The following is a 51,446-nucleotide window of genomic DNA, read 5'->3' on the forward strand; positions in this document are numbered from 1 at the left end:
GCGGCCGCGACGCGGGGGGCGAGGTCGCCGCCGCTGGGCGCGACGACCGCGCCGACCTGCGGCGGCCACTCCTGTACGGCGGCACAGTGGCCGCGCAGGAACAGCGGCGCGTCGAGCCGCTCGGCGGCGAGCGCGGCGACGATCACGGCCGGTCCGGTGGTCGCGTCGACGCCGACGGCGGGCCCGGGCGAGCCGAGTGCGCGCTGGACGGCCCGGACCGTGCGGTCGACGGCCGTGCGCAGGGCGGCGGGCGTGATCGGCTCCCCGTCGACGACGAGGGCGCCGGGGACTGCGCTCATATCGGGTCTCCCCCTTCGACTGACCGGTCCTCCTCGGCGTGCGCTGCTCCTTGGGGGCCCTCGGTCAGGAACAGCCTTCTGACGCCGGGCGGCACGTCGCCGTCGGCCACGGCGATCCGGACCAGCGCGATGCGCCCCGACGCCGCGGTCTCCCGCGCCCGGCGCAGGGCCGCGGGGATCGCGTCGAGGTCCGGCGAGACGGCCTCGCCGCCCAGGGCGCGGACGATGTCGTCGACGGGCATCGGGCGGGCGAAGCGGGTGAGTCCGGCGGGCGCGCCCACTTCGGTGCGCAGCAGCCGGGGCCAGCCGTAGCCCTGGTTGTCGAAGACGAGCAGGACCAGTCCGAGGCCGAGTTCGGCGGCGGTGGGCAGGGCGTCCAGGCCCATCTCGACGCCGCCGTCGCCGCACACCACGACGGTGGGGCGGCCCTGGGCGGCGAGGGCGACGCCGGGCGCCGCGGCCGTGCCGAAGCCGAGCATCGTCTGCTCGCCGGGGACGACGGTTCGCCCGCGCGGCCCGACCCGGTGGACGGGCCAGTGGTAGGACCAGATGTCGTTGAGGCCGTTGTCGTGGACGGTGACGGCGTCGGGGAGGATCTCGTCGAGCGCGTGCAGGGCGGTGCGCGCGGGCGAGGCCGCGCAGTCGCCTTCGGCGGTCCAGCTGAGCCAGGCCGTGCGCCGGGCGCGGGCCGCGCCGCGCAGCCAGTCGGTGCGCGCCGGGCTCCGCTCCGGCAGCAGCGCGGTCAGCCGGGACGCCGTCTGGGCGGCGTCGCCGAGGAGCGCGGCCGCGGGCTCGGCCATTCCCCCGCCGAACGCGGCCGGGTCGCAGTCGATCTGCACCAGGGCGACCTCGTCGAGGGTGTCCCAGCCCATCCGGGCGGTCTCCTCCAGTCGGCTGCCCACGGCGAGCACGGTGTCCGCTCCGCACTGGACGGTCTCCAGCGGCGGTGTGGCGTACAGCCCGACCGAGCCGCAGACCAGCGGATGGTCCTCCGGCACGGCGCCGCGCCCGGCCGCCGTCGTCATGACGGGCGCGCCCCAGCGCTCGGCCAGCGCGAGCGCCGCGGGGCCCGCTCCGGCCGCGCGGGCGCCGCCGCCGAGGAGCAGCAGCGGGCGCTCGGCCGCGGCCAGGACGCCTGCGGCGCGCCGCAGTTCGTCGTCGGCGGGCACGGAGCGCAGTCGCCGCACGGGCCCGCTGTACGGCTGGGCGCCGGCGACGCCCTCGGTGGCCTCGTGGGCGATCTCGACGACGCTCACTCCGGGCCGGCCGTTGACGGACATGTGCACGGCTCTGCGCAGCGCCCAGGTCAGCGCTCCCGCGTTCGGCACGCGTAGATACGTGGTGGTGAAGGCCGCGGCGAGGGCCGCCTGGTCGACGTCCTGGAAGCCGCCGCGTCCCAGCCCCTCGGCGGGGACGCGGGTGGTCACCACGATGAGCGGCGCGCACACCGAGTCGCCCTCGACCAGCGCGGTGACGGCGTCGCCGAACGGCGGTCCCGCGCCCAGCGCCAGGACGACGGGCTTGCCGGTGATCTGGGCGTGGCCGACCGCCATGCAGGCGCCGGCGCGGTGGGCCCGTACCCCGACCGCGCGCAGCTTGGGGTGCGCGTCGGCCGCGTCGAGCAGCCCGGGTTCGTCGGTGGGCAGGCCGAAGACGGTCTCGCAGCCGGCGTCGGCCAGGCAGTCGGCGGCCCGCTGCCACACATCGGCGCTCATGTCCGCACCGCCTCCCCGCGGGCGGCGCGGAGCAGCACGCTGTCCAGGCCGTCGAGCGCTCCGCCGAGCAGGCGTGCCTCGCTCGTCGTGGCGCCGTCCGGGCCGATCAGCGCCGCCGCCGCGAGCAGGGTCTCCTCGCCCGCCGCTCGTCCGTGCACGACCTCGCAGACCACCGCGGCGGGGACCGTGCCCGACTCGACCGCGGCCATGGCCCAGCGCAGCGCCGACTCGCCGGCGCCGCCGGGCGTCGCCAGGGCGTAGCAGGGGCCCTGCCAGGCGTGCTCGACGGTGAACCGGCCGAGCAGCAGGGACGGTTCGAGCGCCAGCGACACCGAGGGCCGCAGCCGCTGGGCGGTGTCCTCGCACTTCGCGGTGAACTCGGCGACGGCACGCAGGCAGTAGTCGGTCGCGGCGAGCACGATGGGCGCCTCGCGCGGCGGCTCCGGCTCGGCGACCAGCTCCGCGAGGACGCGGGCGACCAGTTGTACGGCGCCGGGGCCCGGGCGCCCGACGTCGGCGACCAGCGCCCGCGCGAACCCGGCGCGGGCCCCCGGCGGAATCGTCGTCGTCGTTGCGCTCACCGCAGCGGCCCGGTGATGACGGACTGCCGCAGTCCGGCCTCCGCCGACAGCAGCAGCGGCCGGCCGATCAGCCGCCCGTCGCGCCGGATGCTGCTGGCGTGCACGCCGTACCCGCCGAACGGCTGGTTGCCGTCCTCCGCGTCGAGCGTGGTGGCGTTGCGGCTGATGACGCCGGTGCCCAGGGTCTCGCCCGTCAGCCGGGGCTCGCCGAGCACGGAGACGTACATCCCCCGCTCCAGCTCCTCGGGGCTGCGGGCCCACTCGCGGAGCATCTCCGGGTCCTCGTACGGCACGATGCAGAAGACCGGCGAGAACAGCTCCGGCGGATGGAAGCCGGTCCCCTCGGGGAAGACCAGCAGCGACGGCTCGACCAGCATCCGGTCGGCGTCCACCTCGCCGCCGCTGACCACATGGTCGGCGTTCTCGGCGAGGAACTCGGCCGCGCCTTCCACGGCGTCGTCGTAGACCAGCGGGGTGAGCACGGTGTCGGGCCAGCTGCGCGCCCCGACGGTGAGGACGGACAGCTCGGCGCGCAGCTGCTCCACGATCGCGTCGAGGCGCAGCCGGTGCACGAAGACCACGTCCGGGCAGAGGCAGTCCTGGCCGGAGTTGTAGAGCCGGGCGCGCAGGATCGCGCGGCAGGCCGCGCCGGGGTCGGTGCGGGGGCCGACGATCAGCGGGTTGGGCCCGGAGCCCATGACGAGGAACAGCGGCCGGTCGCCGACGTCGTTCATCACGTCGTACGCGTTGGAGGGCTGCCCGGTGAAGACGACCGCGTCGGAGGCCGAGCAGACCGGCTTGAACTGCCGCTGGGAGACGTCGATCATCTTGATCCGCTGGGCGAGGTCCGGGTCGAGGCGGCTGCTGATCAGCTTGTGCACGGCGTAGGCGGTGTCCCGGATGCGCGCGGACGGCCGGATGACCACCTCGTCGCAGTACAGCGCGGGGATCAGGCCGAACAGGGCGTATGAGTAGAGGATGTTGTTCGACGGGAGGAACACCGAGAGCCGGGAGAGCTGGGGCGGGCAGTTGCGCGCCAGCTCCCAGGGCGCTCCCGTCAACGCCCCTATCGAGCGCAGCAGTTCGTCGCGGGCACTGCTGTAGGTGGCCACCCGGGTCAACTGCGCCAGCAGGTCGTCGCGGCAGCTCAGCAGGGCGGAGGCCGTCCTCATCGCCTTCTCGTGCGCGGCTTCGAGATTGGGCCAGGTACGGGTGAACGACTCCAGGACAGGCATGGACGGATGGCTCATCGAGCTGTCTCCTCGCGGCACGGGGCTGTCGGCGGGCCGACGGAACCGGTGGGCAGCCGAAAGGTCTCCAGCAGTTCTCGAGACCGTACGACTAATGTTCCTACGCTCTTGGCACTAGAGCGTGGAACTCATCCCGATGCAGCGATGACAGCCACAGTAGACAGAAGAAGGAATTCGTGTCCAGAGAAGAGAAGGAGAAGGAGAAGGAGCGGGTCGGCGAATTACTCTCAAGAGAAATACCCACGCGCTCGATTCCCGCTCGCGGCGCGATCGCCGACGTCCCTTCGGGGAGCGTGGATTCACCGGCTGTCGATTCCGCTTGTCCGGGCCGCCGACCGCTTCCAGGCGTCGAGCCGTACGGACTCCAGCGCGCCATGCTGCTGCGCGCCGACTACGACGCGGACGGCCATCCGACCCTCCACCGCTATCCGCCGGTCCATGAGCTGATCGAGCTGCACGGTCCGTTGGACCGCGAGGCGCTCGCGACGGCGGTCCGGCTGGCGACCGAGGACGTCGACGCGCTGCGCGGCCGGCTGCGGTCCTTCGGCGGCACGGTGCGCTGGGTTCCCGACGGCCGCCCTCCGGCGCGGCTGGAGGACGTGGCGCCGGGGACGCGGCTCGCGGTCGTCGCACGGTCGCTGCGCGCCCCCTCCTACCGGCCCTTCCATCTCCAAGAGGACCCGGCGGCGCGCTTCCTGCTCGCGCGGACCGGCGACGAGGAGCATCTGCTGCTGATCGCGCTGGACCACGCCTGCGCCGACGGGCGCACGCTGGTCCTGATCGTCCGCAGGCTGCTGCGCTGGTACTCCGCGCTGCGCGCGGGACCCGGCCCGGCCCCGGGCGCCCTGCCCTCCTTCCGCTCCTTCGCCGCGCGGTTCGCGGGCGCGACGGGCGAGCAGGCGGACGAGCAGGAGAGCGCCCGGAGGTACTGGCGGCGGGCGCTGGAGCTCGCGGCGGAGCCCGGCCGGCGGCCCTCGTTCCCCGGCGGCGGCTGGCAGCCGCTGCACGACCGCCGCACCGAGCGCCGTAGCGTGCGCGCGCTGAGCGACGCGGAGCTGGCCGGCGTACGGGAGAGCGCCGCGGCCCTCGGCGCCGACCGCCACCAGGTCTTCCTGGCCGCGACCGAGCTGGTCGTCTCCGCATGGTGCCCGCCCGAGGGCGGCGAGGCTCCTCGTTTCGTGCCGCTCAACTACTTCCGCAGCGGCCGCCACCGCAGGGACTGGCTCAATGTCCCGGGGCCGCTGGCCGAGCCCGCGGTGAGCGTGCGGTCGGAGCCCGGGGCCCGTGAGCTGGGAGCCTGGCTCAGCGCCTTCGTCGCCGCGAACACCGCGTCGCCGCCCTTCTTCGGGCATGCGCTGCGGGAGTTCGAGACGCCCGAGACCGAGGCGGACCGGCTGGTGCTGTTCAACTTCCTGCCGCCGCTGGGCCGGATGCGCGCCGAGGGCCTGCGGGTCGTGCCCTGCTCCGCCGAGCTGTCCGAGGCGCTGGAGCCCGAGGACGCCCGAAACCGGTTCGGTATCTACGTACGGCTGCTCCAGGACCTGGACGGGCCGCTGGTCCTCCATGTCGACCACGATCCGCGGGTGCTGCCCGACGGCGGCCCGTTCGCCGCGGCGCTCCTGGACCTCGTGCAGCTGGCCGGACGGCGGCCGCGGACCTCGCTGGACGAGGCGTGCCGCCGGGTCCGGGCGCACTGGGGGTGATCGACGCACCCGCAGGCAACCGTCGAGCCGCCCCGCGTACCGCACTCAGGCCATAGCGGCCGTGTTACTCCCGGAGGAAGCAGAGATGTTCAGAGAACTGCTCAAGTCGAAGATCCACCGCGCCACCGTCACCCACGCGGACCTGCACTACGTCGGGTCCATCACCGTCGACTGCGAACTGCTCGAGGCCGCCGGGCTGATCGCCGGCGAGAAGGTCGACGTCGTGGACGTCAACAACGGCGCCCGGCTGTCCACGTACGTCATCGAGGGCGAGCCGGGCTCCGGCGTCATCGGCGTCAACGGCGCGGCGGCCCGGCTGGTCTCCCCCGGCGACCTCGTGATCATCATCGGCTACGGCATGCTGCACGACTCCGAGCTGGCGGACCACCGCCCGCGGGTCGTCTTCGTCGACGGCGACAACCGGATCACCGGCGCCGGCGCGGATCTGACGGAGCCCGTCGCGGGCTCCTGGCGCGGCGAGTTCGTCCGCTGACCGATCCGGCGAGACCCCGAGGAGAGTGGCCCATGAGCAGCAGCACCGCGTCCGCGCAGGCCGGATCCCACCCCTGGTTCACGGACGGCGAGCACCCCGATCCCGCGTCGCTGCGGCTGCTCTCCGCCGCCGAGACCCATGAGCTGCTGCACCGGGAGCTGGCCGGGCTGAGCGTGCCGCTCGAAGGCCCGCTGCCGGCCCAGCCGTTCGTGGTGCCGCAGCGGTCGTACGACGAGCTGTTCGACGTCGCCCGTACGCTGCTGGCGCTGGTGCGACGGGCGGTGCTCGCGCTGGGCGGCGGGTGGCCCGAGCGGGCCGAGGCGCTCGGCGCGGAGCCCGGCGACTATCCGCTGCTGTCGGGGCTGGACCACACCGAGACCGAGTACTGCTCGATGATGGCCCGGCCCGACATCGTCATCGGCGAAAGAGGGCCGCAGCTGCTGGAGTTCAACGTCAGCGGCACCTTCGGCGGCCCGAACGAGACGCACGGTCTGAGCGCAGTGTGGCGGCGCACCCATAGCGAGCGGTTCTTCGGGCACGACCCGCTGGCCGCGCGGGTGCGGGCTTTCGAGGACGTGTGCGCGAGCCGGGGGCTGCCGAGGGCGATCGCGGTCGTCGGGAGCCTCGGGGATCTGCTCGACACCGCCGACGTCCGCTTCCAGGAGCTGGAGCTGGAGCAGTTCAGACGGCGGGGCTTCACCGCCGACTTCTTCGAGCCCGACGCCCTGACCGAGGCCCTCGGCCGGCCCGGAAGCCTGCGCTACCCGCTCGGCCTGCGCAACTTCGCCCCGGCCGACTGGAAGGAGCGCGGCATCAGCATGGAGCCCGTCCGCGACGCCCAGCGCTCTGGAATGCTCCTCCTCCCGCCGCAGAGCAGCGGGCTCCTCGCCAACAAGAAGGCCCTCGCCCTCGTCTCCGAGGGCCGCCCCTGGATGACCCGCGCCGAACGCCGCATCGCCGACCGGCACCTGCCCTGGACCCGTATCACCCTGCCCGGGCGCACCGCCTGGCGCGGCGAGGAGCACGAGCTGGTGCGACTGGTGCTCGACCGGCCCGAACGGTTCGTGCTGAAGAAGGCCATCGGGATGATGGGCCGAGAGGTCCTGGTGGGCCGCCACACCGAGCCCGTCGACTGGCAGCGAGCTGTCCAGGCCGCGTTCGTCAGCGGCGACAGCGTCGTCCAGGAGTACGTCGAGGCCGCGACCTGCCCGCTCGAACTCACCGACGGCCAGAGCCTCTACACCGCGCAGGTCGCCCCCGTGCTCAGCCCCATGCTCTTCGGCGACCGGCCCGGCGGCTGCATGGCGCGCTACTACGCGGCCAAGCCGGCGGCCGGCGGAGTGGTCAGCGTCAGCGCCTATGGCGCCTCCGAGAACGCGGTGCTGACCTGGGCCTGAGGCCTGGACTCCAGTTGTCCTCAAGACCGTCCGGCTAACGTGCAGCGGCCGTCCGCATCGTTCGACGGGAGCGCGTCTATGCGTGAGTCACCGCGGAACTGGCCGCTGCTCAGACTGGCCCTGTCCCTGTTCGCCCTCAGGCTCGGCGCGACCATGACGGCCGTCGGGCTGCCCCTGCTGGTGCTCAAGGAGTACGGCTCGGGGGTGCAGGCCGCGCTCACGCTCGCCCTGGAGCTGCTGCCGAACGTGCTGTTCGGAGCGGTCGTCGGGGATCTCGTGGACCGCGGGGACCCGCGCCGCTACGCGATGGGCGGCGCGCTCGGCGGCGCGCTGGTGATCCCTCTGCTGCCGGCCGCGGACGCGCTGTGGCAGATCCAGCTGCTGGCGGTGGCCTCCGGCGTCGCGTACGCCTTCGGGGTGCCGGCCCGGATGTCGCTGCGCACGGTGGCCGTGCCCGCGGGGGCCGAGCTGCGCGGGAACGCGCTGCTGGTCTCGGCGCAGCGGCTGCCGAACCTCATCGGGCCCGCGGTCGCCGGCCTGCTCGTGCCGTTCGGGATGTCGCTGCTGTTCTTCACGGACGCGGCCTTCGCTCTCCTCGCCGCGCTGCTGTTGATCGGCATGCCCGCGCCGCCGCCCGTCGCGGCCGACGACGCGGGGCCCACAGCGCCCGCCGCGGCCGGGGGCGGCCGGCGGTCGGCGCTGGCTCTCACGCTGCGCCGGATGTTCGTCGACAATGTGCGGGAGCTGACGCGGCTCGTCACGAAGGACCGTTTCCTCGCGGTGATGACGCTCACTTCCTTCACTTATATGTTCGGCTTTGGAATCAGCAAGCTCTTCCTTCCGCTCTACGCACTCAATCATTACGACAGCGTTCCCGGAATGTTCGGCTATCTCGCCGCCGGAATTGGGCTCGGCGCCTCGCTCGGGGGTTTTCTCGCCGCCGCGTTCGGACGGTTTCGCCAGGGCGCCGTCTATATGACGGTGAACGTGGTCGAGGGAGTCTGCTGGCTGATGCTTCCGCTGCTGGACCATCCGGCGCCGGCCATCGCCGTGCTCGTGCTGGCGGGCGCGTTCGAGGCCGTCGGCACGGTCGTGTTCTACGCCGAGGTGCAGAGCCGGCTCGCGGCCCGGATGACCGGACGCTACTTCGCGCTGCTGATCCCGCTCTGCGACGCCTTCCTCGTGCTCGGGGTCTGGGCGTCGGGGGCGCTGACCGGCTTCGGCGAGCTGAGCCTGGCCGCCCTGATCGCCGTGGCGATGGCCGGTCCCGCGCTGATGCTCGCGCCCGGGCTGCTCGGCGGCAGAAGGCCGCCGCCGGAGCGGAAGACGCCCGTCGCCGCCCCCGCCGCCGTATCCGCCGAGGAGTGAGCCGATGGACACCGCCCCCCAGGAACGCCTCGGCGCGCCCGCGGCCGCCGCGCTGCCGGGCGTCGAGCCGTACGGTCTGCAGCGGGAGATGCTGCTGCGCGCCGAGTACGGCCCCGACGGCTCGCCGATCGCGCACCGCTATCCGCCGGTCCATGAACTGCTGGTGCTGCGCGGCCCGTTGGAGGCGGAGCTGCTGGCGCGGGCGGCCCGCGAGGTCCTGGCGGACGTGGACGTGCTGCGCGGCCGGCTCCGCTCGTACGACGGCACGGTGCGCTGGGTCCCCGACCGCGGGCGGCCGCCCGCCCGGCTCGCGGAGATCGCGCCGGGCCCGGCGCGCCAGGTGATCCGCACGGTGCTGCGGCAGGCCGCCGAGGAGTCCTTCCACCTCCAGGAGGATCCGGCGGCACGGCTGCTGCTGGCGCGCACCGGGACCGAGGAGCATCTGCTGCTGATCGCCCTCGACCACGCCTGCGCCGACGGCCGCACTCTGGTGCTGATCATCCGTCATCTGCTGCGCCGGTACGCGCTGCTGAAGGGCGAGCGGACCACGCTGCCCGCTCCCTTCCCCGCCTTCCATGACTTCGCCCGACGCTTCGCCGAGGGCTCGGCGGACCGCGCCGCGGCACGGACGTACTGGGCCCAGGCGCTGAAGCGGGCGGCGGATCCGCGCCGACGGCCGGTCTTCCCTGGCGCGGACAGCGGCCTTCGTCCTCCGTACAGCACCGACGCCGCCGCCCAGACGCCTCTGGGCGCGCAGGACCTCGACACGATCAACGCCCTCGCGTCGGCCGTCGACGCGGACCGCCACCGGCTGCTGCTGGCCGTCACCCAGCTGACCCTCTCCGCGTGGAGCGACGCTGCCGACCCGCGCTTCGTGCCGGTCAACTACTTCCGCAACGGCCGCCACCGCCGCGACTGGCTCAATGTCCCGGGCCCGCTCGCCGAGCACGCGGTGACCGTTCCGCCAGCCCGGACGGCGGACCGGCTGCGCGACTGGCTGGCGGGCTTCGTACAGGCCAACGCGGCGTCGCCGCCGCTGTACGGGCTGTCGCTGCGCGAGCTGGAGACGCCCGAGAGCGAGGCCAACCGGATCGCCGTCTTCAACTTCCTGCCGCCGCTCGGCCGGCTGAAGGCCGCAGGGCTGCGGATCCTGCCCCCGCCGCCCGAGCTCGCCGCGGAGATGGAGCCCGAGGACCAGACCGCCCGTTTCCCGCTGCGGGTGCGCCTGGTCCAGGACATGGACGCCCCGCTCGTCTTCCGCGTCGAGCACGATCCGCGCGTCCTGCCGGACGGCGCGCCGTTCATCGCCGCTGCCCTCGGCCTGGTCGAGGCCGCGTCCGCCCGGCCTGAGCTGCCGCTGGCCGAGGCGTACCGGCTGATCCGCCGCCACTTCACCTAGCGCCCGTGCCCTGTCCGGACCGCTCTTCCCCCACGTTTTCCCTTGCCGCTGCAGAGTCAGGAGTCAGCCGGAGATGAACAGCACCGAGACCACCGACCAGTCTCAGCACACCGCCGCCACCGCGCCCGCCTCGGCGGTCCCCGCCCTCGCCCGCTACTGGGAGACGGTGGGCCGGGCCGTGCGCGCCCTGCACGAACAGCGCTCCCTGCCCGGCGACTTCCCCCCCGGCGCGGAGCTTCCGCCGCTCGACGACGCCGTGCGCCGCTATCTGGAGGCGTCCGAGGCCGCCGTCGTGCGCCTCGCCGACTACCGCGACACCCGGATGCACCTTCTGGACCTGCGGCGCAATCCCGGCGCCCGGACCACGAAGACCTTCGGCTCGCTGCTGATGGTGGCCCGCGCGGTGGCCTACATCCGGCGCACCGAGGAGCCGGTCACCCTGCTCACGCCCTCGTCCGGCAACAAGGCGACCGCGTTGCGCGACGCGGTGCTGCGCGCCCACCGCGCCGGGCTCGCCGACCGCGACCAGCTGCGCATCGTCAGCGTGGTGCCGGAGCGCTCGCGGGCCAAGCTCTGGGACTCGCCGCTCAGCTCCGACCCCGAGCTGCGCCGCCGCAACCCCGTCATCGCCTATCCGGGTGCGGACCCCGCGGGCGTCAAGGAGCTCGCCCGCTCCTACTACGACGAGCACGCCGACATGCTGCGCACCCGGTACGGCAGCGCCCTGTGGTACACCCTCGACCTGGGCAACTACCAGGCCGCCGACAGCGTGCGCGCCCTGCTCGAAGAGGACCTGCTGCCCCCGCCGCCGCAGGGCGGACGCGTGCACGCGCACGCCGTCTCCAGCGCGTTCGGGCTGCTCGGCCACCACTACGGGACCTCGCTCACCCGCGCCGGCGCCGCGGCCGTCCCGCCGCGCTACTTCCTCGTACAGCATCTGAGCACCCCCGACATGGTGCTGGACCTGGTGCACGGCGACGCCTCCCGCGAGCGGATGCCCCGCTACGCCCTGGACCCGGCGACCGGGCTGTACCACCAGAGCGCCGACCCCCGCTTCCCGGGCGCCACGCACCATCCGATGGAGGTCGTCGACCCGACGTTCTACACCCGCACTCCGGCGACCAGCCGGGTCATGACCCCGATGATCAAGGCGAACGGCGGCGGCGGGATCGTCGTCTCCCTGCACGAGTGCCTCAGCCGCTACGCGCGGATCCGCGAGCTGCTCCGCCCCTCGGGCGTCGAGCTTCCGCACGACCCGCGCCTGCTGCGCGAGTGGTCCCTCGTCATGGTCTTCACCGGTGTGATGGAGGCCGTCGACCGGGGGCTCATGACCGAGCCCGAGGTGCTGGTGCACGGCTCGGGGTCGTACGCGGAGACGGACTTCTCCCCGATACCCGCCCATCGGCTGCACTCGGCGGGCGATGTCCACGCGATGCACCCGGTCGTCAGCCGCGCCATGGGCCCCGCCTCCTCGCACCGCGGACGGCGGCCATGACCAGTGCGGCGCCACGCCAGGCGGCCCGGACAGGGCACCCCTGGTTCGTCGACGAGGACCGGCCCGAGCCGTCGAGTCTGCGCACCGCGTCGCCGGGCGAGGTGGCGGAGCTGCTGCGGGAGCGGCTGGCGGGGCTGAGCGTGTCGCTTCCCGGGCCGTGGCTGCCTGCGCAGCCCTTCGTCCTGCCGCGCGCCTCGTACGACGAGCTGTTCGACGTCGCCCGCACGCTGCTGGCGCTGGTGCGCCGCGCGGTGCTCGCGCTGGGCGGCGGCTGGCCCGAGCGGGCCAGGGCGCTGGGCGCCGATCTCGGCGACTATCCGCTGCTGTCGGGGCAGGACCACACGGAGACCGAGTACTGCTCGATGATGGCCCGGCCCGACATCGTCATCGGCGAGGACGGGCCGCAGCTGCTGGAGTTCAACGTCAGCGGCACCTTCGGCGGCCCCAACGAGACGACGGGGCTCGCGGCCGTCTGGGAGCACACGCACAGCGAGCGGTTCTTCGGGCACGACCCGCTGGCCGCGCGGGTGCGGGCTTTCGAGGACGTGTGCGCGAGCCGCCGGCTGCCGAGGGCCGTCGCGGTCGTCGGCAGTCTGGGCGACCTCCAGGACGACGCGGACATCCGCTTCCAGGAGCTGGAGCTGGAGCAGTTCCGCCGCCGGGGCTTCACCGCCGACTTCTTCGAGCCCGACGCCTTGACCGAGGCGCTCGGCCGGCCCGGAAGCCTGCGCTACCCGCTCGGTCTGCGCAACTTCGCCCCGGCCGACTGGAGGGACAGGGGCATCAGCATGGAGCCCGTCCGCGACGCCCAGCGCTCAGGAATGCTCCTCCTCCCGCCCCAGAGCAGCGGACTCCTCGCCAACAAGAAGGCCCTCGCTCTCGTCTCCGAGGGCCGCCCCTGGATGACCCGCGCAGAACGCCGCCTCGCCGACCGGCATCTGCCGTGGACCCGGATCACCCTGCGCGGCCGCACCGCGTGGCGCGGCGAGGAGCACGAGCTGGTGCGGCTGACGGTGGAGCGGAGGGAGGAGTTCGTGTTGAAGAAGGCGATCGGGATGATGGGCCGGGAGGTCCTGGTGGGCCGCCACACCGAGCCCGCCGACTGGCAGCGAGCCGTCGAGGCCGCGTTCGCCCGTCGTGACAGCGTCGTCCAGGAGTACGTCGAGGCCGCGACCTGCCCCCTCGAACTCACCGACGGCCAGAGCGTCTTCACCGCACATGTCGCCCCCGTGCTCAGCCCCATGCTCTTCGGCGACCGGCCCGGCGGCTGCTGGGCCCGGTTCCTCGCCGACGAGGAGGGGCACGCCGCCTCGCGCGGCGTGGTCAGCGTCGGCGGGGCGGGCGCCGCCGAGAACGCCGTGCTGACCTGGGCCGAGGAGGCGCGGCGATGAGCCGGCGACCGGAGCGGCCCACGCTCGTGGTCGTCGGCACCGGTTCCCTGGCCCGTGCCGTCTGCGTCGCGCTGGCCCGCGTCCCGGCGGCGCAGGGTCCCGACCAGGTGCACGTCCTGGGGCGCGACAGCCGGCGGGCCTCCTCCGTCTGCTATCTGGCGGGGGCGGAGGCGGCGCTCAGCCGGGTGACGCGCCAGTTCACCGCGGGAGAGCTCGACCCCGACGACGCGGCGCTGCGGGAGAGGCTGGCGGCGCTGCGGCCGACCACGGTCCTGGTGTGCGCCTCGTGGCACTCGCCCTGGGAGCGCGACCGTGCGCCGTCCGCCTGGACGAGGCTGCTGGACCGGTGCGGGTTCGCCGTGACGCTGCCGCTCCAGGCGGCCGTGACGCTCCGCGTCGGGCGGGCGCTCGAGCAGATCGGCTCCCGGGCGCAGTTGGTCAACGCCTGCTACCCGGACGCGGTCAATCCGCTGCTGTACCGGCTCGGGCTGCCCGTGGTGTGCGGGGTCGGGAACGGAATGCTGGTCACCGCGTCCGTGCGGGCCGCGCTCGGCCCCACGGCCCGGCGCGGGCTGCGGGTGCTGGCCCACCACCGGCATCTGCACCGGCCCGACCGTGCGGAGGACGAGGCCAGGGTCTGGCTGGGCGGCCATGAGCTGGGCGGAGTGGGGCAGTTGCTGGCCGAGCAGCGTGCGGTGCCGCGCGAGGCGCTCAACCCGGTGACCGCGCACACCGCGGCCCGGCTGATCACCGCGCTGCACGGCGGGCCCGAGCTGCGCGCCGCCGTGCCGGGGCCGCAGGGGCTGCCGGGCGGCTACCCCGCCAAGGTCGCCGAGGGCCGGGTCGAGCTCGACCTGCCGCGCTCTCTGCCGCTGTCCGCGGCCATCGCCTACAACGAGCGGCTCACCCTCGCCGAGGGCGTGCGCGTCGATCCGGTCGGCGACGTACACTTCTCGCCTTCCGTGCGGGAGGCGCTCCGGCCTCATCTGCCGCAGCTGAGCGAGGGGTTCGCGGGGGCGAGGACGGCATGGGCGGCGGAGCAGATGCAGTACGCGGCGCAGGTCCTGCGGCGTAGGGAGGATCCGGCGGACGCGGTGCACGCACACGGAGAGGGTGCGACCGCGTCTGGGCGCGGACACGGCGAGGAGGGGACGCGGAGATGAGCGACGGGCTGCTGGCGGGCCGGCGGATTCTGGTGACGGGGGTGCTCAACCGGTCCTCGCTGGCCTTCCACACCGCCGCGCTCGCCCAGGCCGAGGGGGCGACGGTGATCCTCACGGCTCCGGGCGCCACCGCCTCGCACACCCGGCGCGCGGCGGCCCGGCTGCCCGTGCCGGCCCCGGTGGTGGAGCTGGACGTGACCTCGCCGGGGGATCTTCAGAGGCTGGCCGAGCGGCTGCGGGAGCACACCGACGGGCTCGACGGCGTTGTGCACGCCATCGCGTACGCGCCCGCCGAGGCGCTGGGCGGCGGCTTCCTCACCGCCGGCTGGCCGCACGTGGCACAGGCGGTGCAGACCTCCGCGTACTCGCTGAAGTCGCTGACGGTCGCGGCCCTTCCGCTGCTCGGCCAGGGGTCCTCGGTCGTCGGGCTGGACTTCGACGCGTCGGTGGCCTGGCCGGACTACGACTGGATGGGCGTCGCCAAGGCGGCGCTGGAGTCGACGTCCCGTTATCTCGCGCGGGACCTCGGACCGCGCGGCGTCACGGTGAACCTGGTGGCGGCGGGCCCCGTCCGCACGCTCGCGGCCCGGGGCGTCCCCGGGGCCGAGGAGTTCGAGAAGCTGTGGGCCGAACGCGCGCCGCTCGGCTGGGACTCCACCGACCCGGAACCGGTGGCCCGGGCCTGTGTGGCGCTGCTCTCCGGCTGGTTCCCCCGCACGACCGGAGAGATCGTGCACGTGGACGGCGGTTTCCACGCTATGGGCGGGTAGGCGGCGGGAGCGTGCCCCGCGGCCTCTTCAGCGGGCCCGCAGGGCGCGCTCCACGCCGACCCCCGCTCCGACGCCCGCCCGCACCGGCTCGGGCTGGATCTCCAGTTCGAGGGCGGACTCCAGCATCGCGCGCTGGAGGTGCTGGAGCCGCGGCGACGGGTCGAGTCCCAGCTCCTGGGAGAGCACCGAGCGCAGCCGCTGGTACACCTCCAGGGCGTTGCCGCGCCTGCCGGAGCGGTAGAGCGCGAGCATCAGCTGCCCTTGGGTGTCCTCGTGCATCGGGTGCTGCGCGGCGAGACCGGACAGCTCGCCCACCAGCTCGTGGTGGCGGCCGAGCCGCAGATCGGCCTCGATGCGCTGGTTGAGGATGCTCAGACGGGACTCCTCGAGGCGGGTGGCCTCGATCTCCAGCAGGGCGCCGCACTGCACGTCGACGAGCGCGGGGCCGCGCCAGAGCGAGAGCGCCCTGCGGAAGGCGTCGGACGCCACCGCGCAGTTGCCGCTCTCCAGCGCGCGATGGCCGGTCCCGGCGAGGCGTTCGTACTCGCTGACGTCGACGACGCCGCCCTGGGTGTCGAGCAGATAGCCGCCCGACTCGGTGACGAGGATGCTCTTCGCGCCGTTGGGCAGCTCCGGCCGGCGGGCCGGGCCGATGGCGGCGGCGATCAGGTTGCGCAGTTGGAGGATGTACGTCTGCAGAGTGGTCTGCACGCTGCGGGGCGGGGCTTCGCCCCATAGCTCCTCCACCAGCGAGCCCACGGAGACGACTTGGTCCGGGTGCATGGCGAGCAGGGCGAGGACCTTGCGTGGCTTGACTGCGGTGGGGACGACGGAAACCCCCGACTGGACGACCCGGCACGGCCCCAGCACGCTGATGTCCATATCCGCTACTCCCTTCGAGGTGTACAGGCTCAAGCGATCGGATGTGGTGCGAGGTGACGCAGCTCCGCCGCCAGCAGGGCCGGCAGCGCCGCGTCGCGGACGAAGAAGTGGCCGCCGGGGACAGTCCGCAGATCGAAGGCGACACTGGTGTAGCGGCGCCATGCGGCGACCGCCGGGACGGTGGCGACGAGGTCCTCGCTGCCCGCGAAGCCGTACAGCGGCAGGGGCAGGCGTTCGCCCGACCCCTCCCGCAGACTCCGTGCGAGCTGAAGGTCGTCGCGCAGGGTGGAGAGCAGGATGCTCAGCCACTTGGGCCGCTCGAAGAGGTACGGCGGCAGTGTGCCGTATCGGGCCAGCGCGGCCAGCAGGGACTCGTCGGGCTGATCGGACTGCTCGACGAGCGGGGTGGGCAGATGGGGCGCGGCGCACGCGCCGACGCCGACCAGCACGGGCGGTCGCGCACCGCCGCGAGCGCGGTGGAGGGCGAACCGGTAGGCGACCAGCGCGCCGAGGCTGTGCCCGTAGAAGGCGTACGGCCGGTCCAGCAACGGGCCCAGATGGGCGTCGAGTTCGGCGAGCAGCTGGTCGGCCTCGGTGATGCGCGGCTCGCGCAGTCGGGTCTCGCGGCCCGGCAGCCGTACCGGCAGCACCTGTACCTCCGCCGGGAAGCGCGGCCGCCAACGGGCGAACGCCAGGGCCCCGGCTCCCGCGTGGTGGAAGCAGAACAGCCGCAGGGCCGGCTCGGGCAACTCCTGGATCTCCGGCGACACCGCGAGATACTGGTTCACGCCGCCTCCTCACACCGCACCGGTCTCGACTACGCGGGCCCCGATCGTCACGACCACCGCTGGAAGGCCGCTTGATCGGAGGTGGAGTGCGGTGGAACGGCGGTGCGGGGCGTGCGGTCAGCCGGTCAGCTCACCGTCGCCGTCGAAGCGCACGGGTCCGCTCCACGCCTCCATGGCTTCCTCGCCGCGGAGGATCGCCTGGTGAAGCCGCTGAATACGGGGAGAAGGCTCAAGACCCAGTTCCTCGACCAGAGTCTCACGGAGTCGCTTGTACGCGATCAGGGCATCGGAAGAGCGGCCGTCCGCGCAGTAGGCGAGCAGTTGCAGGGCCCGCAGGCTCTCGTGGAGCGGATAGCGCTCGCACAGGGCGCACAGCTCGCCGAGCACTTCACGGTGCCGTCCCAGCCGCAGGTCCGCGCCGATGCGCCGCTCCACGGCGCCCACCCGGCTCTCCTCCAGCCGGGTCACCTCGATGCCGAGGTGCCGGCCGTGGGGCACGTCCGCCAGGGCCGGGCCGCGCCACAGCCGCAGGGCGGCGGAGAGGCTGCCGGAGGCGGCGGCCATGTCGCCGACCTCGAAGGCGGTGTGGCCGGCCCGGGTGAGCCGGTCGAACTCCAGCGCGTCGACGTCGGCGGGCTCGACGTCCAGCAGATAGCCGCCGTGCCGGGTGACCAGGACGTCCTTGTCCCACACTCCGTCGCCCTCCGGGAGCGCCGAGCGCAGTCGGCGCCGCAGCTGGAGGATGTACGTCTGGAGCGTGGTGGGCGCGCTGCGCGGCGGGCCCGCTCCCCACAGCTCTTCCATGAGGACCGGGACGGGCACGATGTGCTGCGCGTTCAGGGCGAGGAGGGCGAGGATCTGCCGCGGCTTGGAGGCGCTCGGCAGCACCGGGACGCCCACGGCCTCGCCGTGGAGGGTTCCCAGTACGTCGATGCGCACGCGGCGCCCCCTGTGTGGCATGGCTGTTTCCTCACCCGGTCCGCCGGCTCCCTCGGCTGAGGGGACCGTTGACGAAGCCTCGCACGCCGGACCTCACGGAGACAGTGAGCGCTTCACGACCTCGATATGTGGATCACTGAGTCCCCGACCGTGAATTCTTCACATCGAGGGTGGTGACGTCTCCACTGTTCGATTCACGTTCAGGCCACGCAGACTGCTTACGCACCCACACACGCAAACCCTCGTATCTCCCTGATACGTTCACATCAAACCGGGAGCGGATCGATGTCTGGTTACGCGTTTACGGGAAACACATCGCACAAAGCCGAGGGAACGCACATCGACCACGACTGGCGTTTCGCCGAACTGGTCGCCCGAAGTTGCCTCCAGCCCGATCTGGCACTGCGCTATGCGCTGGAACCGCTCACCGTCCTCGCCGAGTTCGGCATCGTCGCCGGCCCGGACACGGTCATTCCCGCTCTTCCCACGGACGTGCAGCAGGAGATGACGATCATCAGCCTGACGTCCCTGAAGACCCATTCGTCGACCCAGTCGTTCACCTGCACCCTGTGCGGCTCCTCGCCGGGTCCCGACCACACCGAGGCCGCCGCCGTCGGCCTCCGCCCACGCGTCGAGTCCGCCCGATAGGGGCCGCCGATGTCCTCCGACCGGCCACGGGTTGGATTTCGGCGCGATCTGTCCAGCGCCGTCATACCCGGTGACGCGACGTACCTCGTCTCCGAGCAGGGCGTCACAGCGATCACGAGCGACGCCCTGTCGGTTCTGGCCCCGCTGCTCGACGGCAGCCGCGACCTCGCCGCGCTGGTCCGGGACACCCAGGGACTGCTCTCACCGGCCCAGCTCGGCGGCCTGCTCGGCAGGCTCACCCAGGAGGACCTGGTGCGCCAGTATCCGGCGCCCCTGTCCGCCGACTCCCAGGACGTCGCCGCGGCTGCGGCGTTCTGGGAGTCCGCCGGGGTGGAGCCCGGCCACGAGGCCGAGCGGCTGGCCTCGGGCAGCGTGCGGCTGATCGATCTCACCTCGGCCGGCGAGCACGCGGTGCGCGGCGCCTACGGCCCGACGGGGATCCGGATCGGCCGCGACGACGACTGCGAGCTCACCGTCGTGCTCTGCGAGCACTATCTCGCGGCGGAGCTCGCCGAGATCGACCGGCGCCAGCGGGCGAGCGGGCGGCCGTGGCTGCTGGCCAAGCCGCACGGCGTCGAGCTGTGGACGGGCCCGGTGTTCCAGCCGGGGCAGGGGTCCGCCTGCTGGAACTGCCTGGCCTACCGGCTGCGCCACCACCGGCAGGCCGAGCACTACGCGGGCAGCGTGCTGGGGCTCGGCGAGCCGCTCGCCCCGCCGCTCGCCGCCACCGCCGCGAGCCGGGCGCTGGCCCTGCAGATCGTCGCGATGGAGTCGGCGAAGTGGCTGGCGGGTTACCGCCATGAGAACCAGTCGACGGTGTGGACCCTGGACTCGCTGAGCATGGCGGGCGCCCACCACCGGGTGGAGCGCCGGCCGCAGTGCCCCGAGTGCGGCGATCCGGCCCTGGTCGCCGCCAGAGGCTGGAGTCCGGTGCCGCTCGCCTCGCGGCTGAAGAAGTCGCGCTCGGGCGGCGGGCACCGGACGCTGACCGCGCGTCAGGTGCTGGAGCGCTACGAGCACCTGGTCAGCGGGGTGTCCGGGGTGGTGAGCACCCTGCGTCCCGACCCCCGATGTCCCGACAGCCTGAACTCCTACGTCTCGGGGGCCAACCCGGCGCTGCGCGGCAGCGGCGTCGCCGCCATGAGCTCCGGACTGCGCCTGCACAGCGGGGGCAAGGGCGTCACCGAGCTGGACGCGAAGGTGGGCGCGCTCTGCGAGGCACTGGAGCGATATTCGGCCACTTTCCATGGAGACGAGCCGCGGGTCCGATCCAGTCTCAGCGAGCTCGGGGACACCGCTCTGCATCCCAATCTCAGCCAGCTCTACGACGAGCGGCAGTTCGCCCAGCGGCACCGCTGGAACGCGGTGCAGCCCTTCCCGCAGCATGTCTGCGACCCCTTCGACGAGAACGCGGTGATCGACTGGACACCTGTGTGGTCCGTGACCAAGGGAGTGCACCGGATGGCGCCGACCTCCCTGCTCTACTACGCGGCGCCGCAGCCGCCCGGCCCGACGTACGCCCGCGCCGACTCCAACGGCAACGCGGCGGGCTGCAGCATCGAGGACGCCGTGCTGCAAGGCTTCTTCGAGCTGGTCGAGCGCGATTCGGTCGCCCTGTGGTGGTACAACCGCACCCGCCAGCCGGGCGTCGACCTCGACTCCTTCGGCGACCCCTGGTTCGAGGAGATGCGCCGCTGGTACGCCGATCTCGACCGGGAGTTCTGGGTCCTGGATCTCACCGCTGACCTCGGCATTCCCGCGATGGCCGCGGTCTCGCGGTGCACCCGGGGGCCGCAGGAGAACATCGTGTTCGGCTTCGGCTGCCACTTCGACCCCGCGCTCGCCCTGCGGCGCGCGCTCACCGAGATGAACCAGCTCCTGCCCGCGATGACCCCGTCGAATCCGGGCGGGGGGTACGCCTTCGACGATCCGACGCTGCTCGACTGGTGCCACCGCAAGACCGTCGCCGACCAGCCCTATCTGACGCCCGATCCCGAGACGCCGGCCCGGGTGCGGGAGGACTTCCCGTACACGCCCCGCGAGGACCTGCTGGACGACGTTCACGCAGCCGAACGGATCGTACGGGCCCACGGCATGGAGCTTCTCGTCCTGGACCAGACGCGACCGGACATCGACATTCCGGTCGTCAAGGTGATCGTGCCCGGGCTGCGTCACTTCTGGGCGCGATATGCCCCGGGCAGGCTCTTCGACGTACCGGTGACACTCGGCCGCCGGAAGACGCCGATTACCTACGAGGAGCTCAATCCGATCCCGCTCTTTGTCTAGTTATTGCAGTCACACACCCGCCAGATCTCCCCTAGGATCAAGCCACTTCATGTGGTGCAACGGGGAGACGCATGCTGAATGCGGATCATGCACAAGTGAGAACTTTGAACAATCGCAGGCAGATCGAGCCGTCCAGGTCATTCCATGGCGGGGGCGAGGAGGAGCTGGCCTCCAGGATCGCCCTCGCCATTCTCGTCGTCGCACTGGCGAGTTATCTGGGGGCGGCGACGCTGCACTTGCTCATGGTGCGCGAAAGCCTGGCACAGCTGGTCGTCGGCGGCTCGGCGCTCGTCGCGATCTTCGCCGTCCAGGTCATCCGGTCGGTGCCCAGGCGCACCCGGCTCCGAAGACGCCATACGTACTGGATCCTCGCCGTTCAGGCCGTCCTGACCTACGTCCCGGTGCTGCTGCTCGGGCCGATCTGGGTCGGCCTGCCCGGCTTCCTGTCCGGCACGCTGCTGCTGACGTTCCGCCCGCCGTGGTCCTGGCTGAGCGCCGGCCTGGTCCTGTCCTCGGTGATGGCGCTGGCCTTCTCGTTCGGCATGGCGCCGCTCGAGGTCGCCTATGTGGGAGTCTCCTGCCTGCTGTTGACCGCCACCATCTACGGCCTGACCTGGCTGGCCGAGATGGTGGTCCAACTCCGCTCCGCACAGCGGGAGATCGCCCGGCTGGCCGTCGAGCAGGAGCGGCTGCGCTTCGCCCGCGACCTGCACGACCTGCTCGGATACAGCCTCTCGGCGATCACGCTGCGCGGCGAGCTGACCCTGCGGCTGATCGACCAGCATCCCGCCAGGGCCGCGGACGAGCTCTCCACGGTGCTGGAGATCTCCCGGCAGGCGCTCGCCGACGTCCGCGCCGTCGCCCGCAGCTACCGGAATCTCTCTTTCCCGACCGAGCTGGAATCGGCGAAGTCGGTGTTCAACGCGGCCGGGATTCATATCGAGGTCGAATCCACGGTCCATGAAATGCCCGAGCCGGTCGGCACGGCGCTCGCCACCGTGCTGCGCGAGGGAATCACCAATGTGCTGCGGCACAGCGCCGTACGGAACTGCACGGTCACCGCACACCACTCGGACCGAGGCCGGGTGGTGCTGCGCGTGGTCAATGACGGAGTGCAGCGCACCGCCGATCCGCATTCCACGGACGGCGGCTCGGGAATCGGGAATCTGTGCACCCGGATTTCCGCGATCGGCGGCACTCTGGTCGCCGGAGTGCGGGAGGACGGGCGATTCCATCTGGAGGCCGAGGTACCGCTGAGCGCCCCGGCGCCGGCGCCGGAGGGGGTGCGCGCGCTGCGGATCGCGCGCGAGGCGGACCGCCCGGACGGGGCGCGCAGCGCCGTCTGATCCGGCGTGCGCGCGACGGTGCGAGGCGCGCGGGGCCGAAGGGCCGCTAGAGCCAGCCCTGTTCCCGTGCGATGCGGATGGCGTCCACTCTGTTGCGCGCTCCCAGCTTGGTGACGACCATCGTCAGATAGTTCCGTACCGTGCCCACGGTCAGATAGAGCTGCGCCGCGATGTCCGGGGCCTCAGCGCCGTCCGCCGCCATCCGCAGCACCTCCGCCTCCCGCGCGGTGAGCGGGTTGTCCCGGGCGGACCAGGCGTCGAGGGCCAGTTGGGGGTCGATGACCCGCTCGCCGGCCACGACGCGGCGAATGGCGTCCGCGAGCTGGCTGGGCGGGGCGTCCTTGAGGATGAAGCCGGAGACCTGCGCCTCCAGCGCGCGGCGCAGATTGCCCGGCCGGCCCAGGCCCGTGAGGATCAGCGTCCGGCACTCCGGCCGCTTGGCGTGCACCTGGGCGGCGGCCGTCAGGCCGTCCACGCCGGGCAGGTCGATGTCGACGACCGCGACGTCGGGCAGGTGCTCGAGGACCGCCGGCAGAATCCCGTCGCCCGTGCCGACGTCCGCCACGATCTCGATGTCGCGTTCAAGGTTCAACAGAGCGACGAGCGCGCCCCGCACCATATGCATGTCCTCGGCGAGGACCACCCGAATCGTGCGCGAAGCTCCCCCTGGCACCAGGCCTCCCCTGCCCGCCCTACCCCGTGTCGGCGGAAGGCGAGAATACCTCCCCCGGTGACTCTGGACACCCGCTCGAGCACATCCCGAGTACCAGGTCGGACGGTGTGGCCATGCCTCAGGACTCCGCCGTGCGCAGCTACCCTCCCCCTCGCCGCTCGGCGACGGACCTTCCGCAGGAGTACGCGCGTCTGCGCGGCCAGTGTCCGGCCGCCGAGGTCGTGATGCCGAGCGGCGACGGAGCGTACCTGTTCACCAGGTACGACGATGTGCGCACAGTGCTCTCCGACGCGCGGTGCAGCAGGGCGGCGACCGTGCTGCCGAAGTCGCCGAAGCTGACCAAGGCGCCCTTCGACGCGGGCGGCCTGTTCACCATGGACCCGCCGGAGCACACCCGGCTGCGCTCGCTGGTGTCCGGGGCCTTCACGCCCCGGCGCACCGAGCTGCTGCGGCCGCGCATCCAGGAGCTGGCGGACGGCCTGCTGGACGCGATGGCGGAGCGCGGCGGCCCGGTCGACTTCAACGACGCGTTCGCCTTCCCGTATCCGGTGGCCGTCATCTGCGAGCTGCTGGGCGTGCCGTTCGCGGACCGCGAGCGGTTCCGGGAGTGGTCCGACGCGATCCTCTCGCTGACCGCGCACACCCCGCAGCAGATGCTGGAGCACAAGCTCGCGCTCGTCGGCTATCTCCAGCAGCTCGTCGCCGAGAAGCGCAAGGAGCCCGGCGAGGACCTGCTCAGCGCGCTGGTGGAGGTGCGCGACGAGGAGGGGCCGCTGACCGAGCACGAGCTGATCACCATGGCGATGACCCTGCTGATCGCCGGGCACGAGACGACGGTCGGGGTGCTGGGGACGTCCGTGTTCACCCTGCTCCGGCACGACGGCGGGATGGGTCTGGTGCCCGACGCGCCCGAGGATCTGGCCGTGCTGGTCGAGGAGTTGCTGCGGATCAACCCCATCGGGGACGGCGGGCCGCTGCGGGTCACCACGGCGGAGATCGAGGTGGCGGGGGCGACGGTGCCCGCGGGCAGCGCGGTCATCGGCGCGATCTGCTCCGCCAACCGGGACGAGCGCCGCTTCCCGGACGCGGACCGCTTCGATCCGGCCCGGCGGGGCGCGCCCCATCTGGCGTTCGGCCACGGCCCGCACTACTGCCTGGGCGCGCCGCTGGCCCGGGCGGAGCTGCAGATCGCGCTGGCCTCGCTGGCGCGCCGCTTCCCGGCGCTGCGGCTGGCGGTTCCGGTGGCCGAGGTCCGTATGCACACCGGGCTGCTGGTCAACCGGCTCGAGTCGCTGCCGGTGACCTGGAGCTGAGTGCGGTACGGGGGTCGAAGACCCGACGCGCTACGGGTGACCGGGGACCCCACGCCTTACGGGGGCTGTTGACCCGGAGCTGAGTGCCGTACGGGGGTCGAAGACCCGACGCGCTACGGGGACCGGGGATCCCACGCCTTTCGGGGCCAGGGGACCTGAACCAGACCTGATCCGAGGCCTGTTGGGCCCGCCGGCTCAGTACCGCAGCCCGTCCGGCCGGCGCGGCCCGTACCCGAAGGCGCGGTCGACGGCGATATGGCCGAGCCAGCCGAGGCCCGCGACGGCCGTGCGCCTGCTGCCGGCGACGGCGGCGAGGGCGAACAGGGCGACGGGCACGGCGGGCGAGTGCAGCACGTTGTAGGGCCGCACCGCGTAGGCGGGCAGCCGCTCGAACGCGGGCGCGGCCGAGATGCCGTACAGCAGGGCGACGTCGGGCAGGACGGCGGCGGTCCACAGCGCACGGCTGCGCCTGCCGCCGACCCGGGCGCCCGCTCCGAGCGCCAGCAGGCCGACCGCTCCGCTGACGGCGCGCCCGACGGGGTGGCGGTAGGTCCAGCCCTTCACGCGCTCACCCGTCCCGCCCGGCTGAGCAGCGCCTGCGCGCCGCCGACCGCGCCGAGCAGGCCCCTGCGCAGCGGGTGCGCTCCCGTGGTGCGCAGCGCGGCGCGCAGCAGGGCCGTGCGGACCCTCGGGAGCTCGCTCGGCGCGCCGTGCTCGTCGTCCAGGAGCAGCAGCCGGCGGCGTGCGGCCGGGTCGCGGAGGAGTTCCGCCGGCTCGGTGAGCGGCACGATGTCGTCGCGGAGCGCCGCCGCGTACGTCACCGGGATGTGCAGCCTCCTCAGCTCCTGCTCGCTCAGCGCCCATGAGCGGACGGTCTCGAAGACGTCCGCCGGCGCGCAGCCGATCAGATGCGCCAGGGTGAGCACGGTCGTCGCCGGCACCCGGCGCTGCCAGTCGCGGTCGAGGAAGAAGTGCCGCACCGGGGCGCCCACGGTGGCCACGCCCCGTACGCGGTCGTCGGCGAGGGCCGCCCGCAGCGCCAGATGGCCGCCGAAGCTGAGGGCCACGGCGAAGGAGCGGGCGGTGTCCGCGCGGCCGGTGAGCGCGTCCAGCACCGCGCTGAGCATGCGGTGGCTGTCCGCGCGGTAGGGCAGCGCGTTCTCGCCGACGCCGGGCAGCTCGGTCACCGCCAGCGCGACGCCCAGCGCGTCGGCGCGGGCGAGGATCGGGGCCCACTGCTCCTTGACGCTGACGATGCCGCCCATGACGACGATCAGCGGCCTCGGCGACCGGGACGACAGCCCGGCCGTCCAGCAGGCGAACTCTCCTTCGGGCAGGGCGATCTCCAGTCGCTCGACGCCCTTCTGCTCGCGCCGCCAGCGGTCGAAGGTCTCCACGCACCGCTGCCCGGCCCGGCGGCGCAGCGCGTCGTCGTCGGCGGCGAAGGGGAACCGGGCGAGCCCGTAGTGGCGGCAGGCCTCCAGATGACGGCCGCGCCCGGCGAGGCCGTCGCCGGCCCGGCTCCACACCAGGGGCCAGGAGTCGCGTCCGGGCCCGTCCGAGGTCCCCACCGCCGCGAGCAGCTGCCGGCAGCGGTCGGGGGCGATGCCCTGGGCGCGGGCGTGCAGCCGCGCGTAGCGGCGCAGCTCCTCCACGGCGGGCAGCCGGGCCGCCTCCGCCGCTCCGTCCGTATCCGCTCCGTTCGCCTGGGCACCGCTCATATCCGCTCCGCTCGCATCCGCTCCGCTCATGTCCGCTGCTCCGTCCGTGCGGGGGCCGCGGCCGGGGCGGGGACCTGACCGGGGAAGTACGCGGGCGCGAGCACCTTGCGCTGGAGCGCCGGGCTGGCGTTGAGCGCGCGGTAGACGGTGCGCCGCAGGGCCGCCGCGGGCGGCGAGGCGAGCGTGAACATCCTCTCCTGGCGCAGCTGGAGCCCACGCGAGCGCCGTACCGCTGCCTCCCGCTCCCGTTGGAAGGCGTGCACCGCCTCGGCCAGCGCGGCGGGCCGGCCACCGCGGGGCGTCGCCAGCGCGCCGGCGAGCAGCGGGGCGAGGGCCGCCGCGTCGGCCAGCGCGTGGTTGACGCCTTGGCCGAGGATGGGCGACAGGGTGTGCGCGGCGTCGCCGATCAGGACGACCCCGGGGGCCGACCAGCGCCGTACGTCGGTGGTGAAGATGTCCAGCAGTGTGGTGTCGGACCAGCTCGTCACCCCCTCGGCCGCCTCCTGCGCCAGCTCGGGGGCGAGCTCGACGAGCCGGTCGTGCAGCGCGTTCAGGCCCGCCGAACGCAGCTCGCGCAGAGAGCCCTTGGGGATGTTGAGGCCGACCCGGACCGTGCCGTCCGTGCTCGGCAGGAAGAGCCCGTGGCGCCCGGAGCTGATCCGCACCCGGTAGGCGCGCCGGTCCCAGGCCGCCGGGAAGGGCAGCTTCATCCAGACCACGTCCCGCTCCAGCGGGGTGCGCCGGGCGCCGCGCTCGAGGCCCGACAGCCGGCGCACCGAACTGTAGCGGCCGTCCGCGCCGACGGTCGCCTGGGCCCGGATCTCGACGATCCCGCCGGGGGTCTTGGCGCGCACCCCGCGGATCATCGGCCCGTCCGCCAGCAGTCCGACGGCCGACGCGGGTTCGAGGACCGTGCAGCCGCCGTGCTCGTCGGCGGCCTCGGCCAGCGCGGCGAGCAGCACGGGCTGGGCGAGCTCGACGGGCCGGCGGTAGGCGTAGGGGAAGGCGTCGAAGCGTACGTCCAGTACGCGCGCTCCCCCGTCGGCGATCTCCAGCCGGTGGACCTCGTGGGCGTGCTCGCGCACCCGCTCCAGGACGCCGAGCCCGGCCAGCAGCCGCACCCCGTCGGGCGAGAGGGACTCGCCGCGGAAGGCGCGGGCGCCGCCGGCTCGCTGCTCCAGCAGGACGACCCGGCGTCCCAGCCGGGTCAGGGCCAGGGCCAGCGCCCGGCCGCCGGGGCCGCCGCCGACCACGCACACCTCTGTCGTGATCGGCTCGTTCGTCTTGGGCTCGTTCTGCATCGGCTCGTTCGTCTTGGGCTCGTTCGTCTTCGGCTTGTTCGCCTGGGGCGCGGTCATAGCGCCGCCTCCTCCCCCGCGGTGTCGGCCAGCGCCTCCATCAGGCCGGCGTCGAGCATGGTGGAGGCCGCGGTGTCGCTCGTGTCGCCGAAGCCCGCGTCGAACAGCGCCACGCTCACCGTGTACCGGCGGTCCACCAGGCAGGTGTGGAAGGTCCACTCGTCGCCGGTCCCGCGCGATCCGTCCGGTCTGAGGACCTGCACTCTGCGGTCCTGCGGTCCGAAGCCGAACTCGGTGAAGCGGAACCGCATGCCCTGCCCGATCGCCTTGCTGTACGCCTCCTTCAGCGTCCACAGCCGCACCAGCGCGCCGTTGCGCCGCTCGTCGGCGATCTGCTCCAGGGCCTGGCGCTCGTGCGGGGTGCACACCTGGTTCTCGGTGCCGAGCCCTAGCATCGGCCGGTCGTGCAGCTCCGCGTCGACGCCGATCCAGCCCTTGCGGGTCAGCCCGACCAGCAGCAGCGTGTCGGTGTGGCTGAGGCTGATGTCGATCTGGTCGAGGCCGCGCAGATAGGGGCGTCCGCCTGGCTTGTAGGCGAGTTCGACGCTCTGCGGGGACGCCTCGATGATCGCGCAGGCGACGTGCTTGAGCAGCAGCCTGGACGCCACGAAGCGGGAGCGGATCTGGTAGTGCGTCATGGCGGAGAAGCGGGCGTAGTCGCGGCCCAGCAGCGGGCGCAGCTCCGGCGCGTCCAGGTCGGGCGGCAGCCAGTCGTCGAGCTGGGCGTGGACGACGACGCTGCCGTACTCCCGTACCGCGTCACGGACTCGTTCCCAGGGGCCCTCGGGGCCGGTCACCCGTACGGGTCGGGCGAATCCCTGCTCCGTCGCGGGGTTCGCCACGGGTCCCGGAAAGATCGCCATGCCAGCCCTCCAGCTGCTTCACCACTCCGTCGAGTACGTCTGCCGCGGCAGCTCCGTCGAGCACTCTGTGATCGAAGGTCAGTCCCAGGCGCATGACCGGCGCCGCCGCGAGGCGCCCGCCGTCGCGGACGACGGCCCGGTCGGCCACCCGCCCCGCGCAGAAGGTGAGCGCCGTGCCGCCGTAGGAGTGGAAGACGTCGACGGCGCGGTGTCCCAGGGAGCTGACCGCGAACGCGCCCAGCCGCTGGGCCCTGGCCCGCGGGCTGCGCACGCCGAGCCGGAAGGCCAGCTCCCCCAGGGGCGGCGGCAGTTGATTGAGCAGGCGCACGGCCGCGGCGCCGGGGAGCCGGCCCGCCTCGCCGCCGCGGCACAGGTCCACCGCGTCCTGGATCTGCGTCAGCGTCGCCGTGTCCATGCGCGGCAGCACGGCCGTCAGCACCACCCGCTCGCCGTCCGCGCTCGTGCGGTCCAGGGCGAGCTTGGCGGCGACGTCCCCCAGCGGCACGGTGCGCGGCCACAGGCCGCCCCGGGCCAGCGCGAGCGCCTCGGGATGCCGGGCGAGCACCCGTCCGGCGGCGTACAGCAGATAGGTCACCACCGAGAGCCTGCGCCCGCCCGCCCCGGCCTCCTCCCGCGCGCGCTCGGCGGCCCGGTGCTCCTCGACGCGGGTCATGTCGACGTCCGCGCCCAGGTGGACGGGGGCCGCCGAGCGCGCCCAGTTGAGGAAGTAGCGGGTGTGCCGCCTGGCGCGGTCGGCGGAGACGCTCATGTCCCCACCGCTGCGGTCCAGATCTCGCTGAGACTGCGTGCTTCGAGCACGTCGGCGACGGGCACCGGGCGGCCCAGCTCCCTCTCCAGCAGGGAGACCAGCCGCAGCAGATGGACCGAGTCCCAGCAGGGCAGCTCGGTCAGCTCGCGTCCGGCGTCCTGCGGGGCCAGGTCGGTGCCCAGGTGCTCGTTGGCGAGTGAGATCAGATCGACGACGGTGTGCATTCCTCCACCTCCTCGGCCTGGTCGGCCGGTCGGGCCTGGTGGGCCTGGGGTTGCGCAAGGCTGAGCGTCAGCCGTACGTGGTCGGGGACGGGCGGCAGGTCCGCGAGGGCGTGCCGGCAGCGGGTCGCGCCGCGTTCCGCGCTGCCCTCTGCGCCGCCTTCTTCGCTGTCTTCTTCGCCGCCCTGGTGCCCGCCGCCGGGTCCGCCCTGCCCGGCCGCGGCCTCGAAGCCGTGCGCCGGGTAGAACCCGCGCTGCGCCTCGTTCGCCTCGCTCGGCCGGAACAGGGCGTGCACGGCGGGCAGTTCGGCCTCGCGGGCGGCGCGCAGCAGTCCGGCCAGCACGGCGTCCTCGATGCCCCGGCCCAGCACCCGGCAGCTGACGACCATGTTCTCCAGGTGCAGCCCGGCGCCGTCCCTGCGGCCGAGCACCGCGCCGACCACGCCGTCGTCCCCGAACCGGTCGGCGGCCCGCACCGCCAGCACCAGCGCGTCCGGGTCGCGTCCCAGGCGCTGGATCTGCGCGACGGTCAGCCGCGCTCCGGTGAGGTTGAACCGATTGGTGCGCAGGCTCAGCTGGGCGATCCTGGCGGTCTCATGGCTCTGCGCGGGTCCCACGTCGACCCGGATGTCCAGGCTCCGCAGGAAGCTCTCGTAGTCCTTCGCGCCGGCCCGCTGCCCCTCGCGCCGCTCCCGCTCCCGGTAGCGCGCGGCGCGTACGCGGTCCTCGTCGGTGACGGCGAGGACGTCGAACCAGCCGTCGGCCAGCAGCCGTTCGGCGTGGTGGGCCGGCTCGCCGTCCAGGGGGACGACGGCCGCGCCGGGGACTCCGGCCCGTACGACCTCCCGTTCGAAGGCGCTGTCGTCGGCGAAGACCACGGCGGACGGCGCGATGCCCAGGCCCGCGGCGACGGCCCGCACGCCGTCGGCCTTGGAGCCCCAGTCGGCGTGGACGGCGACGAAGTCGTCCGCGCTGAGCGGCCAGTCGGGGTGGGCGGCCAGCGCGCGGGCGACCGGCGCCGGATCGTTCTTGCTGCACACCGCGAGGAGCACGCCCTGGGAGGCGAGCTGCTCGACGGTCCGCCGGAAGCCCGCGAAGGCGCCCGCCCGCAGCGAGTCGGCGGCCCGCACCCGCTCGGGCCCGTCCTCGGCGAGTATCCCGTCCCACAGGGTGCCGTCGAGGTCCAGGACCAGGCACTTCTTGGCTTCGCCGCGCTGGGCGCGGACCAGGTGGACGGCCTCGCGGGCGTATCCGGCGAGCAGCTCGGCGGTGCAGTGGGCGTCGGCGTACGCGCCCAGGCGGGGGTCGTCGGCGCGCACCCCGGCCGAGGTCAGCGGCTCCAGGTCGAGCACGGCCGCCGAGCCGGCGGGTTCGTGCATCCGCAGCAGGTTGGCGTTGAACTCCCGCCAGACCGCGCCCAGTTCGGCGCGCTGCGCCAGCCCGGTCAGCTGGTGGGTGAAGCGTCGCAGCAGCGGCACGGTGTTCAAGGCGATGCAGGCGCCGGCCGGCGCGCGGCTCGCGTGGACGCCGACCAGCTCGGCGAGCAGCAGCCGCTGGCGCTCGGCCTCCAGCGCCACGTCGTACGGCTGCCAGGGGGGCCGGATCCGGTCCCAGACAGTCAGCGGGTCCAGTACGCACAGGGTGAGGTCGGGCCGGTGGGCGTAGAGCGCGGACGCCGGGTCGGCCAGGTCCTGGACGTAGCCGCCGCTGCCGGCCGCGTACGGGATCAGCAGCAGCCCGTGCCGGGCGGTGCGGGCGGTGAGCGCGGGCAGCAGACCGGCCGTCGTCGAGCGGCCGGTCACCGCGATCCGTACCGCGGGGACGCCGGGGTGGGCGGCGAGCACCTCGGCCGGGTCGATCCGCGCCAGCAGCCGGCCCGCGTCGTCGAGTTGCTCCTCGTCGAGCCGGGCGAGCAGGCCGGCGATCCGCGGATACGCGTCGACGAGCGCGCCCTGGCGGTGCAGGGCGCGCAGCTCCCGCTGTGCTTCGCCTCGCGCGCTCATCCGGTCGCCTCCACTGCGAAGCCCGCCTTGATCCATTTGCTGGACTCGATGGCTATGCCGACCGCGCGGTCTCCTGCCGCCAGCCGGGGCAGCAGCCGCTCCAGCTGGTGGAAGACCAGCGCGTTCCCGTTGTTTCCGGTCTCCGCCACACAGGAGACCTCCTCCCACTCGAGGCCCTGCCGCAGACCCCTCGTGATGCGCTCGGTCATCCGCCCGCTGAGCTGGGGCGGCAGGACGTGCCCGAGCGAGGCGGCGGGCCAGTCCAGCGCGTCGAGCAGCCAGTCGAGCACTTCCCGGGCCATCACGGGCACCAGGGACTCGACGGACTTGTAGTCCTCGACGACGGCGGGCCGGTCGCTGTGGCGGTCGGCCTGCCCGAACCACTCGACGCGCTGGCCCGGCGCCCGGCCCAGGCCGCTGAGCCAGTGCTCGGCGCGCACCAGGCGGGCGCGGGCGGCCTCGGGGGCGCGGGTGAGGGCGACGGCGCCCGCGCCGTCGCCGAAGAGCACATAGTTGACCAGCTGTGTGGCCGGCAGCTCGCGGAAGTCCTGGCGCAGGTCGAGGTGTTTGCTGCACACGTCGCCGCCGACGACCAGGCCCACGGGCTTCTGGCCGCGCTTTTCTCGGCTCCCGCCGGCGAGCAGCGCGCCGGCCAGCGCCAGCGCCTGCACGGATCCCGAGCAGCCGGACTGAAGCTGGTAGACGGGCACCTGGTCGATGCCGAGCCGGTCGGCGACCAGCGCCGCGGTGGTCGGCATCAGGGCGTCGGGGGTGGCGGTCGCCACGACGATGAACGCCACGTCGTCGGGGTCGGCCCCGGCGTCGGCGAGCGCGCGGTCGGCCGCGTCGGCGCACAGGTCCTCCAGGGCCCAGCGGACCGCGCCGCCTTCGAGGTCGACGGCGAAGTGCCGGGTCCTGGTGCCGATGAACGCCTCCACCCACTCCGGGGCGATCCCCAGGCGTCTGGAGAGCGCGGCGTTGTCGACGGGGTCGCCGGGCAGCGCGGTGCCCACCCCGGCGATGCCGACGCCGCCGCGGCCCGCGGGCCAGCTCACCGGGCCACCGCGGCGTTCAGCTGCTCCGCGAGGTACCCGATCAGCGACTCGACGCTGACGAGGCTGGAGAGCATCTCGGGCATGGACAGCTCGCCGACCTCGGGGAAGCGGACCTCCAGCCGGTACTTGAGCTCCATGAGCATCACGGAGTCGAAGCCGAGGTCGTCGTAGAAGCGCAGCGCGTCGTCGAGCTCGTCGTGGCGGCCTCCCCTGACCATGGCGACGGCCTCCCGCACCCCTTGGCGCACCCGGTCGGGACCGGCCGGGCGGGCGGCGGCGGGGCGGCGCTGCGGCTGTGTGCCCGCCGCCGCGAGCTGCTCGTGCCAGGAGCGCCACTCGGTGGAGAAGACATGGGCGGGCAGCCGTACGGCCCGTTTGGCCGCGTCCGGGTAGAAGACGTCCCAGGCCGGGTCGAGCCCGTCCTGGTGCAGCCGGGCGAGGAGCTCCCCCAGCTCGCGCGGGCCCGAGTCCTCGGTGCGGCAGACGCCGAGCGCGGGGACGTCGCGGGCGGCGCCGATGCGCCGGATCAGAGCGCTCAGCACCGGCTTGGGGCCGATCTCGACGATATGGGTGGGCGGGCGCTCGCAGAGCGAGGCGACGGCCTGCTCGAACCGGACGGTCGCCGAGACGTGCTCCGTCCAGTAGGCGGCGTCCAGCTCCTCGCCGGGGCCCAGCAGCCGCCCGCGCACGGTCGAGTGGAACGGCAGCCGCGGCCGGCCGCCGGGTATCCGTGCCGCGACCCGCTCGAAGCGGCCCAGCATGGGCGCCATCAGCGGCGAGTGGAAGGCGTGCGAGACCTTCAGCGGCGTGCAGGCCAGGCCGCGCTCCTCGAGCCGGGCGCGGATGCGTCCCAGGGCGTCGAGGCCGCCCGACAGGACGGTGGCGCCGGGGCCGTTGAGCGCGCCGACGCCGACGGACGGCTCGTCGGCGACGAGCGCGGCGGCCTCGGCGGGGCGGGCCCGGGTGGCCAGCATGCCGCCGCCTTCGGGCAGCTGCTGCATATAGGCGCCGCGCACGGCGACGAGCCGTGCCGCGTCCGCGAGGTCCAGCGCCTCGGCGACGACGGCCGCCGCGAACTCGCCGATGCTGTGCCCGACGACGGCGGCGGGGCGCACGCCCAGCTCCATGAGGGTGCGGGCCAGGGCGTACTGGACGGCGAACAGGGCGGGCTGGGTGGCGCCGGTGCGGTGCACGACCGGGTCGCCGGCCAGGATCGTCTCGTGCACCGGGGTGACGGTGTACGGCTGGAGCGCCTTGGACGCCTCGTCGAGGAAGGTCCGGTAGACGGCGGAGCGCTCGTACAGGCCGGCGGTCATCCGCGGGTACTGGGAGCCCTGGCCGGTGAACGCGAAGGCCACCACCGGCTCTTCGGCGCCCTCGGCGTACGCGGTCTCCAGCTCGGCGCCGGCGAACAGCCGCGAGGCCAGCTCCTCGGGCGAGTCGACGGCGGCGGCGAAGCGGTACGGCAGGGCCGCGCGGGCGCGGTTGCTGGTCCAGCAGAGCCGGGCGAGCTCCTCGCGGCCGCGCCCGGCCGCGTCCACGGCCTGGATCCGCAGATTGCGCCGCAGGGCGGTGGGGGTGTCCGCGGACAGGGTGAACACCCCGACGGCGGGGCCGGGTTCGGCGGGCGGGGCCGCGGGCGGCTCGGACGGGGCGCGTCCCAGCACCACATGGGCGTTCGTGCCCCCCATGCCGAAGCTGGAGACTCCCGCGCGGCAGCCCTCCTCGGGCAGCGGCAGCGGCTCGGCGATCAGCTCCATGCCGCGCCGGGCGAGCCCGAGCCGCGGGTTCTCCTCGCCGAGCAGGGGGTTGGCCGGGACGGTTCCGTGGTGGAGCGCCAGCACGGTCTTGACCAGTCCGGCCATGCCGGCCGCGCCCTCGGTGTGCCCGATCAGGCCCTTGACCGCGCCGACGGCCAGCGGCCGTCCGCGCTGCCCCTGGCTGTCGCGGAACACGTCGGCCAGCGCGAGTGCCTCGATCTGGTCGCCGAGCGGGGTGCCGGTGCCGTGGGCCTCGACGAAGAGGATGTCGTGCGGGCTGACGCCGGCCCGGCGGCAGGCTGCTGCGACGACGTCGCGCTGGGCCGCGCGGTGCGGGGCCATGATGCCGTTGCTGCGGCCGTCCTGGTTGACCGCGCTGCCGTGGACCACGGCGAGGATCCGGTCGCCGTCGCGGACCGCGTCCTGGAGCAGGCGCAGCGCCACCACGCCCACGCCCTCGCCGCGGCCGATGCCGTCGGCCGCGGCGGAGAAGGGCTTGCACCGTCCGTCGGGGGCGGCGAGCCCGGCCTGGGCGTAGATCTCGTCGAGCACCGGGCCGAGCACGATGTTGACGCCGCCGGCGAGCGCGAGGTCGCACTCGCCGGCGCGCAGCGCGGTGCAGGCCAGGTGCACGGCGACGAGCGCGGAGGAGCAGGCGGTGTCCACGGTGATGCTGGGCCCGCGCAGATCGAGCTGGTAGGAGACGCGGTTGGCGAGCATGGAGCGGCCGCTGCCGGTGCCGGTGCGCGGGGTCACCCCGTCGGGCGATGCGACGCTCAGACGCATCCAGTCGTCGGACATGGAGCCCGCGTACACGCCGACCGAGCCGCCCGCGAGCCGGGAGGGGCAGATCCCGGCGTCCTCGACGGCCCGCCAGGCGCATTCGAGCAGCAGCCGCTGCTGCGGGTCCATGGCCTTCGCCTCGGCGGCGGGCACGGCGAAGAAGGAGCGGTCGAACGCGTCGGCGTCGGTCAGGAAGCCGCCGGGCACGGCGCAGCGTCCGCGGGACGCGGGGCGTTCGCCGACGGCGGGCGTCCCGCTCGTCAGCAGCCTCCAGTACGCGTTCGGATCGGGCGCGCCGGGGAATCTGCAGTCCAGTCCCACCACCGCGACCGGCCGGCTGAACGGGCCTGTTGGACGGCCCATGGTCACACCTCCCGATGCCCGCCGCCGGCCTTGGCGAACTCGTCGGCGAGGTGGCGTGCGAGATCGTCGGCCGTGGGGTGGTCCCAGGCGACGGTGGGCTCGAGGAAGAGCCCGAACTCCTCCTCGATGTCGCCGTACAGGCTGAGCGCCGCCACCGAGTCCAGCCCGTACTCCGCGAAGGGGGTGCGCGGCCCGATCTCGTCGGCCGGGCGCTGGAGGTACTCGCTCAGCCGGGTGATCAGCCAGGTGCGGAAGTCGCGTTCGTCGAACTCGGCCACAGGCTTGGTCGACCAGGGGCCCGGGGCGTCGCTCCCGGTGGAATGCAGCGCCATCTGATGCTCCTCAACAACGTGTCTGCGGTCAGCCGGCGATCGGGGTGTCGTACAGGTCGTAGCTGCGGGCTTCGTGGTAGCGGTTCAGCACCTCGTCGAGCAGCTGGTCCTGCCAGCCGTCCGGGAGCTTGGGGAGGGGGTGGCCGAGCCGCTTCACCAGCCGGGTCAGCGCGGCGGCGAGCCAGGCGGGCGAGGCGAGGAACGGGTCGTCCTCGGGCTCCTGGCGCCGCCACACGCCCAGGCAGGCCGCGCCCGCCAGCAGCAGGGTGTACCGGTCGGCCAGGGCGTACGCCTTGGGGCTCGCCAGGACCGTGCGGTCCTTGGGGGACATGGCCCGGCACTCGGCCGTCAGGCTCGCCAGCTCCTCCTGGAGAGCGGCGGCCAGGGCGGCGAGCGACTCGGCGTACTCGCCGGCCCGCGCCATGGCCGCGACGGCCTCGGCCGCGCCGTCCAGGGAGTCGATCAGCGCGTCGCTCCCGGCGACCAGCACCAGCCGGTCCGGGTCGAGCGGCGGCAGGGGGTCGCGCACCCGGAACAGCCCCTCGGGCGCGGCCTTCCCGGAGAGCCAGGCGGTGCGGGCGAGCCGCGGCAGCTGGGGGACGATCGTCGCCTGGCAGGCGGCGGTCCCGGCGTGCCCGAGGCTGATCATGGGCAGATCGCGGACGTGCTTCTGGAAGGCGCCGTAGGCCCCGTCGCGTACGTAGAAGTTCGCGCCGAGCACGATGGACAGGTCGTAGGCGGTCTCGGTGAGCAGTTTGGGCAGCAGGTACTTCACGGCGGCGGCGTACACGCTGGTGGCGTCCGGGACCAGGTGCACGGCCCGGGTGGCGGTCAGCGCCAGGCAGTCGCTGATCAGCAGGTCGGTGAACGCGCCGACGATGGTGGCGCGGGCGTGCGGGATCTCCAGCACGGACCGGTGGTAGAGCTTGCGGTCCAGGGCGAAGCCGACGGCGGTCCGCAGGGCGGTGTCGCCGCCGCCGAGGATCATCGAGGGCAGCACGCTGCGGGTGATCTGGAAGGAGCGCAGGGCCAGTTCGACGCCGTCGCCGAGCTTGCCGATCAGCGCGTCGGCGGGCAGCGGGCAGTCGGCGAACTCCACGCCGGCGTTCTGGCAGCCGCGTACGCCGACGGTCTCGTACCGCGGCAGATAGCGGTAGCGGTCGGCGGGCGCGATCGACTTGTCGACCAGCAGGACGGAGTGGCTGCGGCTGCCGGCGCTGTCCTCGGTGCGGCTGAACAGGACGAGGGCCTCGGCGCGTTCGACGTTGTTGATGACCTGCTTGACGCCGTGCAGCGTGAAGCCGTCCTCGGTGGGCGTCGCCCGGAACTCGTTGCGCACGAAGTCGTTGCCGTGGGCGAGCTCGTGGTAGGCGATGGCCAGCCGGCCGCCGCCCAGCAGCAGTTCGGCGACCCGGCGCTGCTGCTCGGGGGTGCCGGCCGCCCATACGGCGACGGCGGCGAGGAAGGTGGTCGCGCCGTAGCCGAGGCCGAGGCTGGCGTCCCTGCGGAAGACTCCGCGCAGCACGCGGCCCAGGGTGTCGACGCGGTCGAGTCTGCCGCCGAGCTCCGTCGGCACGAACTCCGCGTTCAGCCCGAAGTCGGCGAGGGCGGCCTCGGCCTCGGCGAGCAGCTCGCCGCGCTCGTCGGCGGCGAGCAGCGCGCCGAGGCCCAGCGGGTTGGCCGCGTCGTTGGGGTCGCCGAAGCGCCTCTCCAGGTCGGCGACGCGCTGCTGGACGAGGACTTCTTCCGGGCTCGGGCTCAGCATGGCGGTCCTTCTGCGATACGGCCGGAGAGCAGGGAGAACAGCTCTCCCGCCTCGTACTGCTCGGTCAGCCGGCCCAGCAGCCGCTCGTACAGCGACTCCAGGTCGGGGTCGTAGGCGGCGGGCGGGCGCGGCTGCGGTCCGGTGACGCCGGGCACGGCCGCTTCGAGCCGCTCGGCCAGCCGGGCCAGCGCGGCCTCCAGCCACAGGCCGGAGCTCCACAGCGCCGCGGTGCGGGGGCCGTGTGCGAGGCGGCGGTTGTGCTGCCATACGCCCAGGCAGCAGGCGGCGGCGAAGCACAGGCTGTAGCCGCGGGCGAGGTCGAAGCTCTCCACGGGCGCGCCGCCCGGGACCGGTCGTGCGGCCCGCATCCTGGTGTGCAGCTGCTCGGCGGCCTGCGCGAGGGTGCGGGCGAGGGCGGCGGCGCGGGCGAGCTCGGGGCGGCGGGACGCCTGGGCGCCGAGCACCTCGGCGGCGGTCGGCAGCGATCCCAGCACGGTGCTGCCGCGCCGCGCGAGCAGGCTGAGCTGGCCGGGGCTGAGCCGGGGCAGCGGGCGGGCGTAGCAGTAGGTGTCGGCGAGGGCGTCGGGCTCGCGGTCGCGGACGGGGTGGCAGCGGGCGAGCGTGCGGAACTGGGCGGTGAGCGCGTACAGGTTGACCATGGTGTTGCCGTCGAAGATGCCGACGATCCGATGGTCGCGCTCCAGCTTCTGGAACCGTCCGTCCGCGTAGTAGTCGCTCAGGACGGCACGTGCGCCGAGCACCCCGCGCAGCCGGGTCAGCACGTCGTCGACGACGGTCGGCACCAGGTACTTGGCGACCGCGGAGGTGACGCTGAGCTCGTCGGGCAGGGTGTGGATGGAGCGGGCGGCGACCGTGCTCAGCGCCTCCATGGCGAGCACGTCGGCGTATGTCTCGGCCAGGGTGCGGCGGGCGGCCGGGAGGTCGATGAGCCTGCGTCCGTACAGCTCGCGCTCGGCGGCGAAGGCGTGGGCGACGCGCAGCCCGTGGTCGGCCGCGCCGAGGGAGAGCGCCGTGCACAGCGAGCGGGTGATCTGGAGGGCCTTGAGCACGGTCTCGGGGCCCTCGCCCTCGCGGCCGACCAGAGCGCCCGCGTCGACGGGCGCGCGGTCGAAGGCGATGCCGCTGATGTCGGCGCCGCGGATGCCGAGGGTGCGCACCTTGGGCAGGGTGCGGTAGGCGCCCTTCGGCAGGGCGTGCTTGTCGACGAGGAAGAGGCTGAAGCCGCGTGGGCCGCCCTCGGCGGCGGTGCGGGCCAGCAGGCAGACCAGGCGGCCCCGGGTGGCGTTGTTGATGAGCCACTTCTCGCCGGTGACGAGGTAGCCGCCGTGGGCCCGCTCGGCGACGACCTCGCCGGCCATCAGGTCGCTGCCGTGGGTGCGCTCGGTCAGCCCGAGGGAGACGGGCTCGCCGGCGCGTACGAGCGAGGCGAGGCGCTCGGCGCCCTCGAAGTCCTGCGCGACCCAGACGCAGACCGCGCCGAGGAAGGTCTTGCCGTGCCCGATCGCGCTGGTCAGATCGCGGCGGGCGATGGTCCGCACGATCTCCAGCAGCTGCGGGAACTCGGTGAGCGCGCCGCCGTACTCGGCGGGGATGTAGTAGTGGTGGACGCCGAGTTCGCCGAGCAGCTCGCAGGCCGCCGCGGGGAACTCCTCGGCGGCGTCCTCGGCGGCGGCGCGGGCGTAGGAGAGCGGCCCGGCGGCGCTGGGGTCGCCGAGCCGCGTCTCGAGCTGTTCGGCCAGCCGCCAGCGCAGGGCCGGGTCCGCCGCCCCCAGGACGGGATCGGCCTCTCGCGCGGCCGTGGCCCGCTCGGTGAGCGCCGTCATCCGCCGGCTCCGTCGGGGGCCTGCTGGCATACCCCGGCGGTGACCAGCCTGCGGACCTCCGGGTGGAGCACCTCGTGCAGCGGCTGGATCCGCCCGTCGAGGAAGAGCTGGCGCATGGCGGTGCGCTGGAGCTTGCCGCTGGTGGTGCGGCGCACGGTGCCGGGGCGGACCAGCAGCACGTTCTCCGCGGCGACGTCGAACTCCTTGCAGACGCAGGTGCGCACCGCGGCCGACAGCGACGCCAGCTCGGCCTCGAAGCCGGAGCCGGTGCGCACCTCCTGGACGACGACGACATGGTCGCGGTCCGACTCGACGGCGAAGGCGGCGCTGGAGCCGAAGAGCGCGCTCACCCGTTGGACGCTGCGCTCGATGTCCTGCGGGTAGAGGTTGCGGCCCGCCACGATCATGATGTCCTTCATCCGGCCGGTGATGTACAGCTCGTCGCCGTCCATCGCGCCGAGGTCGCCGGTGCGCAGATAGCCCTCGTCGCCGTCCTTGGTCGTGCCCTTGAAGGCGTGGGCGTTCTCCAGGGGCCGGTTCCAGTAGCCGCGGGCCACGCTCTCGCCGCGTATCCAGACCTCGCCGACCGTGCCGGAGGGGAGCTTGCTGCGGCTGTCCGGGTCGACTATGGCGATGTCGCAGTTCTGCGGGCGGCCCGAGCTGACGAGGGTCTTGGTCGGCCTGCCCGCGGGGGCGTGCCGCATCAGATGGCGTTCGAGGTCGGCGGCGTCCACCTCGCGGGTGCGGGCGGGGCGGCCGGGCTCCTTGCCGGCGACCAGCAGCGTGGACTCGGCGAGCCCGTAGCAGGGGTAGAAGGCCTCCTTGCGGAAGCCCGCCGGGGCGAAGCGCTCGGCGAAGGCGTCCATGGTCTCGGCCCGCACCGGCTCGGCGCCGTTGACGGCCGTCTCCCAGCGGGAGAGGTCGAGCCCGGCGATCTGGTCGTCCTTGATCCGCCGCAGGCACAGGTCGTACGCCAGGTTGGGCCCGCCGCCCGTGGTGATGCCGTACTGGTCGACCATCTGGAGCCAGCGCAGCGGCCGCTTCACGAACGTCATCGGCGGCATCAGCACGCCCGCGCTGCCCAGCCACAGCGGGTGCAGCAGATGGCCGACGAGCCCCATGTCGTGGTGGAACGGCAGCCAGCCGCCGACCCGGGAGTCGGAGCTGGTGCGCATCGCCTGCTGGATGGCCCGCTGGTTGGCGAGGAGATTGCGGTGGGTGACCATGACGCCCTTGGGGTCGCTCACCGAGCCCGAGGTGTACTGGAGGAACGCCACGTCGTCGGGGAAGAGCCCCGGCTCCCGCCAGGCCTGCGGGTCGCCGACGTCCGCCCGGTCGGTGGCCAGGCACGCGACCTCCGGGTGGCCGATATTGGCCAGCAGCTGCGAGACGGTCGAGGCCGTCGAGGCGTCGGTCAGGATGTAGCTCACCGAGGCGTCCCGCACGATGTTCGCGACCCGTTCGACGTTCTGCCGGGAGCCGACGGGCGCGGGCGCCGGCACGGCCACCGCGCCGGCGTACAGACAGCCCAGGAAGCTGCTCATGAACTCCCGTACGTCGCTCTGCAGGATGAGCACCCGGTGGCCGTGCGAGCCCTGGCCCTGAAGCCAGGAGGCCAGCCGTTTCGCCCGCTCGCCGAGCTCGCCGTAGCTGAGCACATCGGACTCCAGCTCCCCCTGCTGACTGGCGCGAACACAGAAGTAGGCCTCCCGGTCCGCGAGTTCCGATGCTCTGTCCAAGCAAAGTTCGGTGAAGTTCCGGTGTGCAGCCATCGTCGCCCCCAGCGCCGCGGTACTTATGGCCAGAGCTTGGAAAATCCGTCTCAAGGCCGCCTCGAAGGCGGGTGGACGTAGGTGAAAACGGCGCGAACCTCACCTGCTGTCGGGGTGCTCGAAGAGACCGCTCGTCAGGATCTCCTCCTGGCGGACGCCTGGAATCCACACCCAGTACATGCCGTACGCGATCAGCGCTCGGCCCACCGGATGCAGGACTTTGACGACAAGAAACCTTCGCAGGGACCACGGCATGGCTGCTCTCCGTTCTGTGCGGAATCGCGACTGCCGCGCAACTGTGCGCCGGGCCGGTCGACGATCGCTCTAAGCGCCCGGCCCCACCCGGGGAAAGGCTGCTCAGGACAGCCGCAGCGCCGTGTCGATCAGCGGCACATGGCTGAAGGCCTGCGGGAAGTTCCCCACGAGCCGGCCGCGCCGGGTGTCCCACTCCTCGGCCAGCAGCCCGAGGTCGGTGCGCAGGGCCAGCAGCCGCTCGAACAGCTGGCGTGCCTCGTCCCGGCGCCCGATCAGCGCCAGGTCGTGGGCGAGCCAGAACGAGCAGGCCAGGAAGACGCCCTCGCCGCCGGGCAGTCCGTCCCCGCCGACGGCGTCCGACCCGCCGTCCGGGACCGGATAGCGCCGTACGAAGCCGTCGTCGCACAGCTCCCGCTGGACGGCCTCGACGGTGCCCACCACCCGTGGGTCGCCGGGCGGCAGGAAGCCCATCTGCGGGATGAGCAGCAGCGAGGCGTCCAGCTCGCGGGAGCCGTAGTGCTGGGTGAAGGTGTTGCGCTCGGGGTCGTAGCCGTTCGCGCAGACGTCGCGGTGTATCTCCTCGCGCAGGGCGCGCCATCGCTGCACGGGGCTCTCCAGCTGCAGCCTGCTGAGCCGGCGCACGGTCCGGTCGGCGGCGACCCAGGTCATGACCTTGGAGTGGACGAAGTGGCGGCGCGGACCGCGGACTTCCCAGATCCCCTCGTCGGGCTCGCGCCAGTTGGACTCCAGGTAGTTCATGAGCTTCATCTGCAGGATGTGGGTGCTGTCGTCGCGCGTCAGGCCAGAGGTCTGGCCGAGCCAGAGCGCGTCCACCACCTCGCCGTAGACGTCGAGCTGGAGCTGGTCGGCCGCGCCGTTGCCGACGCGGACCGGGCCGGACTTCTCGTAGCCGGGCAGCCAGGGCAGCTCGGCCTCCGGCAGCTCGCGCTCGCCCGCGACCCCGTACATGATCTGGAGGTTCTGGGCGTCCCCGGCCACGGCTCTGAGCAGCCACTCGCGCCAGCGGCGGGCCTCCTCGCGGTAGCCGGTGCGCAGCAGGGCGGTGAGGGTCATGGCGGCGTCGCGCAGCCAGGCGTAGCGGTAGTCCCAGTTGCGCACGCCGCCGATCTCCTCGGGCAGCGAGGTGGTCGGCGCGGCGACGATTCCGCCGGTCGGGGCGTAGGTGAGCGCCTTGAGGGTGATCAGGGACCGGACGACGGCCTCCCGCCAGGGGCCCGCGTAGCTGCACTGGCTCGTCCAGGTGGACCAGAACCGCTCGGTCTCGGCGAGGAGCCGCGTCGCGTCGGGCCGCGGCGGGGCGTCGCCGTGGGAGGGCTGCCAGCTCAGGGTCATGGCGACCCGCTCGCCGGCGGCGACGCTGAAGGCGGCGTGGGTGGTCAGATCGCTGCCATAGGTGTCGACGTCCGCGTCCAGCCATAGCGCGTCGGGGCCCGCGACGGCGACGAGGCGGTCGCGTCCGTGCGCTCCGTGCTCGCGCTGGACCCAGGGGACGATGCGGCCATAGCTGAACCGCATCCGCAGCGCGGAGCTCATCCGGACGCGCCCAGAGACGCCCTCCACTATTCGTACGAGTGTGGGTGCGACATCTGGACGACCCCGGCCTGCCGCTCTGGGCGGCATGAAGTCGATCAGCCGGACCGTGCCCTGTGGAGTGTCCCACTCCGATTCCACCACGAGCGAGTCGCCCCGGTAGCGCCGGCGGGTGGCGCCGCCCCCGCCGTCGGGGAGCGCGGCCGGGGCGAGCCGCCAGAATCCGTGGTCCTCCGTGCCGAGCAGCCCGGCGAAGACCGCGGGCGAGTCGAAGCGCGGGAGACAGAACCAGTCGACCGATCCGTCCCTGGCGATCAGGGCCGCGGTCTGCATGTCCCCGATCAGTGCATAGTCCTCGATGAGCGCAGCCACACGAACTCCCGGAACACCGTCGCCGCCGTCGTCCGGAGGCGGACCCCCGTCTCCCCCGCACAGGCGCGGAGGATTCGGGCACGTTACGCGTGGCGCCTCGAGTCTCGGCTGGTCGGGTGCGGGCGCCGGTCGAGGGTCGGCGGGAGAGGTCCTCCGTTCAGCGCTGGGGCAGCGGGAAGGCCACCGGGCTGCACTGCCCGGCCCGGTTGACGGCGCGGACCCCGAAGAAGACGTTGTCCTTGGAGAGGTCCACGGTGTGGGCGCAGACGTCGCCGACGCGGATGACATGGGTCCACTCCGGCGCGGTGGTCTCGCGCCACACCACCTCGTATCCGGCGAGGTCGGCCTCCGTGCCGCGCTCCCAGACCAGTTGGGTGGCGTTGGTCGGCGCGCCGGCGAGGATCTTCGCGCCTCTGGGCGTGCCGGGCGCCTGGGCGAGGGTCCACAGGGCGGCGCCGTTGACCTTGGCGACGCGGGCGATGTACCCGAAGTCGCAGAACCGCGGCAGATCGCCGTACTGCTTGCCGTCGACGACCCGCACGTCCTGGTGCTGGTGCGCGAAGTCCTCGGCGGGCTCGGTGAACCGGGCTGCGGGGAAGCCCCGTTCGAGGAACGGGATGTGGTCGCCGCCGCGCAGATAGCGGTCGCGCCGGTAGACGACGCGCACATGCATGCCGGTGGCGTCGTTGTCGGCGACGTCGCGCACGAAGCGGGCGAGCTGACGGGAGGGCGAGTCGTTCTCGCCGCCCACCGAGCGGCGGGCCGCGGCCTGCTCGGGGGTCTCGGAGGTGGGGACGCCCTCGGCGAAGAGCCGGACCGTGAACGGGTTGCGCGCGCCGTCGTCGGCCGTCGGGCTGCCGACGATGTCGGCGGTGAACATCGCCTGCACGTCCGCTCCGGCCGTCTTGAACGCCTGCGCCATATGGGCCGCGCCGAACATGCCCTGCTCCTCGCCCGCGACGGCGGCGAACACGATCGTAGCGGCGGGCCGGCGCACGGCCATGACGCGGGCGAGCTCCATGGCGACGGCGACCCCCGAGGCGTCGTCGTCGGCCCCGGGCGCGTCGGAGACGGCGTCCATGACGTCGCTCGCGCGCGAGTCGTAGTGCCCGGAGACGACGTAGACGCGGTCCGGGGCGGCCGAGCCGCGCAGGGTCGCCACGACGTTGGCGATACGCGTCGGCACGGGGATGCGGGGCGCCGGCGCCTGGACGTAGCTCTGCAGCTCCACGGTCATCCTGCCGCCGCTGCGGGCCGCGTACGTCTTCAGCTCGGCGTGGATCCAGTCGCGGGCGGCGCCGATGCCGCGCTTCGGGTCGTCCTGGCTGGAGAGGGTGTGGCGCGTGCCGAACGCGGCGAGGGTGCGCACAGTCGCCTCGATGCGGTCGCGGTCGATCTCCCCCAGGAGGGCGCGCAGTTCGTGGGAGGGCGACTGGACGGTGGCGGGCAGGCGCCGGGGCGCGTACGCGGGCTCCGCGGCGCCCGGGGCGGCGGCTGTGGGCGTTGCGCTGGCGCCTCCCAGAGCGGCCCCGAGGGCCGCGGTCGCGGCGGCCGACAGCACGGTTCTGCGGTCCGCGCGAGGGGTGCTCGGGGTCTCGTCGTCGGCGGGCTGCGGGGTCGGCTGCGACATGCGGGACATGTTCATGGGCGCGCCAACGCCTGACAAGCGGGCGGTTCGGCCGCAGGCCGATTCGGCTCGCCCGGCCCGGAGCGCGGGTTCTGAGCGTCGGCCCGGCGGCTGCCGGTCGGCGGACGGGCAGTGGATCTCCGCTGAAGCCCGACAGGACGCCTTCAGGTCCGGTTCGGCGGACCTACGAGACCGGACGGAGAGCGAGAGAACCCAGGGCGGCAGCCTCGCCTCGGCCCGAGGAAGCCGTTCGCCGGGACCCTCGGACAGCGCCGCGCCGCTCGTACGCCCCGGTCCGCCGCGCCGCTCGTACGCCCCGGTCCGCCGCGCCGCTCGTACGCCCCGGTCCGCCGGGCCGCTCGTACGCCCGGTTCAGCCTCCGGAGACAGCCCGCAGATGCGACTTGCCGCGCCGCACCCGGGTCGAGCCGCCGGCCGAGCGGGTGTCGCGCAGTACCAGCGTCATCCGTGTGAACCCCCTGTCCTGAAGGGTCTTGGGCGTCTCGTCGACGATCCGGCAGTCCGTGCGCCCCCAGCGCGGGTCGGGGTGGCGCAGCGGCCGTACGGCCCCGTCGTGGTGGATGGCCGCGGCGCCCATGGCCCGCATCCAGTGCGGCAGCCCGCACCGGTAGGCCGCGTCCATGATCGGGTCCTGGGCGATCTCGTCGCGAATGGCCTGAAGCCCCCCGTCGCCGTCCCCGTCCTCGCAGTCCAGGGCGGCGGCCAGCTGCGCCATCAACGGCAGGCACCAGCTGGTCTCGTGCTCGCCGAGCACCGAGGCGGCGTCCGGGTGGAAGAGCACGAACCGCAGGAAGTTCTGCGCCGGCATCGCGGTGGGGTGCGGTCCGACGCCCTGGAACAGCGCGTCGAAGGCGGGGTTGGCGTGGGCCACGTCCCAGCCCGGGTCGAAGAGCAGGGACGGCATCGGCATGGCGTCCATCATCGTGGCGTAGTCGCGCAGGTAGGCCTGCGTGTCGGCGTCCGCCGGCGCCGTGGCGGCGCGCTCGACGGGGGCCGCCGGGCGCAGCGGCACGGCAGAGGGAACACGAGCGGGAACGCTTGCGAGCGTGGGCGAGGCGCCCGCGGCGGGCACCCGGGGGCGCGCCGGCACGGCGGGGAACGCGGGCCCGGAGGGGCGCGTCGGGCCGGTCGGGCGCGCCGGCCCCGGGGGCCGTACCGGACCCGACGGAGGCACCGGGCCCGAGGGCCGCAGCGGCGTGCTCCACGCGGCTCTCGGCGGGTCGCGGTCGACGGCGAGGCGGAAGAGCCAGCCGCTCTGCTGGGCGCTCATCTCGAGGGCCGCGGCCAGCGCGGCGAGCGTCTCGTCGGTCCACTCATGGGCCGGCGAGCGTTCCCATGATCCGTACGCGTACGGGGTGATCCCCAGGCGCGCGGCCACGTCCTCCGCGCTCAGGCCCAGCTCGTCCCGGCGACGCCGCAGGACGTCGGCGAGCCGTCTCGCCCGCAGCGTGCCGCGCTTCGTGCCGGCACACCCCCGACGTCCGTGGACACCAGGCCGTTCCAAGCCCGCCTCATGTGTCATCGAGAACGCCACCCTTCTCGAAGTCCCGCCGCGGCAGCGCCCGTTCGATCTTCAACCGCGTTGGCGATCCTGCTACCGCGAGAGCGGCCATGTCAACTATCGTGGCATTCCACGCCGCTGAGCGCTTAATTCGCGCCACAGCTGTGGCAAGACCTGGCTGCATTCCTATCCATTGGTTAATCTCCGGGCAGCCAACTGTGGCGGAGCGACCTCTCGTGATCTAGGAGACCTACTGGTGACAGACGGCTTCTCGGTTCCGGGCCCGACGGCCGCAAGCCCACTGGCGGCTTCCGTCGCCCGCCTCGCCGAACTCGCGGACAGGCTCGGGGTCCCCCAGGGCGAGGTCTTCGACGTGCACCACCTCTCCGACGCCTCGGGCGTCCCCGCCGACGTGGTCGGCGATCTGCTCCAGGGCCGCCGCGCCGGCGAGCCCGACCTCCAGGCGCGCTTCGTACAGCGCTTCGACCTGCTGCGAAGAACGCGGCTCAAGCCCAACGGCCGCCGCTACACCCAGCAGGAGATCGCCGACGGCGCCGGCATGTCCCGCCAGCAGGCGGGCGCGCTCATCAACGGAGACCGCCGGCCGACCATGGAGCACTGCGACGCGATCCAGCGCTTCTTCAAGGTCCACGCCGGCTTCCTCACCGCCGAGGACGCCGAGGCGCTCGACGGCGCCCTGCAGCGCACCGAGCAGTCGCTGCTCCACGACTACGCCGGCGGCGACGGCGATCCGCTCGAGCGCCTGCTGCAGGACCACGGCGTGCGGGGCATCGCCTGGCGCGCGGCCCAACTGCCCACCGACAAGCACCGGGACAAGGTCACCGAGTGGCTCGACATGCTCCTGGAGAGCGTGAAGCCGACGGACCCCTGACGTCTTCCGGCCAGGGTTGGATCCGCAGGTGTCCGCACGGGCGCGGGCGGGGAGAGGAGAACGGTGAGCATAGGCAAAGAGATGCGTCGGCTGTGCGGCGAGCTGGTCGCCGAAATCGATCTGCCCGCGCCCGCGGAGCCCGCCGATCTCTACGCCGCCCTGTGCCGGGGCATGAGCAGGCGCCGCGGCCGGCCGGTCAGGTACCGCATGGCCTCGTTCCCTCCGGGCACGGCCAGCGGTCTCTGGCTGGACATGGCCGACCAGGACCTGATCGTCATCGAGGAGCGCACCACGCCCAGCCATCAGCTGGTGATTCTCGGCCATGAGCTGTGGCATATGAAGGCCGGCCACTGCAGCCACCACGTGGACGGCGCGGCCGTCGCCGCGCGGCTCCTGTCGGACGAGGCCGACCTCCAGGCGACCGTGCTCAAGGTCGCGGCCCGGACCCGCTCGGACCAGGCCGAGGAGAACGACGCGGAGAGCTTCGGACTGCTGCTGGGCAGCAAGTGCCGCTCCTGGCTGGCCGGCGGCGCCGGCCGCGGCCGGGCGCCGGCGGACGGGCTCGCGGGCCGGATCGAGGCGTCCTTGGGATACCGCGGGCCACAGGGCTGACTGAGTGAACGGTCCGGACTACTACATCCCTGCCGCCGCGCTGGGAATCGCACTCGCGTTCAAGCTGCCGGGGATGCGCCGCGACTGGCGCGACCCGCTGCTCCGCTCGGTCTGCGCCCTGCTCGTGCTCGCCGCCTCCACCTTCTTCTTCGCCGCGCCGCCCACCATCGCCGAGGTCAACCGCCTCACCGGCGTCCCCAACTTCTCCGGGCCGCTGGTCTATGCGATCCTCACCGCCTTCAGCGGGTCCTGCCTGGTGCTCCTGGTCAACTGGCGCGGCGGGCCGCCCGAGGAGACCCGGCTGATCTCGCGCCGGGTGGTCGTCGGCTACGGAGTGACGGCCGCCGCGCTGGTGGTGATGTTCCTGCTCGGCGACGCGCCCGTCGAGCGGCTGCGCGACCTGGACACGTACTACGCCAACACGCCCTACATCCGCGAGATGATCGTGCTCTATCTCGCGGCGCACTCCGTCGCCGCCGTGGGCATGACCGCCCTGTGCTGGCGCTGGTCCCTCCAGGTGCACGGCTGGCTCCGGTGCGGCCTGGTGACCATCGTCGTCGGCTCGCTGTTCAACCTCGGCTACGGAGTCTCCAAGTCCAGCGCCGTCGCCGCCCGTTGGGCCGGCCTGGACTGGGACTGGCTGAGCAGCTCCCTGGCGCCGCCGCTGGCCTCCGCGGGCGCGCTGTTCAGCGCGGTCGGCTTCATTCTGCCGCTGGTCGGCCGGCGGCTCTCGGACAGCTGGTACACCTGGTCGACGTACTGGCAGCTGGGCGCGCTCTGGCGCGAGCTGCGCACCGCCGTGCCGAACGGCTCGCCGTCGGTGCGGATCTCCTGGTGGTCGCCCGCGGACCTCAGGGTCACCCAGCGCGAGTCGGACATCCACGACGGCATGCTCAACCTCGACCCCTACTTCGACCCCGAGCTGCGCGCCGGCGCCTACCAGGCGGCGATCGACACGGGATCCGATCACCAGCAGGCACAGGCGATCGCCGACGCCGCCATGGTCGCCGCCGCCCTGCGGGCCCGATCGGCCGACCCGGAAGGGAAGATCATAAGCTCGGCACAGGCGTACCGCCCCGATGCAGCCGAAGGACCGCGCGATCTGGTGCGCATGTCCCTCGCGCTGCGTCAATCCCCCGTCGTTGAAGCAGCCCGCCGGAGTGCGGCCAGGTCAGAGAGCGGCTCCCCATGAGCGATCCCGTGAGAACAAGCCCCAGCCCCCGCCCGGCCCCGCGCCGGGCCGTCGTGATCGGCGGTGGGCTGGCCGGCATGCTCGCGGCCGCCGTACTGAGCGAGTACGCCGACGAGGTCACCGTCGTCGAACGGGACGCGCTGCCCGAGGGCCCCGCCGCGCGCAGAAGCCTTCCCCAGGCGCACCACGCGCACCTGCTGTGGTCGGGCGGGGCGCGCGCCATGGAGTCTCTGCTGCCCGGCGTCACCGACCGCTGGCTCGCCGCGGGCGCGCGCCGCATCCCGCTGCCGACGGGACTGGTCTCGATGTCGGCGCAGGGCTGGTTCCGCCGCTGGCCTCAGATGCAGTTCCTGATCTCCTGCAGCCGCGACCTGCTGGACTGGGCGGTACGCCAGGAGGTCGCCGCCCGCCCGAACGTCACCGTGCTCGGGCGCACCGAGCTGCTGGGCCTGCGCGGATCCGCCGCCCGGGTCACGGGGGTCGCCGTGCGCTCCGAGGACGGCCACGAGCAGGTGCTGGAGGCCGACTTCACCGTCGACGCGAGCGGGCGCGGCTCGCGCGCGCCCGAGTGGCTGCGCTCGCTGGGCGTGCCGGCCGTCGAGGAGGAGAAGGTCGACTCCGGTCTCGCGTACGCCAGCCGTGTCTTCCGGGCGCCGGAGGGCTCGCGGGAGTATCCGGTGGTCAATGTGCAGTCCGACGCGCGCGAGCCCCGGCCGGGGCAGACGGCGACGATCGTGCCGATCGAGGGCGGCCGGTGGCTGGTGACGCTCTCCGGCACCCGGGGCGGCCAGCCGACCAGCTCGGCGGCCGAGTTCGAGGACTTCGCCCGCTCGGTCCGCCATCCGATCGTGGGCGAGCTCATCGCGCACGCCGAGCCGCTCACCGACGTGGTGGTCTCCCGCAGCACCGTCAACCGCCGGCGCTTCTACGAGAAGGTCGCCGCCTGGCCCGAGGGCTTCGTCGCGATCGGCGACGCCGTCGCCACCTACAACCCGGTGTACGGCCACGGGATGTCGGTCGCGGCCCAGGGCGTGCTGGCGCTGCGCGGGGCGCTGGACAAGCACGGCATCGCCTCGCCGGGCCTGGCCCGCACGGTGCAGCGCGCGGTGGCGGGACCGGTCTCCACGGCGTGGGACCTGGCGACCGGGCAGGACATCCTCTACCCGGGGGCGATCGGCCGGCAGCCCCCGTCGGCGGCGAAGGTGCTGCGCCGCTATGTCGACCGGCTGATGCTGACCGCCACGGGACGCCCCCTGGTCGCCAAGGCGCTGTTCGACGTGATGACGCTGTCGGCGCCGACGACGTCGCTGCTCAAGCCGGAGATCGTGCTGGCCGTGCTGCGCGGGCCGAAGCTGCCGCAGCTGCCCGGGCCGCCGCTGACGGACGAAGAGCTGCGCATCGCCAAGGAGCCCCGCACCGAGCGCGAGACCGACCCCGCGGACGCGTGAGGGCGGGTGAGGTCGCCCGCCGTCGTCGCCTAGGCTCGACGGCGAGATGAACGGCAACGACAGAGACAGCCACGCGGGCGCCCGCCCCGGCGGCGGGGCGGGCAGGTCCGCGCCGCTGGAGCGCAAGGCGGACCGCGAGACGGTGCGGCGGCACAATCTCAGCCTGGTGCTGCGGGCTGTGCGCGACGAGGGCGAGGCGACCCGCGCGGGCGTCGCCGCGCGCGTGGGGCTGACCCGCGCCGCCGTCTCCTCGCTGGTGGAGCAGCTGCTGGAGAGCGGCTTCCTCTCCGAGTCCGGCAAGACGTTCAGCGGCCAGGCCGGCCGGCCCGGGACGGTGCTGAAGGTGGCCCGCACCGGCGTCGCGGGTCTCGGCGTCGAGATCAACGTCGACTATGTGTCGGTCTGCGTGGTGGACCTTGCGGGCACCGACCGGGTGCGCCTGGTGGAGCACCTCGACAACCGGGGCGCGCCGCCGGCGCAGGTGCTCGGGCGGGCCGCGGGCATCGCCGCGCGGGCGCTGGCGTCGGCCGAGGAGCAGGAACTGCGTCCGGTGGGCGCGCAGTTGGCGCTGCCGGGGCTCGTCTCCCGGGGATGCGTCCGCCAGGCCCCCAATCTGGGCTGGACCCATGTGGAGGCGGAGAGCCCCTTCGCCGAGGCCCTCGCGGCGCTGCGTCCGGGCCGGGCCGCCCTGCCAGTGCGCTCCGAGAACGAGGCCAACCTCGCGGCGCTGGCCGAGCTGTGGTTCGGCGGGCTCGGCGAGGTGCGCAGCTTCCTGTATCTGTCGGGCGAGATCGGCGTCGGCGGCGCGCTGGTGGTCGGCGGGGAGCTGCTGCGCGGCGCGCACGGCTTCGCCGGCGAGATCGGGCATGTGGTGGCGTCCGCGGACGGCCCTCAGTGCCGCTGCGGGTCCCGGGGCTGCCTCGAGCAGTACGCCGGCCAGTCGGCGCTCCTGCGCGCGGCGGGCATCGACGAGAACGCGGGCGCGCCGGGCATGGCCGAGCTGGAGCGCCGCGCCGCCGCGGGCGAGGACCGCGCGGTGACGGCGCTCGGCCAGGCGGGCCTGATGCTGGGGCGGGTCCTGTCGGACGCGGTGAACCTCTTCGACCCGCAGGCGGTCGTCCTCGGCGGCGTCTACCGCCCGCTGCTGCCCTGGCTCTCCCCGCCGGCGTCCGAGGAACTGTCGACCCGCGTGGTCTCCGGCCTCTGGCCCCCGTCCTCGCCCCGCCTGCGCGCGTCTTCCCCGACGGCGGACGCGGCGAGAGGCGGGGCGGCCCTGGTGGTCCAGGACGCCCTGACGGACCCAGCGTCGTACGCGAACGGGACGAAGTCTGGGGAAGTTTGAGGCGCCCCCTCAGCCCCGCCGGCGCTTGAGGCGATCCCAGCCCCGCCGGCGCTTGAGGCGATCCGAGCGCCGCCGGCGCGGGAGGCGCGCGGTACGGGGCGGAGCGCCGCGTGGCGCACGTCGAAG

The 51,446-nt window shown here is 73.7% G+C and carries 43 protein-coding genes; 18 read left to right on the forward strand and 25 right to left on the reverse strand.

What is annotated here, in order from left to right; translation table 11 throughout:
* The 4 genes from AB0M39_RS27900 to AB0M39_RS27915 all read right to left on the reverse strand — a co-directional run.
* The coding region (locus tag AB0M39_RS27900) for a hypothetical protein (protein ID WP_365368676.1) at window positions 1-299 on the reverse strand (299 nt) is incomplete at its 3' end.
* Window positions 296-2,014: a thiamine pyrophosphate-binding protein gene (locus AB0M39_RS27905; protein ID WP_365368677.1), complete on the reverse strand. Its 1,719-nt coding sequence runs from the start codon at window positions 2,012-2,014 to the stop codon at window positions 296-298. The genes AB0M39_RS27905 and AB0M39_RS27900, both read right to left, overlap by 4 nt.
* The gene (locus AB0M39_RS27910; protein WP_365368678.1) at window positions 2,011-2,595 is read right to left on the reverse strand and encodes a hypothetical protein; all 585 of its coding nucleotides are present in this window, start codon (window positions 2,593-2,595) and stop codon (window positions 2,011-2,013) included. Before AB0M39_RS27910 ends, AB0M39_RS27905 begins: the two co-directional genes overlap by 4 nt.
* Window positions 2,592-3,845, reverse strand: a complete 1,254-nt coding sequence (locus AB0M39_RS27915) for an aldehyde dehydrogenase family protein (RefSeq protein ID WP_365368679.1) — start codon at window positions 3,843-3,845, stop codon at window positions 2,592-2,594. Before AB0M39_RS27915 ends, AB0M39_RS27910 begins: the two co-directional genes overlap by 4 nt.
* A 374-nt stretch (window positions 3,846-4,219) precedes the next feature.
* Between AB0M39_RS27915 and AB0M39_RS27920 the strand changes: the two genes are divergently transcribed.
* The 9 genes from AB0M39_RS27920 to fabI all read left to right on the forward strand — a co-directional run bounded on the left by AB0M39_RS27920 (window position 4,220) and on the right by fabI (window position 15,024).
* Window positions 4,220-5,548, forward strand: coding sequence for a condensation domain-containing protein (locus AB0M39_RS27920; protein WP_365368680.1), 1,329 nt, complete (start codon window positions 4,220-4,222; stop codon window positions 5,546-5,548).
* An 85-nt stretch (window positions 5,549-5,633) separates the two neighbouring features.
* Complete coding sequence (gene panD, locus AB0M39_RS27925) at window positions 5,634-6,041, forward strand: aspartate 1-decarboxylase (protein ID WP_365368681.1); 408 nt, start codon at window positions 5,634-5,636, stop codon at window positions 6,039-6,041.
* 32 nt (window positions 6,042-6,073) lie between these two features.
* Window positions 6,074-7,438, forward strand: a complete 1,365-nt coding sequence (locus AB0M39_RS27930; RefSeq protein ID WP_365368682.1) for a hypothetical protein — start codon at window positions 6,074-6,076, stop codon at window positions 7,436-7,438.
* A gap of 78 nt (window positions 7,439-7,516) precedes the next feature.
* Window positions 7,517-8,806 (forward strand): MFS transporter, encoded by a 1,290-nt coding sequence (locus AB0M39_RS27935; protein ID WP_365368683.1) that lies wholly within the window; start codon window positions 7,517-7,519, stop codon window positions 8,804-8,806.
* A gap of 4 nt (window positions 8,807-8,810) precedes the next feature.
* Window positions 8,811-10,205 (forward strand): condensation domain-containing protein, encoded by a 1,395-nt coding sequence (locus tag AB0M39_RS27940; protein WP_365368684.1) that lies wholly within the window; start codon window positions 8,811-8,813, stop codon window positions 10,203-10,205.
* Between the two features lie 73 nt (window positions 10,206-10,278).
* Window positions 10,279-11,700 (forward strand): DUF6002 family protein, encoded by a 1,422-nt coding sequence (locus AB0M39_RS27945; RefSeq protein ID WP_365368685.1) that lies wholly within the window; start codon window positions 10,279-10,281, stop codon window positions 11,698-11,700.
* Window positions 11,697-13,091 carry a hypothetical protein gene (locus AB0M39_RS27950; protein WP_365368686.1) on the forward strand — a complete coding sequence of 465 codons (1,395 nt, stop codon included), beginning with the start codon at window positions 11,697-11,699 and terminating at the stop codon, window positions 13,089-13,091. The genes AB0M39_RS27945 and AB0M39_RS27950 overlap by 4 nt, the downstream gene beginning before the upstream one ends.
* Window positions 13,088-14,254: a hypothetical protein gene (locus tag AB0M39_RS27955; RefSeq protein WP_365368687.1), complete on the forward strand. Its 1,167-nt coding sequence runs from the start codon at window positions 13,088-13,090 to the stop codon at window positions 14,252-14,254. The genes AB0M39_RS27950 and AB0M39_RS27955 overlap by 4 nt, the downstream gene beginning before the upstream one ends.
* Window positions 14,251-15,024 (forward strand): enoyl-ACP reductase FabI, encoded by a 774-nt coding sequence (gene fabI, locus AB0M39_RS27960; protein WP_365368688.1) that lies wholly within the window; start codon window positions 14,251-14,253, stop codon window positions 15,022-15,024. Before AB0M39_RS27955 ends, fabI begins: the two co-directional genes overlap by 4 nt.
* A gap of 27 nt (window positions 15,025-15,051) precedes the next feature.
* Here fabI and AB0M39_RS27965 read toward each other — a convergent pair whose 3' ends face one another.
* From AB0M39_RS27965 to AB0M39_RS27975, 3 genes are all read right to left on the reverse strand, one after another.
* Entirely contained in the window at window positions 15,052-15,906 is an 855-nt protein-coding gene (locus AB0M39_RS27965) for an AfsR/SARP family transcriptional regulator (protein WP_365368689.1), read from the reverse strand.
* A gap of 29 nt (window positions 15,907-15,935) precedes the next feature.
* Window positions 15,936-16,694: a thioesterase domain-containing protein gene (locus tag AB0M39_RS27970; protein ID WP_365368690.1), complete on the reverse strand. Its 759-nt coding sequence runs from the start codon at window positions 16,692-16,694 to the stop codon at window positions 15,936-15,938.
* Between the two features lie 117 nt (window positions 16,695-16,811).
* The gene (locus tag AB0M39_RS27975; protein ID WP_365368691.1) at window positions 16,812-17,633 is read right to left on the reverse strand and encodes an AfsR/SARP family transcriptional regulator; all 822 of its coding nucleotides are present in this window, start codon (window positions 17,631-17,633) and stop codon (window positions 16,812-16,814) included.
* A gap of 285 nt (window positions 17,634-17,918) precedes the next feature.
* Here AB0M39_RS27975 and AB0M39_RS27980 point away from each other — a divergent pair, with 285 nt between their 5' ends.
* The 3 genes from AB0M39_RS27980 to AB0M39_RS27990 all read left to right on the forward strand — a co-directional run bounded on the left by AB0M39_RS27980 (window position 17,919) and on the right by AB0M39_RS27990 (window position 21,913).
* Window positions 17,919-18,281 carry a hypothetical protein gene (locus AB0M39_RS27980; RefSeq protein ID WP_365368692.1) on the forward strand — a complete coding sequence of 121 codons (363 nt, stop codon included), beginning with the start codon at window positions 17,919-17,921 and terminating at the stop codon, window positions 18,279-18,281.
* 9 nt (window positions 18,282-18,290) lie between these two features.
* On the forward strand, window positions 18,291-20,567 hold the full coding sequence (locus AB0M39_RS27985; protein WP_365368693.1) for a TOMM precursor leader peptide-binding protein: 2,277 nt from the start codon (window positions 18,291-18,293) through the stop codon (window positions 20,565-20,567).
* Between the two features lie 95 nt (window positions 20,568-20,662).
* The gene (locus AB0M39_RS27990; protein WP_365368695.1) at window positions 20,663-21,913 is read left to right on the forward strand and encodes a histidine kinase; all 1,251 of its coding nucleotides are present in this window, start codon (window positions 20,663-20,665) and stop codon (window positions 21,911-21,913) included.
* A 46-nt stretch (window positions 21,914-21,959) separates the two neighbouring features.
* On the opposite strand, the gene AB0M39_RS27995 is transcribed toward AB0M39_RS27990, so the two are convergent.
* Window positions 21,960-22,586, reverse strand: a complete 627-nt coding sequence (locus tag AB0M39_RS27995; RefSeq protein WP_365368696.1) for a response regulator transcription factor — start codon at window positions 22,584-22,586, stop codon at window positions 21,960-21,962.
* A gap of 113 nt (window positions 22,587-22,699) precedes the next feature.
* On the opposite strand from AB0M39_RS27995, the gene AB0M39_RS28000 reads away from it, so the two are divergent.
* The gene (locus tag AB0M39_RS28000) at window positions 22,700-23,899 is read left to right on the forward strand and encodes a cytochrome P450 (protein ID WP_365368697.1); all 1,200 of its coding nucleotides are present in this window, start codon (window positions 22,700-22,702) and stop codon (window positions 23,897-23,899) included.
* Window positions 23,900-24,094: 195 nt separating this feature from the next.
* Here the strand turns inward: AB0M39_RS28000 and AB0M39_RS28005 are convergent, their stop codons facing one another.
* The 17 genes from AB0M39_RS28005 to AB0M39_RS28085 all read right to left on the reverse strand — a co-directional run bounded on the left by AB0M39_RS28005 (window position 24,095) and on the right by AB0M39_RS28085 (window position 45,837).
* Complete coding sequence (locus tag AB0M39_RS28005) at window positions 24,095-24,463, reverse strand: DUF4260 family protein (protein ID WP_365368698.1); 369 nt, start codon at window positions 24,461-24,463, stop codon at window positions 24,095-24,097.
* The gene (locus AB0M39_RS28010; protein WP_365368699.1) at window positions 24,460-25,650 is read right to left on the reverse strand and encodes an alpha/beta hydrolase; all 1,191 of its coding nucleotides are present in this window, start codon (window positions 25,648-25,650) and stop codon (window positions 24,460-24,462) included. Before AB0M39_RS28010 ends, AB0M39_RS28005 begins: the two co-directional genes overlap by 4 nt.
* Entirely contained in the window at window positions 25,647-26,978 is a 1,332-nt protein-coding gene (locus AB0M39_RS28015; RefSeq protein WP_365368700.1) for an FAD-dependent monooxygenase, read from the reverse strand. The genes AB0M39_RS28010 and AB0M39_RS28015 overlap by 4 nt, the downstream gene beginning before the upstream one ends.
* Complete coding sequence (locus tag AB0M39_RS28020; RefSeq protein ID WP_365368701.1) at window positions 26,975-27,775, reverse strand: 4'-phosphopantetheinyl transferase superfamily protein; 801 nt, start codon at window positions 27,773-27,775, stop codon at window positions 26,975-26,977. The genes AB0M39_RS28015 and AB0M39_RS28020 overlap by 4 nt, the downstream gene beginning before the upstream one ends.
* Window positions 27,738-28,610 carry a 2-oxo acid dehydrogenase subunit E2 gene (locus AB0M39_RS28025; RefSeq protein WP_365368702.1) on the reverse strand — a complete coding sequence of 291 codons (873 nt, stop codon included), beginning with the start codon at window positions 28,608-28,610 and terminating at the stop codon, window positions 27,738-27,740. The genes AB0M39_RS28020 and AB0M39_RS28025 overlap by 38 nt, the downstream gene beginning before the upstream one ends.
* Window positions 28,607-28,834 carry an acyl carrier protein gene (locus AB0M39_RS28030; RefSeq protein WP_365368704.1) on the reverse strand — a complete coding sequence of 76 codons (228 nt, stop codon included), beginning with the start codon at window positions 28,832-28,834 and terminating at the stop codon, window positions 28,607-28,609. Before AB0M39_RS28030 ends, AB0M39_RS28025 begins: the two co-directional genes overlap by 4 nt.
* Entirely contained in the window at window positions 28,813-30,834 is a 2,022-nt protein-coding gene (locus AB0M39_RS28035; RefSeq protein ID WP_365368705.1) for an HAD-IIIC family phosphatase, read from the reverse strand. The genes AB0M39_RS28030 and AB0M39_RS28035 overlap by 22 nt, the downstream gene beginning before the upstream one ends.
* Entirely contained in the window at window positions 30,831-31,889 is a 1,059-nt protein-coding gene (locus AB0M39_RS28040) for a 3-oxoacyl-ACP synthase III family protein (RefSeq protein ID WP_365368706.1), read from the reverse strand. The genes AB0M39_RS28035 and AB0M39_RS28040 overlap by 4 nt, the downstream gene beginning before the upstream one ends.
* Window positions 31,886-34,795 carry a beta-ketoacyl synthase N-terminal-like domain-containing protein gene (locus AB0M39_RS28045; protein WP_365368707.1) on the reverse strand — a complete coding sequence of 970 codons (2,910 nt, stop codon included), beginning with the start codon at window positions 34,793-34,795 and terminating at the stop codon, window positions 31,886-31,888. The genes AB0M39_RS28040 and AB0M39_RS28045 overlap by 4 nt, the downstream gene beginning before the upstream one ends.
* Window positions 34,796-34,797: 2 nt before the next feature.
* Window positions 34,798-35,127, reverse strand: a complete 330-nt coding sequence (locus tag AB0M39_RS28050; RefSeq protein WP_365368708.1) for an acyl carrier protein — start codon at window positions 35,125-35,127, stop codon at window positions 34,798-34,800.
* Window positions 35,128-35,155: 28 nt separating this feature from the next.
* The gene (locus tag AB0M39_RS28055) at window positions 35,156-36,892 is read right to left on the reverse strand and encodes an acyl-CoA dehydrogenase (protein WP_365368709.1); all 1,737 of its coding nucleotides are present in this window, start codon (window positions 36,890-36,892) and stop codon (window positions 35,156-35,158) included.
* Window positions 36,886-38,736 (reverse strand): acyl-CoA dehydrogenase, encoded by a 1,851-nt coding sequence (locus tag AB0M39_RS28060; protein ID WP_365368710.1) that lies wholly within the window; start codon window positions 38,734-38,736, stop codon window positions 36,886-36,888. Before AB0M39_RS28060 ends, AB0M39_RS28055 begins: the two co-directional genes overlap by 7 nt.
* Window positions 38,733-40,475: a fatty acyl-AMP ligase gene (locus AB0M39_RS28065; RefSeq protein WP_365368711.1), complete on the reverse strand. Its 1,743-nt coding sequence runs from the start codon at window positions 40,473-40,475 to the stop codon at window positions 38,733-38,735. Before AB0M39_RS28065 ends, AB0M39_RS28060 begins: the two co-directional genes overlap by 4 nt.
* A gap of 132 nt (window positions 40,476-40,607) precedes the next feature.
* Complete coding sequence (locus AB0M39_RS28070) at window positions 40,608-40,763, reverse strand: hypothetical protein (RefSeq protein ID WP_365368712.1); 156 nt, start codon at window positions 40,761-40,763, stop codon at window positions 40,608-40,610.
* Window positions 40,764-40,865: 102 nt separating this feature from the next.
* Complete coding sequence (locus tag AB0M39_RS28075; protein ID WP_365368713.1) at window positions 40,866-42,686, reverse strand: glycoside hydrolase family 15 protein; 1,821 nt, start codon at window positions 42,684-42,686, stop codon at window positions 40,866-40,868.
* A gap of 157 nt (window positions 42,687-42,843) precedes the next feature.
* On the reverse strand, window positions 42,844-44,316 hold the full coding sequence (locus AB0M39_RS28080; RefSeq protein WP_365368714.1) for a M20/M25/M40 family metallo-hydrolase: 1,473 nt from the start codon (window positions 44,314-44,316) through the stop codon (window positions 42,844-42,846).
* Window positions 44,317-44,685: 369 nt separating this feature from the next.
* Window positions 44,686-45,837 carry a helix-turn-helix domain-containing protein gene (locus AB0M39_RS28085; protein WP_365368715.1) on the reverse strand — a complete coding sequence of 384 codons (1,152 nt, stop codon included), beginning with the start codon at window positions 45,835-45,837 and terminating at the stop codon, window positions 44,686-44,688.
* Window positions 45,838-46,090: 253 nt separating this feature from the next.
* Here AB0M39_RS28085 and AB0M39_RS28090 point away from each other — a divergent pair, with 253 nt between their 5' ends.
* The 5 genes from AB0M39_RS28090 (at window position 46,091) to AB0M39_RS28110 (ending at window position 51,320) form a co-directional block, all read left to right on the forward strand.
* The gene (locus tag AB0M39_RS28090; RefSeq protein WP_365368716.1) at window positions 46,091-46,726 is read left to right on the forward strand and encodes a helix-turn-helix transcriptional regulator; all 636 of its coding nucleotides are present in this window, start codon (window positions 46,091-46,093) and stop codon (window positions 46,724-46,726) included.
* 81 nt (window positions 46,727-46,807) lie between these two features.
* Window positions 46,808-47,338, forward strand: a complete 531-nt coding sequence (locus tag AB0M39_RS28095) for a toxin-antitoxin system, toxin component (RefSeq protein WP_365368720.1) — start codon at window positions 46,808-46,810, stop codon at window positions 47,336-47,338.
* Window positions 47,339-47,342: 4 nt separating this feature from the next.
* Window positions 47,343-48,530: an MAB_1171c family putative transporter gene (locus tag AB0M39_RS28100; protein ID WP_365368717.1), complete on the forward strand. Its 1,188-nt coding sequence runs from the start codon at window positions 47,343-47,345 to the stop codon at window positions 48,528-48,530.
* Window positions 48,527-49,978 (forward strand): FAD-dependent monooxygenase, encoded by a 1,452-nt coding sequence (locus AB0M39_RS28105; RefSeq protein ID WP_365368718.1) that lies wholly within the window; start codon window positions 48,527-48,529, stop codon window positions 49,976-49,978. The genes AB0M39_RS28100 and AB0M39_RS28105 overlap by 4 nt, the downstream gene beginning before the upstream one ends.
* Before the next feature lie 46 nt (window positions 49,979-50,024).
* Window positions 50,025-51,320 (forward strand): ROK family transcriptional regulator, encoded by a 1,296-nt coding sequence (locus tag AB0M39_RS28110; protein ID WP_365368719.1) that lies wholly within the window; start codon window positions 50,025-50,027, stop codon window positions 51,318-51,320.
* Window positions 51,321-51,446 lie beyond the last annotated feature (126 nt).

It is taken from the genome of Streptomyces sp. NPDC051907, assembly GCF_040681075.1.
In the GTDB taxonomy this organism is placed as follows: Bacteria; Actinomycetota; Actinomycetes; order Streptomycetales; family Streptomycetaceae; genus Streptomyces.

What these genes read in the sequence shown, in the direction of transcription:
- AB0M39_RS28070 (WP_365368712.1), bottom strand. Translation starts at nt 40,763, where the DNA reads ATGCCGTGGTCCCTGCGAAGGTTTCTTGTCGTCAAAGTCCTGCATCCG.
- AB0M39_RS28010 (WP_365368699.1), bottom strand. Translation starts at nt 25,650, where the DNA reads ATGAGCGGAGCGGATGCGAGCGGAGCGGATATGAGCGGTGCCCAGGCG.
- AB0M39_RS27930 (WP_365368682.1), top strand. Translation starts at nt 6,074, where the DNA reads ATGAGCAGCAGCACCGCGTCCGCGCAGGCCGGATCCCACCCCTGGTTC.
- AB0M39_RS27940 (WP_365368684.1), top strand. Translation starts at nt 8,811, where the DNA reads ATGGACACCGCCCCCCAGGAACGCCTCGGCGCGCCCGCGGCCGCCGCG.
- AB0M39_RS28035 (WP_365368705.1), bottom strand. Translation starts at nt 30,834, where the DNA reads ATGAGCGCGCGAGGCGAAGCACAGCGGGAGCTGCGCGCCCTGCACCGC.
- AB0M39_RS27950 (WP_365368686.1), top strand. Translation starts at nt 11,697, where the DNA reads ATGACCAGTGCGGCGCCACGCCAGGCGGCCCGGACAGGGCACCCCTGG.
- AB0M39_RS27945 (WP_365368685.1), top strand. Translation starts at nt 10,279, where the DNA reads ATGAACAGCACCGAGACCACCGACCAGTCTCAGCACACCGCCGCCACC.
- AB0M39_RS27965 (WP_365368689.1), bottom strand. Translation starts at nt 15,906, where the DNA reads ATGGACATCAGCGTGCTGGGGCCGTGCCGGGTCGTCCAGTCGGGGGTT.
- AB0M39_RS27955 (WP_365368687.1), top strand. Translation starts at nt 13,088, where the DNA reads ATGAGCCGGCGACCGGAGCGGCCCACGCTCGTGGTCGTCGGCACCGGT.
- AB0M39_RS28050 (WP_365368708.1), bottom strand. Translation starts at nt 35,127, where the DNA reads ATGGCGCTGCATTCCACCGGGAGCGACGCCCCGGGCCCCTGGTCGACC.
- AB0M39_RS28060 (WP_365368710.1), bottom strand. Translation starts at nt 38,736, where the DNA reads ATGACGGCGCTCACCGAGCGGGCCACGGCCGCGCGAGAGGCCGATCCC.
- AB0M39_RS28025 (WP_365368702.1), bottom strand. Translation starts at nt 28,610, where the DNA reads ATGAGCGTCTCCGCCGACCGCGCCAGGCGGCACACCCGCTACTTCCTC.
- AB0M39_RS28015 (WP_365368700.1), bottom strand. Translation starts at nt 26,978, where the DNA reads ATGACCGCGCCCCAGGCGAACAAGCCGAAGACGAACGAGCCCAAGACG.
- AB0M39_RS27905 (WP_365368677.1), bottom strand. Translation starts at nt 2,014, where the DNA reads ATGAGCGCCGATGTGTGGCAGCGGGCCGCCGACTGCCTGGCCGACGCC.
- AB0M39_RS28110 (WP_365368719.1), top strand. Translation starts at nt 50,025, where the DNA reads ATGAACGGCAACGACAGAGACAGCCACGCGGGCGCCCGCCCCGGCGGC.
- AB0M39_RS27935 (WP_365368683.1), top strand. Translation starts at nt 7,517, where the DNA reads ATGCGTGAGTCACCGCGGAACTGGCCGCTGCTCAGACTGGCCCTGTCC.
- AB0M39_RS27920 (WP_365368680.1), top strand. Translation starts at nt 4,220, where the DNA reads ATGCTGCTGCGCGCCGACTACGACGCGGACGGCCATCCGACCCTCCAC.
- AB0M39_RS28055 (WP_365368709.1), bottom strand. Translation starts at nt 36,892, where the DNA reads ATGCTGAGCCCGAGCCCGGAAGAAGTCCTCGTCCAGCAGCGCGTCGCC.
- AB0M39_RS28105 (WP_365368718.1), top strand. Translation starts at nt 48,527, where the DNA reads ATGAGCGATCCCGTGAGAACAAGCCCCAGCCCCCGCCCGGCCCCGCGC.
- AB0M39_RS28095 (WP_365368720.1), top strand. Translation starts at nt 46,808, where the DNA reads ATGCGTCGGCTGTGCGGCGAGCTGGTCGCCGAAATCGATCTGCCCGCG.
- AB0M39_RS27980 (WP_365368692.1), top strand. Translation starts at nt 17,919, where the DNA reads ATGTCTGGTTACGCGTTTACGGGAAACACATCGCACAAAGCCGAGGGA.
- AB0M39_RS28080 (WP_365368714.1), bottom strand. Translation starts at nt 44,316, where the DNA reads ATGTCGCAGCCGACCCCGCAGCCCGCCGACGACGAGACCCCGAGCACC.
- AB0M39_RS28045 (WP_365368707.1), bottom strand. Translation starts at nt 34,795, where the DNA reads ATGGGCCGTCCAACAGGCCCGTTCAGCCGGCCGGTCGCGGTGGTGGGA.
- AB0M39_RS28030 (WP_365368704.1), bottom strand. Translation starts at nt 28,834, where the DNA reads ATGCACACCGTCGTCGATCTGATCTCACTCGCCAACGAGCACCTGGGC.
- AB0M39_RS27915 (WP_365368679.1), bottom strand. Translation starts at nt 3,845, where the DNA reads ATGAGCCATCCGTCCATGCCTGTCCTGGAGTCGTTCACCCGTACCTGG.
- fabI (WP_365368688.1), top strand. Translation starts at nt 14,251, where the DNA reads ATGAGCGACGGGCTGCTGGCGGGCCGGCGGATTCTGGTGACGGGGGTG.
- panD (WP_365368681.1), top strand. Translation starts at nt 5,634, where the DNA reads ATGTTCAGAGAACTGCTCAAGTCGAAGATCCACCGCGCCACCGTCACC.
- AB0M39_RS28000 (WP_365368697.1), top strand. Translation starts at nt 22,700, where the DNA reads ATGCCTCAGGACTCCGCCGTGCGCAGCTACCCTCCCCCTCGCCGCTCG.
- AB0M39_RS27985 (WP_365368693.1), top strand. Translation starts at nt 18,291, where the DNA reads ATGTCCTCCGACCGGCCACGGGTTGGATTTCGGCGCGATCTGTCCAGC.